The sequence below is a fragment of the Paenibacillus sp. IITD108 genome (assembly GCF_036541265.1).
In the GTDB taxonomy this organism is placed as follows: Bacteria; Bacillota; Bacilli; order Paenibacillales; family Paenibacillaceae; genus Pristimantibacillus.
In genome coordinates this window covers 1-44,679 of the sequence record NZ_JAZHCT010000041.1, presented here as the reverse complement: position 1 = coordinate 44,679, position 44,679 = coordinate 1, and the positions used below count along the sequence as shown (strand labels likewise).

General features: G+C 45.0%; 38 protein-coding genes and 7 tRNA genes. 39 read left to right on the top strand and 6 right to left on the bottom strand.

What is annotated here, in order from left to right; translation table 11 throughout:
• Positions 1-141 precede the first annotated feature (141 nt).
• The 6 genes from V1L65_RS25025 to V1L65_RS25000 all read left to right on the top strand — a co-directional run bounded on the left by V1L65_RS25025 (position 142) and on the right by V1L65_RS25000 (position 706).
• Positions 142-218: transfer RNA gene (locus tag V1L65_RS25025), tRNA-Met, on the top strand.
• A 24-nt stretch (positions 219-242) separates the two neighbouring features.
• Positions 243-318: transfer RNA gene (locus V1L65_RS25020), tRNA-Val, on the top strand.
• A 9-nt stretch (positions 319-327) separates the two neighbouring features.
• Positions 328-404 (top strand) — tRNA-Asp (locus V1L65_RS25015).
• A 14-nt stretch (positions 405-418) separates the two neighbouring features.
• Positions 419-494 (top strand) — tRNA-Phe (locus tag V1L65_RS25010).
• Between the two features lie 37 nt (positions 495-531).
• Positions 532-615: transfer RNA gene (locus tag V1L65_RS25005), tRNA-Tyr, on the top strand.
• Positions 616-630: 15 nt separating this feature from the next.
• Positions 631-706: transfer RNA gene (locus V1L65_RS25000), tRNA-Lys, on the top strand.
• Between the two features lie 359 nt (positions 707-1,065).
• On the opposite strand, the gene ssuE is transcribed toward V1L65_RS25000, so the two are convergent.
• Positions 1,066-1,629 (bottom strand): NADPH-dependent FMN reductase, encoded by a 564-nt coding sequence (ssuE, locus tag V1L65_RS24995; RefSeq protein WP_331702003.1) that lies wholly within the window; start codon positions 1,627-1,629, stop codon positions 1,066-1,068.
• Between the two features lie 472 nt (positions 1,630-2,101).
• Here ssuE and V1L65_RS24990 point away from each other — a divergent pair, with 472 nt between their 5' ends.
• The 22 genes from V1L65_RS24990 (at position 2,102) to V1L65_RS24885 (ending at position 23,619) form a co-directional block, all read left to right on the top strand.
• A complete protein-coding gene (locus V1L65_RS24990; protein ID WP_331702002.1) occupies positions 2,102-3,049 on the top strand; it encodes a glycosyltransferase family 4 protein in 948 nt (315 codons plus the stop codon).
• 72 nt (positions 3,050-3,121) lie between these two features.
• Entirely contained in the window at positions 3,122-4,270 is a 1,149-nt protein-coding gene (locus V1L65_RS24985) for a PucR family transcriptional regulator (protein WP_331702001.1), read from the top strand.
• An 86-nt stretch (positions 4,271-4,356) separates the two neighbouring features.
• Complete coding sequence (locus V1L65_RS24980) at positions 4,357-5,478, top strand: ABC transporter ATP-binding protein (protein WP_331702000.1); 1,122 nt, start codon at positions 4,357-4,359, stop codon at positions 5,476-5,478.
• 171 nt (positions 5,479-5,649) lie between these two features.
• Entirely contained in the window at positions 5,650-6,591 is a 942-nt protein-coding gene (hprK, locus tag V1L65_RS24975) for an HPr(Ser) kinase/phosphatase (protein WP_331701999.1), read from the top strand.
• 74 nt (positions 6,592-6,665) lie between these two features.
• A complete protein-coding gene (gene lgt, locus V1L65_RS24970) occupies positions 6,666-7,640 on the top strand; it encodes a prolipoprotein diacylglyceryl transferase (RefSeq protein ID WP_331701998.1) in 975 nt (324 codons plus the stop codon).
• Between the two features lie 3 nt (positions 7,641-7,643).
• Complete coding sequence (ppaX, locus tag V1L65_RS24965) at positions 7,644-8,291, top strand: pyrophosphatase PpaX (RefSeq protein WP_331701997.1); 648 nt, start codon at positions 7,644-7,646, stop codon at positions 8,289-8,291.
• A 7-nt stretch (positions 8,292-8,298) separates the two neighbouring features.
• Positions 8,299-8,796, top strand: a complete 498-nt coding sequence (locus V1L65_RS24960) for an acyltransferase (protein WP_331701996.1) — start codon at positions 8,299-8,301, stop codon at positions 8,794-8,796.
• Between the two features lie 248 nt (positions 8,797-9,044).
• A complete protein-coding gene (locus V1L65_RS24955; RefSeq protein WP_331701995.1) occupies positions 9,045-10,262 on the top strand; it encodes an ATP phosphoribosyltransferase regulatory subunit in 1,218 nt (405 codons plus the stop codon).
• 1 nt (position 10,263) lies between these two features.
• Complete coding sequence (gene hisG / locus V1L65_RS24950; protein ID WP_331701994.1) at positions 10,264-10,908, top strand: ATP phosphoribosyltransferase; 645 nt, start codon at positions 10,264-10,266, stop codon at positions 10,906-10,908.
• A gap of 32 nt (positions 10,909-10,940) precedes the next feature.
• Positions 10,941-12,230 carry a histidinol dehydrogenase gene (gene hisD / locus V1L65_RS24945; RefSeq protein ID WP_331701993.1) on the top strand — a complete coding sequence of 430 codons (1,290 nt, stop codon included), beginning with the start codon at positions 10,941-10,943 and terminating at the stop codon, positions 12,228-12,230.
• Between the two features lie 258 nt (positions 12,231-12,488).
• Positions 12,489-13,088: an imidazoleglycerol-phosphate dehydratase HisB gene (hisB, locus tag V1L65_RS24940; RefSeq protein WP_331701992.1), complete on the top strand. Its 600-nt coding sequence runs from the start codon at positions 12,489-12,491 to the stop codon at positions 13,086-13,088.
• A gap of 1 nt (position 13,089) precedes the next feature.
• Positions 13,090-13,701, top strand: a complete 612-nt coding sequence (gene hisH, locus V1L65_RS24935) for an imidazole glycerol phosphate synthase subunit HisH (RefSeq protein WP_331701991.1) — start codon at positions 13,090-13,092, stop codon at positions 13,699-13,701.
• 25 nt (positions 13,702-13,726) lie between these two features.
• Complete coding sequence (gene hisF / locus V1L65_RS24930; RefSeq protein ID WP_331701990.1) at positions 13,727-14,485, top strand: imidazole glycerol phosphate synthase subunit HisF; 759 nt, start codon at positions 13,727-13,729, stop codon at positions 14,483-14,485.
• Positions 14,485-15,156: a bifunctional phosphoribosyl-AMP cyclohydrolase/phosphoribosyl-ATP diphosphatase HisIE gene (gene hisIE / locus V1L65_RS24925; protein ID WP_331701989.1), complete on the top strand. Its 672-nt coding sequence runs from the start codon at positions 14,485-14,487 to the stop codon at positions 15,154-15,156. The genes hisF and hisIE overlap by 1 nt, the downstream gene beginning before the upstream one ends.
• A 116-nt stretch (positions 15,157-15,272) precedes the next feature.
• Positions 15,273-16,223, top strand: a complete 951-nt coding sequence (locus V1L65_RS24920) for a ribose-phosphate diphosphokinase (RefSeq protein WP_331701988.1) — start codon at positions 15,273-15,275, stop codon at positions 16,221-16,223.
• 205 nt (positions 16,224-16,428) lie between these two features.
• On the top strand, positions 16,429-18,189 hold the full coding sequence (locus V1L65_RS24915) for a tetratricopeptide repeat protein (RefSeq protein ID WP_331701987.1): 1,761 nt from the start codon (positions 16,429-16,431) through the stop codon (positions 18,187-18,189).
• Positions 18,190-18,224: 35 nt separating this feature from the next.
• Positions 18,225-19,145 (top strand): thioredoxin-disulfide reductase, encoded by a 921-nt coding sequence (gene trxB / locus V1L65_RS24910; protein ID WP_331701986.1) that lies wholly within the window; start codon positions 18,225-18,227, stop codon positions 19,143-19,145.
• 316 nt (positions 19,146-19,461) lie between these two features.
• Positions 19,462-20,412, top strand: coding sequence for an ROK family glucokinase (locus V1L65_RS24905; protein WP_331701985.1), 951 nt, complete (start codon positions 19,462-19,464; stop codon positions 20,410-20,412).
• A gap of 12 nt (positions 20,413-20,424) precedes the next feature.
• Positions 20,425-21,312 (top strand): RNase adapter RapZ, encoded by an 888-nt coding sequence (gene rapZ / locus V1L65_RS24900; protein WP_331701984.1) that lies wholly within the window; start codon positions 20,425-20,427, stop codon positions 21,310-21,312.
• Between the two features lie 33 nt (positions 21,313-21,345).
• Positions 21,346-22,311, top strand: a complete 966-nt coding sequence (locus V1L65_RS24895) for a gluconeogenesis factor YvcK family protein (RefSeq protein WP_331701983.1) — start codon at positions 21,346-21,348, stop codon at positions 22,309-22,311.
• A gap of 6 nt (positions 22,312-22,317) precedes the next feature.
• Positions 22,318-23,247: a DNA-binding protein WhiA gene (gene whiA / locus V1L65_RS24890; protein ID WP_331701982.1), complete on the top strand. Its 930-nt coding sequence runs from the start codon at positions 22,318-22,320 to the stop codon at positions 23,245-23,247.
• 102 nt (positions 23,248-23,349) lie between these two features.
• On the top strand, positions 23,350-23,619 hold the full coding sequence (locus V1L65_RS24885; protein ID WP_028609180.1) for an HPr family phosphocarrier protein: 270 nt from the start codon (positions 23,350-23,352) through the stop codon (positions 23,617-23,619).
• Between the two features lie 162 nt (positions 23,620-23,781).
• On the opposite strand, the gene V1L65_RS24880 is transcribed toward V1L65_RS24885, so the two are convergent.
• From V1L65_RS24880 to V1L65_RS24865, 4 genes are all read right to left on the bottom strand, one after another.
• Complete coding sequence (locus V1L65_RS24880; RefSeq protein WP_331701981.1) at positions 23,782-24,696, bottom strand: L-lactate dehydrogenase; 915 nt, start codon at positions 24,694-24,696, stop codon at positions 23,782-23,784.
• Complete coding sequence (locus V1L65_RS24875; RefSeq protein WP_331701980.1) at positions 24,683-25,495, bottom strand: formate/nitrite transporter family protein; 813 nt, start codon at positions 25,493-25,495, stop codon at positions 24,683-24,685. Before V1L65_RS24875 ends, V1L65_RS24880 begins: the two co-directional genes overlap by 14 nt.
• 1,419 nt (positions 25,496-26,914) lie before the next feature.
• Positions 26,915-27,496, bottom strand: a complete 582-nt coding sequence (clpP, locus tag V1L65_RS24870; protein WP_331701979.1) for an ATP-dependent Clp endopeptidase proteolytic subunit ClpP — start codon at positions 27,494-27,496, stop codon at positions 26,915-26,917.
• 238 nt (positions 27,497-27,734) lie between these two features.
• A complete protein-coding gene (locus V1L65_RS24865) occupies positions 27,735-29,975 on the bottom strand; it encodes a helix-turn-helix domain-containing protein (RefSeq protein WP_331701978.1) in 2,241 nt (746 codons plus the stop codon).
• 226 nt (positions 29,976-30,201) lie between these two features.
• Here V1L65_RS24865 and V1L65_RS24860 point away from each other — a divergent pair, with 226 nt between their 5' ends.
• The 5 genes from V1L65_RS24860 (at position 30,202) to V1L65_RS24840 (ending at position 37,028) form a co-directional block, all read left to right on the top strand.
• On the top strand, positions 30,202-31,110 hold the full coding sequence (locus V1L65_RS24860; RefSeq protein WP_331701977.1) for an ABC transporter permease: 909 nt from the start codon (positions 30,202-30,204) through the stop codon (positions 31,108-31,110).
• Positions 31,111-31,124: 14 nt separating this feature from the next.
• Positions 31,125-32,009 carry a carbohydrate ABC transporter permease gene (locus V1L65_RS24855; RefSeq protein WP_331701976.1) on the top strand — a complete coding sequence of 295 codons (885 nt, stop codon included), beginning with the start codon at positions 31,125-31,127 and terminating at the stop codon, positions 32,007-32,009.
• A gap of 36 nt (positions 32,010-32,045) precedes the next feature.
• Positions 32,046-33,719: an extracellular solute-binding protein gene (locus tag V1L65_RS24850; protein WP_331701975.1), complete on the top strand. Its 1,674-nt coding sequence runs from the start codon at positions 32,046-32,048 to the stop codon at positions 33,717-33,719.
• Positions 33,720-33,874: 155 nt separating this feature from the next.
• Complete coding sequence (locus V1L65_RS24845) at positions 33,875-34,741, top strand: metallophosphoesterase family protein (RefSeq protein ID WP_331701974.1); 867 nt, start codon at positions 33,875-33,877, stop codon at positions 34,739-34,741.
• Positions 34,742-34,781: 40 nt separating this feature from the next.
• Positions 34,782-37,028, top strand: coding sequence for a right-handed parallel beta-helix repeat-containing protein (locus tag V1L65_RS24840; protein WP_331701973.1), 2,247 nt, complete (start codon positions 34,782-34,784; stop codon positions 37,026-37,028).
• An 87-nt stretch (positions 37,029-37,115) separates the two neighbouring features.
• On the opposite strand, the gene V1L65_RS24835 is transcribed toward V1L65_RS24840, so the two are convergent.
• A tRNA-Arg gene (locus V1L65_RS24835) sits at positions 37,116-37,190 on the bottom strand.
• Positions 37,191-37,447: 257 nt separating this feature from the next.
• On the opposite strand from V1L65_RS24835, the gene V1L65_RS24830 reads away from it, so the two are divergent.
• The 6 genes from V1L65_RS24830 (at position 37,448) to eno (ending at position 44,582) form a co-directional block, all read left to right on the top strand.
• Positions 37,448-38,485, top strand: coding sequence for a sugar-binding transcriptional regulator (locus tag V1L65_RS24830; protein WP_331701972.1), 1,038 nt, complete (start codon positions 37,448-37,450; stop codon positions 38,483-38,485).
• 94 nt (positions 38,486-38,579) lie between these two features.
• Positions 38,580-39,584, top strand: coding sequence for a type I glyceraldehyde-3-phosphate dehydrogenase (gene gap, locus V1L65_RS24825; protein ID WP_331701971.1), 1,005 nt, complete (start codon positions 38,580-38,582; stop codon positions 39,582-39,584).
• Between the two features lie 156 nt (positions 39,585-39,740).
• A complete protein-coding gene (locus tag V1L65_RS24820; protein WP_331701970.1) occupies positions 39,741-40,925 on the top strand; it encodes a phosphoglycerate kinase in 1,185 nt (394 codons plus the stop codon).
• A gap of 30 nt (positions 40,926-40,955) precedes the next feature.
• Positions 40,956-41,714 (top strand): triose-phosphate isomerase, encoded by a 759-nt coding sequence (tpiA, locus tag V1L65_RS24815; protein ID WP_331701969.1) that lies wholly within the window; start codon positions 40,956-40,958, stop codon positions 41,712-41,714.
• A 1-nt stretch (position 41,715) separates the two neighbouring features.
• Complete coding sequence (gpmI, locus tag V1L65_RS24810; RefSeq protein WP_331701968.1) at positions 41,716-43,251, top strand: 2,3-bisphosphoglycerate-independent phosphoglycerate mutase; 1,536 nt, start codon at positions 41,716-41,718, stop codon at positions 43,249-43,251.
• Positions 43,252-43,289: 38 nt separating this feature from the next.
• The gene (eno, locus tag V1L65_RS24805) at positions 43,290-44,582 is read left to right on the top strand and encodes a phosphopyruvate hydratase (protein WP_331701967.1); all 1,293 of its coding nucleotides are present in this window, start codon (positions 43,290-43,292) and stop codon (positions 44,580-44,582) included.
• Positions 44,583-44,679 lie beyond the last annotated feature (97 nt).

Genomic DNA, 44,679 nt, shown 5'->3' with positions numbered 1-44,679 from the left:
CAGGGCTCAAGCTTTATTGCTTCAACGGACAAGCTTTGTTGACGCAATGAGATTGTGTGCAGGCATTTGGCGATGCCGCTACCTGATCTACTAGCATGTCACCGATCATGCTGGAGATATACATAATCGGTGTTATAGTTTGGCGGTGTAGCTCAGCTGGCTAGAGCGTACGGTTCATACCCGTGAGGTCGGGGGTTCGATCCCCTCCGCCGCTACCAATTTAATGTTTTCTTTATTTAGATGGAGGCTTAGCTCAGCTGGGAGAGCATCTGCCTTACAAGCAGAGGGTCAGCGGTTCGATCCCGTTAGCCTCCACCATCTAGATCTGGAGCTGTGGTGTAGAGGCCTAACATGCCTGCCTGTCACGCAGGAGACCGCGGGTTCGAATCCCGTCAGCTCCGCCATTTATATAAAGTAAGGCTCGGTAGCTCAGTCGGTAGAGCAGAGGACTGAAAATCCTCGTGTCGGCGGTTCGATTCCGTCCCGAGCCACCACTTTATTTTTTTCTGTTTCGACAGAGAAGCTTTACATGGAGGGCTAGCGAAGTGGCCAAACGCGGGAGACTGTAAATCTCTTCCTTCGGGTTCGGTGGTTCGAATCCATCGCCCTCCACCATTAACTCATTATTATGAGCCATTAGCTCAGTTGGTAGAGCACCTGACTTTTAATCAGGGAGTCGAAGGTTCGAGTCCTTCATGGCTCACCAGTTTTACTGGTTAACTTAAAAATGCAGGGAAGGGGAAACCCTTCTTTTTTTGTGTTTACTTTTTGAAGGATCTATGCGACATGGTCACACGTTCCGTTATTGGACTTAAAATCGCAGATTTTTCAATTTCGCGGTCACATATTCCGCTATTCGGCTCTAAGCGGCACTTATTATGCCATTAGCGGATCAATAACGGAACGACTGTCACTTTACCGCCTCAAAAAGGCGATTTCCCGCATAATAGCGGAATGTCTGACCGCTAAGCAGCCCAGCTGCCATATAAAAAAGGAGCAAGCATGACCTATGCAATAGGTTTCGCTTGCTTCTTTTCTATAGCAGTTATTGGAATTAGAAAGCTATTATCCTTGAAAAAATTGCTTGCGCAGCTTCAACTCTTGAATAAGCTCTTGTACAGCAGCAGATAGCCGTTCCTTCAAATCATCATGAATATCAAATTTCGTATCGCTTGTGCCGTCTTGAATTCTAGTAATTTGCGAGTCAGTGGCGTAAACGCTGTTGACGTAATGCTTGGCGCCCATCGTGGACAGCACCGGTTTAAGGGAGTAGTCAATAGATAACAGATGCGCCAGCGATCCGCCAATGAATAATGGAGCAATCAGCTTGCCCTCAAAGCCTTTTTGCGGCAGCAAATCGATATAAGACTTGAGCACGCCTGTGTAGGATGCTTTATAAACAGGGCTTGCAATAATTACAGCATTTGCTTCCTCCACCAGTTTATTCGCCTCAACAATAGCAGGGCTGCCAAATCTGGAGTGAACCAGATCCTCTGCCGGCAGCGAAACAACCGTAATTGTTTTTGTTGAGAAGCCGTTGTCCTCAAGCTGCTTATTTACAAAATCAATCATACCATTAAGCCGGGATGTTGCGTTGGGACTTCCAGATATAACAACTATTTCTGACATCTTCATATCTCCTTAATATTGTCTTTAACTTCATAGAAGTAGGAAGCAAGCAAGATATAGCGATCTGCAGCAAGCTGCAACAATAATAGTAGCAATCAACATTAGGCCTGATCACAATCAAACTCAAATAAAATATCGTAAGTATCCTGCCTCTTGTTTTGTAGCGTACCATGAAAAAAGTAGACGGTCAAACAAACTTTTTCAATATATGTATATAAAATGTTGAGTTGAGCTAAGCGGCTTGCTGCAGACAATATTTTTACTAAAATCATTCATGTTATTCCCCAGGTTGGGTCATATTAAGGAAGGAATCTGTATAAGCTTCCAAAAGTTTGAGGCTAATGCCAGACTTCTGAAAATTCAAGCTGTATGTCATAGCAGAAATGTGCGATTTACCATTCTCCAAAACTGCACGGGCAGTGAGTGAACGGCATCAATTAATATGATATTGAGCGGATAGGGAGGATCAGTCGTGATATATGTAGCAGCTGCACTTATCAGTTTTCTGCTTGTCTTTTTTGCCGTGCCGCCTTTACGGCGGTTTGCACTGAAGGTTGGATTCGTCGATCGGCCTAATAAAAGAAAAATTCACCATCAGCCAATTCCATTAATGGGCGGAGCCGCAATATATGGAGGCTGTGTAATAGCATTATTAGTTGTAAATGGCATTACTCCTTTGAGCCTGTCCGTTATATTGGGCGGCGGCATTTTAACGATTGTTGGATTATGTGATGATGCTTGGAAAGCGCAGGGCAAGGATTTTCCGGTATGGCCGAGAGTTATTTTATATTTGGGGGCTGCCTCCATACCATCGCTGTACAATATTATGATTACAGGGATTACATCTCCTCTCAATAATCAATACTATATTTTTTCCCCGTGGCTTGCTTGGCTGATGACTACAATATGGATATTCGCGCTTATAAATATGCTCAACTTTATGGATGGCATTGATGGGCTGGCCTCCGGCGTCAGCATCGTGTCCTCGCTTACGCTTTTTATTGCCGCAGTTATCCAAGGCCAACTAGAAACAGCCGTGCTGGCTATTATAGCCGTTGGGGCATCAGTCGGATTTTTGCTGCATAACTTTTATCCGGCGCGGATTTTTATGGGGGATGCGGGAGCTACCTTCCTTGGTTACCTGTTAGCCGTTATTGCTGTTCACGGGACCTCTAAACGAGCTACCGCCATATCCTTGCTTATACCGCTTCTCGCGCTAGGTTTGCCAATTGCAGATACGTTATATGTAATGACCAGAAGGCTTTTATCCGGCAAAGCTCTGCATCAGGCAGATAATATGCATACGCATCACTTTTTGCTTCGATGGGGCTTAACCCAGGTCCAAGCAGTTTCCTTTTTGTATCTAATAGCTGCCATATTTGCTTTGTTTTCTATTATCCTTTTGCTTGTAACAGGCTGAATTAGCGGCGTTATTGTGGTACAATGCAATGACAAACACAACGCTATTTAGTATGGAGAGTGGAGATCGAACATGAGCAAGACGGAATGGATAAATGCTTTACAGACGATATTGAACTGTTCGATACAAGTTAGTTCCTGCTCGCTCGAACAGTGGCAGAATGTTCAAGCACAGTCAGATAGGACGAGCAACAAGGCTTTGACAACCGGCAAGCCCGAAGCTGGAGATTACGCTGAATATGAAAATAGCGCTCGTTTTGTAGTCGCTGCTCACGATGAGCAGTTGGATTTGATAGTAATACCACGTGCAGATCTAAGCGCAACCGAGAAAGAGCTAATCAGCTGCCTTATACAGCAGGCATGTGCTGAGCAGTCTTTGAACAGCAACGAGCATTTATCGGAAACTGAAAGAGCTGCAATGCAAATAAGTGAATGGCTGCTTAAGCAGCTGGCCTCAGCGGAGCCAGCGCATTCGCTGCCTGATCATCTCGTTATGGGGAGCCGGATGTACGCGGAGATGATTCCGCTTCTGCTTGTAATGGAGCAATCTAACACTTCTAATGAGCTTCAAGCTACATATATGGATCTCGATAAGCTGCTTCGCTCTTTTCTTGCGGACGACATCTTGCTCATTCCGCTCAAAAACAAAGAGTGGCTTATATGGGGACCTGTATCACTGCTGCGCGATGAAGAGGACGCCTATGACAGCGATCAGGAGGAGTCCTTGGAGGAAAGCCTGGCATCAATCGCACATGGCCTCAATGAAATGCTGGTCAGCGAGTGGCTCGAGGATTGCCATCTGGCAGTAGCTCCGCCAATTTCGCCGGCCAACAGCATGGTTGAGACGGTTTTGCTTTTACGCGAGACTATTAATTTGGGCCGCAAGTTTCACGTCGGCACCTCCATTCATTTGCCATGGATGCTGCAATTGGAAAGGATCGTCAATGCGATTCCTGAAGCGCAGCGCGCCAAATATTTGGAGCAATCGTTAAAAAAAGGCGACCTATTCCTTGAGGCTGAAATGCTTGCTACACTGGAAGCATTTTTTATGCTTGATTGCAATGTCAGCGAAACTGCAAAAAGATTATATATTCATAGAAATACGTTATTATACCGTCTGGATAAGCTGAAACAAGAAACGGGACTTGATGTACGACTGTTCCGCGATGCTGTTTTAGTTAAAATAATTTTGCTTTTGTACAAAGTTACGAAAAGAAATTAGATTTTTTGTAAAGTATGTGCATAGTCATTGGCCCTGCTGTGGGATAAGATAGAAGCATATCGAAATTCTTTTTAGGGGGAAATAAAATGGCAGGCGTACGTTTAGAAGGAATTTACAAAAAATACCCAGGTTCAGACAAAGCATCAGTAACAGATGTTAACTTAGATATTAAGGACAAAGAGTTTCTAGTATTGGTAGGACCGTCTGGCTGCGGTAAATCGACTACTCTTCGTATGATTGCAGGCTTGGAAGAAATTTCGGAAGGTAAATTGTTCATCGGCGACCGTCTAGTTAATGACGTAGCTCCTAAAGACCGCGACATCGCGATGGTTTTCCAATCTTACGCTTTGTATCCGCATATGAACGTTTACCAAAACATGGCGTTCGGACTTAAACTTCGTAAATTCAAAAAAGCAGACATCGACAAGCGTGTTCGTGAAGCTGCTAAAATTCTAGATATCGAGCATTTGCTTGACCGTAAGCCTAAGGCTTTGTCCGGTGGTCAGCGTCAGCGTGTTGCTCTAGGCCGTGCGATCGTTCGTGAGCCGCAAGTATTCTTGATGGATGAGCCGCTTTCCAACTTGGATGCCAAGCTTCGTGGACAGATGCGCGCAGAAATCAGCAAATTGACTAAGCGTTTGGAAACTACAACGATCTATGTAACGCATGACCAAATCGAGGCTATGACAATGGGTGACCGTATCGTTGTTATGAAAGACGGTTTCATTCAACAAACAGCTTCTCCAGAGGAGCTATACAATCACCCGCTTAATATGTTCGTTGCTGGCTTTATCGGTGCTCCTTCCATGAACTTCATCAAAGGTACTTTGTCTGAAGCGGGCGGAACAGTTCACTTCAAAACAACTGGCGTAGACGTAGTTGTTCCTGAAGGCCGCGCAGCTACATTGCGTTCCAAAGGCTACATCGGCAAAGAAGTTGTTCTTGGCATTCGTCCAGAAGACTTGCATGAAGAGCCAGTATTCCTAGAGGCTTCTCCTAACACTATCGTTAATGCTAACGTAGAGGTTGCTGAGAACCTTGGTCACGAAATGTACCTATACCTAAACGGTATCGGCAGTGATTCTGTAATTGCACGCGTAGACGGCCGTTCCACTATCCGTGATGGCGCTAGCGTAAAACTTGCACTTGATATGAACAAATCTCATTTGTTCGATGTTGAGTCCGAGCTTAACATTTTTGAGAACTAATACTTGCCATTATCCTATAAGGAAGAGCCGCTGAACGTTTCAGCGGTTCTTTTTTGCTTTCATCGCTCCAAACGTTGCGTTCGGAGCTTTTTTCCTTTACGATGAATACACTGGATAATTTTGAAATGAGTAGCATGTAGCAAGGTTAGCGACATGAAGGAGGCCCACGCAGTGTCTAGAAAAAAAGTAAAGGTTTCAGAGCTTGCCAAGCATTTCCACCTAGAAATATTGGCTGGCGAAGAAGGTATGAAGCGTGCTATTACGGTAGATGATTTATACCGGCCGGGATTAGAGCTTGCAGGCTACTTCCATTACCATCCGAGCGAGCGGGTACAATTGCTTGGAAGAACGGAAGTATCCTTTTTGAATATGCTTGATAGCGAAGAGCGAATGAACCGGATGGTTCGATTATGTCATGAGGATACCCCATGTATTATTTTGACACGAAATTTAGAGCCGCCCGAAGAACTGATCAGACAAGCTAATGAGACGAATACCCCTGTACTGCGCAGCGGGATTGCCACGACTATACTGTCCAGCCGCATTACAGGCTTTTTGGAGCATAAGCTAGCTCCGACTGCCACAATACACGGCGTACTGATTGATGTATACGGTATAGGCATACTGATTACAGGCGGAAGCGGTATCGGCAAGAGCGAGACGGCGCTGGAACTTGTCAAGCGCGGCCATCGGCTGATCGCTGATGATGCGGTTGAGATTAGACAAACATCCGATGGGCATTTACATGGAACCGCACCGGAATTAATCCGTCATTTGCTGGAGATTAGAGGACTCGGCATCATCAATGTGATGACATTGTTTGGAGCAGGAGCAGTTCGCACGAATAAAAGAATAGGGCTGGTTATCAAGCTGGAAAATTGGCAGCCGGAGAAGCAATACGATCGGCTTGGACTTGATGAAGAGAAGACAAAAATTATCGATACCGACATTCCGCTAGTAACAGTGCCTGTTAGACCAGGCCGAAACTTGGCTGTTATTATTGAAGTGGGCGCGATGAACTACCGATTGAAGCGCATGGGATATAATGCAGCGCTGCAATTTACGAATAAGCTGACTGAAACAATTGCAGATGATATGGATGATTATGATTGATCCTTTTGAAGTCAGGTAACGATTAGAAAGCAGTATTTCTAGTTACAATAAAATACAAGGGGAAGATTGCTAAGATGCATACATTAGCTATTGATTCGATAGCATTCCACATCGGCACGCTGCCAGTGCGATGGTATGGAATTATTCTTGGAACAGCCGCTTTGGTCGGCTTGCTGCTAGCTGTGCAGGAAGGTAAACGCTTTGGAATCAAACCGGATTTCTTTATGGATCTGCTGCTGTTCGGAGCGCCGTCTGCCATAATTGCAGCACGGATCTACTATGTCGCTTTCAAATGGGAAGATTACAAGGGGAATTTCTGGGACATATTTAAAATTTGGCAGGGCGGCATAGCCATTTATGGAGCCATTATCGGCGCATTTATTTGCGGAATTATTTATTCCCGCTATAAAGGCTACAGCTTTTGGCGCATAGTAGACATCTGTGTGCCGTCGTTGCTGGCAGGACAGATGATAGGACGCTGGGGCAACTTTATGAACCAGGAAGCATACGGAAGTCCAGTAAGTGAAGAGTTTTTGCGCAATACGCTACATATTCCATCCTTTATTGTGGATCAAATGTTTATTGTGGATGATGCGATTCAAGCTGGCGCTTTCCGCCATCCGGCATTTTTGTATGAGTCACTGTGGAGTTTAGTAGGGCTCGTTATTCTGTTCATACTTCGCCGCAGATCATTTTTACGCACTGGCGAGCTGATGGCAACTTATTTTATTTGGTATTCAATTGGCCGCTTCTTTATCGAAGCGCTTCGCATCGACAGCTTGGCCTTTATGGGGCCGAAATGGCTGGCATCGTTTATGGATGCGCTATGGTCGCCAATGCTTTTAGTATTCGAGGGACAGGGGTACTTGGATCCTGCGTATGGAAATATAAGAATATCCCAGCTGCTTGCTTTGCTGCTGATTATTGCTGCGATCATATTTATTATTGTCCGCCGTGTGAAAGGCTGGGCAAATACTTACTATAATGATCCGATCGTAACGACTAAACCGGAAAGAAACGGAGAGGCTGTGCAAGCTGGTAAGGAGTAAATAATGTCTGAAATAAAAACAGTATTGTTTGATCTTGATGGAACGATATTAGACACGAACGAGCTTATTATTACTTCCTTTCTCGAAGCGCTGCAGGGTGTAGTGCCTGAAGGCTTTGGCAGAGAGCATATTATCCCAAGCATGGGTGAGCCGCTGACCGAGCAGATGAAAAAGTTTTCGGGCTATGAGGATGTAACAGAGCTGGTAGCAGCTTATCGCGAAGTGAATTTACGGCTTCACGATGAATACGTCACTTTATTCAACAATGTGCAAGAGGTTATCAAGCGCATGCATGAGCAGGGCATCCAAATTGGCATAGTGACAACCAAGATGAGGTATACGACTGAGCGGGGACTTGCTTTTACTGGCCTTGCTGATTACGTCGACGCCGTAGTGACGATAGACGATGTGAAGCATCCTAAACCACATCCTGAGCCTGTAGCCAGGGCGATAGAGCTTCTGAATGCCGATGCCTCCTCAACACTCATGGTAGGCGACAGTGTAGTGGATATACAGTCGGCCAATGCGGCGGGCGCTATTTCGGTAGGTGTATCGTGGTCGCTTAAAGGAGCTCGCATCCTGCATGCTGCAGGAGCTGCGCATGTCATTGACGATATGCGTGATCTATATGCACTAGTCGGAATGGAGTGAGCAGCTCTTGCGGGATGTAGAACGCTTTCCGGTAGAAGGTCCGAACTCGTTGTGGCAGGTATATTCCACGGTGAGCCGCATCAAAGCGATATGGAATTTTATATGGATACAGCTGGCCCGATATTGCCCGTTTCTTTCTTGGAAAAATTGGATTTATCGCAATCTGCTGAGGATGAAAGTTGGGAAGCATACGGCCTTTGCGCTAATGGTTATGGTAGATGTTTTTTTTCCGGAGCGCATTTCGGTTGGAGACAACACCATAATCGGCTATAATACAACGATACTTACACATGAATATTTAATTAAAGAATACAGGCTGGGCTATGTGCGTATAGGCTCCAATGTGATGATAGGAGCAAATACGACGATCTTGCCAGGTGTTACGATCGGTGATCATGCGGTTATTGCAGCCGGCTCTGTCGTTCATAAGGATGTTCCGGCAGGCGCTTTTGTAGGAGGCAACCCTATAAGGACCATCGAGCGCAACAATAAGCAGCAAGGATGATCGAAGAATACCTATCTTGTAAGGACTAGTACGGAGATGACCTCGCCTTCCTCATGCAGGATGGATGGCGGGGTCATTTTTATATGCGCTCAAATCACCCCGCAACCCAACGCCAAACCTTGGATATGCCGTCTGCTGCAAGTTGACGGAGCAAGCTGTTTCATGATAGTATTACAAATATCTTTATTTTGCTAATATATTAACAAGTTAATGCTTTAACACATTAAAGTAATAGTAGGTGAAAATAGATGAGTAAGCCAAAAATGTTTGAAAAGCCGCTTGGGCTGACAGATTATCTTCCTAATGCGGTACAAAAGCTGCGCTATATCGAATCGAGAGTGCTGGCCTGCATGCAGGGCTGGGGCTATGAGCAGATCATTACGCCGTCTATGGAGTACTATGATACGGTCGGAACAGCGAGCACAACGTCTGACCAGAAGCTGTTCAAGCTGCTTAACAATCGCGGGACTACAATGGTGCTGCGTTCCGATATGACGGGACCGATAGCGCGGGTAGTCTCTTCTTTGCTGAAAGAAACAAAATTCCCGATTCGCTTGTCCTATCATGCTAATGTATTCCGTTCGATTGAAGAGGAAGCGGGCCGCGAGGCAGAATTTTTTCAAACAGGGGTGGAGCTGGTAGGAGATTCTTCGGCAGAAGCAGATGCTGAGGTTGTTGCGCTGGCTATCGCTTCTCTAAAGGCAGCAGGTATTGAACGCTTCAAAATTGCGATCGGCCATGTCGGCTTTATGAACAGTTTATTCGCAGCATCGCTGCCAGGTCGCGTAGAGGCGCAGGAATCGCTGAAGAGCAGCTTGCTGAGCCGCGATTATGTCGGCTATAGAGAGCAGCTGCGCCAGCTGGAGCTGGATGAGCAGCTGCAAGAAGAGCTTGAAGGAATATTGCGTTTGCGCGGCGGACAAGAAATTTGCGACCAAGCGTTGCAAATCAGCAAGGATGAGACAGCCAGAACTGCTATTGTCCATCTTTGCGATATTTGGGATGCGTTGCAGGCATACGGCGTATGCGAGCATGTACTTATTGATTTGACGATGATTGGAGATTTTACTTACTACACAGGAATGACCTTCGAGGGCTATGCTGCCGATCTAGGCTTCCCGGTTGTAAGCGGCGGGCGTTATGACAATTTGCTGACACAATTTGGACGTCCGGCAGCAGCGACCGGCTTTGCCCTTAAAACGACGAGATTAATTGAGCTGCTGGGCTCGGAGGCAGAGCAAGAGGTGCAGCGCACATTAATCGTGTATGATCAGCATGGACGCGATGAGGCGATACGCAAAGCACAGCAGCTGCGCAGCAGCGGCTCGACAGTAGTCACGGAGCGGGTACAGGCTGTTGATCATGAGCTGCTGGCACAAAGCAAGCATGGAAAACCTGTCCGGTATAAAGGCATGGACTTTGCTTCAGTGCTAGTATTTGCCGACGCAGAAGAAGGAGGCCGCTAGCATGTCGAATGGCGAAAAGGAAATATTGAAGGTTGCAATGCCCAAAGGGCGTATATATAAACAAGCGTCTAAGCTTTTCCGCGAAGCGGGCATTCCGATTCCAACGGATTATGATGATACGCGCAAGCTGATTATAGAGCTTCCGGATGCAAATATGGAATTTATTATGGCGAAGCCGGTGGACGTGCCGACGTATGTGGAGTATGGCGCAGCAGATATAGGGATTGTCGGCAAGGATGTCCTCATGGAGGAGAAAAAGGATGTCTATGAGCTGCTGGATCTGGAAATAGCCAAATGCCGCATGTCCGTTATCGGACTTCCCGACTGGAAGCCAACGATGAATCCGCGCGTTGCTACAAAGTATCCTAACGTAGCCTCTGCATATTTCCGCGAGCAGGGCCAGCAGGTTGAAGTCATTAAGCTTAATGGCTCCATCGAGCTAGCTCCTTTGATCGGGCTGGCAGACCGCATCGTGGATATGGTTGAAACAGGGCAGACGCTGCGCGAGAATGGGCTCATCGAAATGGAAGCTATATTTGGCATTACGAGCAGGCTTATAGCCAATCGTGTGAGCTACCGTTTGAAAAATGACAGCATTCAATCGCTTTGCGATCGTCTGCAAGAGACGCTTGCTGCTAAAAAATAAATAGTTTAAACCTGGAAAGGAGCGAGTGAACCATGCGTATTATGCGTCCCGATCAATTCGGATTAAAGCGGGAAGTGGAATACGGCAGCCCGGAGCAAAATGCGGCTGTCGCCCAGATCGTAACAGATATTAAGGAGCAGGGTGATGCAGCGCTGCTCGCCTACACAAACAAATTTGATGGCGTTCTGCTTGAAGCTGCTTCGCTTCGCGTAACTGCGGAAGAAATCAATGCGGCATATGAAAAGGTGGATGAGGATTTTTTGATCGCCATTCGTGAAGCAGCAGTCAATATCCGCAGTTTCCACCAGAAGCAGATGCGCAACTCGTGGATGGATATGGAGATGGATGGCACGATTCTAGGACAAATCATGCGCCCGTTAAAGCGCGTGGGCGTCTATGTGCCTGGCGGCAAAGCAGCATATCCGTCCTCTGTGCTTATGAATGTAATACCGGCGCAAGTTGCCGGCGTTCCAGAAATTGTAATGGTGACGCCTCCGTCAACAGGCGGAAAGCAAGGTATTGATCCGTATATTCTCGTTGCAGCTGCTGAGTCTGGCGTGAAAGAAATGTATCGCATTGGCGGGGCCCAGGCAATAGCTGCGTTAGCTTACGGTACAGAAACAATTGCCCCTGTCGATAAAATTTGCGGCCCAGGCAATATATATGTTGCATTGGCCAAGCGCTCTGTATATGGTGTAGTCGATATTGACAGTATCGCAGGCCCTAGCGAGATTGTCGTACTTGCTGACGACAGCGCTGATCCTGCCTATGTGGCAGCAGATTTGCTGTCGCAGGCTGAGCATGACGAGATGGCTTCCGCCATATTAGTGACACCTTCCCCTTCGTTGGCAGAGGCAGTAAAGGCTGAGGTTGCGAGCCAGCTGTCCGTATTGCCGCGCAAGTCTATCGCTCAAAGCTCCATTGACCAGTACGGCGCAATTCTTCTAGTACAATCTCTAGAAGAGGGCATTCAGGTAGTCAATAAGCTCGCGCCAGAGCATCTGGAGATTATGACAGATAATCCGATGAGCCTGCTTGGTTCTATTGAAAATGCGGGTGCGATCTTCTTGGGCGCCTACAGCTCCGAGCCAGTCGGTGATTACTTCGCAGGTCCTAATCATATTATCCCAACAAATGGCACGGCTAGATTTTCATCTCCAGTCAATGTGGATGATTTCTTGAAAAAGTCGAGTTTGATATACTATAGCAAGGAAGCACTTTTAGCAAGCGGCGAGAAAATTATGACGCTTGCCCGCCATGAAGGCTTAGAAGGGCATGCCCGCGCAGTTGAGATAAGATTGGAGAAGGAAAGAGGCAATTAGAACGAGAGAGAGTGTCGCCAAGTGGCAATTCTCAGGAAGCAATGAAAGGGCAAAGCGGAGAGCAGGATTGGAACTGAAGAAACGATAGTGGCCGCCTTTGTATTGCGGTTTTATCCATGAAATGTCTTAGGAAGTCGAAAAAACTGGAATACAACAGCGGTCGTAAGTCCAATTTTGCTCGCAGCTTTGTACCATTTTATTGCTAATAGATACTCTTCGAGAAACTTATATAATACGAGAAAAGGCAGGTCAACAAACATGACAGAATTGAAAACTCGTCAAGCATCCGTATCCAGAACAACAAGCGAGACGGATATCAAGCTTTCTTTTAATTTAGATGGTACTGGTGATACAAAGCTCGAAACAGATGTTCCTTTCATGAATCATATGTTGGATCTGTTTGCGAAGCATGGACAATTCGATCTGCATGTTGACGCCAATGGCGATGTGGATGTAGATGACCATCATACGGTAGAGGATATCGGCATTTGCCTGGGCCAGACGGTGCGTGAATCATTGGGAGATAAACGAGGCATTAAGCGTTATGCCAGCGTATTTGTGCCGATGGATGAGTCGTTGGCACAAGTTATTATCGATGTGAGCAATCGTCCGCATCTAGAAATTCGTGCTGAATTCCCAGCTGCAAATGTTGGAAGCTTTACGACTGAGCTTGTTCACGAGTTTTTGTGGAAATTTGCGCTTGAGGCCCGGGTGACGCTTCATGTTATCGTTCATTACGGCAAAAATACGCATCATATGATTGAAGCGGTATTCAAAGCGCTTGGGCGTGCTCTGGATGAGGCGACGAGTATTGATCCTAGGGTGCAGGGCGTGCCTTCAACGAAAGGTTTGTTGTAGGATGATCGCCATAATTGATTATGGCATGGGCAATTTGCAAAGTGTAAGCATGGCTGTTGAACGGCTTGGTTATGATGCAGTTGTTACTGCCGACATGAATGTCATTGCCGGCGCAAGCGGGGCGATATTGCCTGGCGTAGGCGCATTCGGAGACGCTATGCATAATTTGCAAAGCAGCGGCCTTGACCAGGCAGTAAAAAGCTATGCAGCCTCTGGAAAGCCGCTGCTGGGCATATGCCTAGGCATGCAGCTGTTATTTGGCGAGAGTGAGGAATATGGCACTCATCAAGGATTGAACTTATTGCCGGGCAAGGTTGTGCGGTTCAAAGGCGATTTCAAAGTTCCGCATATGGGCTGGAACCGATTGGCGCTGCTGGACTCCGCTTCGCCTCTTTTTGCAGATATGGCTGAGGAGCATGTATACTTTGTCCATTCCTTTCACGTGCTGCCAGAGACGGCCAGCGATTTGCTCGCAAAAACAGACTATTATGGCGATGTTACGGCAATTGTCGGCAGAAGCAATGTGTTCGGCATGCAGTTCCATCCCGAAAAAAGCGGCAAGCCGGGGATGCAGCTGCTTCACAATTTCTTAAAATTGACAGGCGACAAATAGAGAATGCATAAGGGAGAGATGATTGATGCTGGCGAAACGAATTATTCCATGTCTTGATGTGAAGGACGGCAGAGTCGTTAAGGGAGTCAACTTTGTTAATTTGCGCGATGCGGGCGACCCGGTCGAGCTGGCTGCGGCGTATGACAAGGAAGGCGCAGACGAGCTTGTATTTCTTGATATATCGGCAACAGTAGAAGGCCGCGCAACGATGCTGGAAGTAGTAAAGCGTACAGCAAGCGAGGTTTCGATCCCTTTTACAGTGGGCGGCGGTATTTCAACGGTAGAGGATATGAAGCGTCTGCTTCGTGCAGGTGCTGATAAGATTGGTATTAATTCGGCCGCTGTCAAAAATCCTTCATTGATTGAGGAAGGTGCGCGCACGTTCGGCTCACAGTGCATTGTCGTAGCCATTGATGCCAAGTTCAATGAGGAATGGCAGGATTGGGAAGTATATACGCATGGCGGCCGTCAGGGAACAGGCATGTCTGCCTTGAAATGGGCGCAGGAGGCAGAACGGCTTGGAGCAGGCGAGCTGCTGCTTACCAGCATGGATGCCGACGGGACGAAGGACGGCTTTGATGTGAAGCTTACGAGAGCTATTTCGGATACTGTAGGCATACCGGTTATTGCTTCGGGCGGAGCGGGGAAAATTGAGCATTTCTACGATGTGTTCGAGAACGGGCATGCGGATGCCGGCCTTGCTGCAACGATATTCCATTACAAGGAAATGACGATCGGCGAGGTTAAGGCTGATCTGCAAAAAAAAGGGATTGAGGTGCGCTAATGGCTGCTTGGATGAATGAGATCAAATGGGATGAGAACGGACTTGTTCCTGCAATCGTACAAGACGCCCAGAGCAAGGATATTCTTATGCTTGCCTATATGAATGAGGAGTCTTTGCACAAATCGGTGTCCACGGGCTCAACCTGGTTTTGGAGCCGTTCGCGCGGCGAGCTTTGGAATAAAGGGGCAACGAGCGGGCATACGCAGCAAATCGTATCGATGTCTTATGATTGCGATGGAGATACATTGCTTGTGACAGTAAAGCAGAAGGGGCCAGCGTGCCACACAGGAAGCTATAGCTGTTTTACAAACTCTATTGAGGTGGAAGGCTCTGAAGGACAATTTGAAGCGGCTGAGGGCAATGATCGCTTCGCGATGCTGGGCAAGGTAGAGAGCTCTATTGCTGCAAGATATGCTGAACGTCCGGAAGGCTCCTATACGTCCTATTTGTTTGACAAAGGCTTGGATAAGATTTTGAAGAAGGTTGGCGAAGAAGCTGCAGAGGTAATTATTGCCGCTAAAAACGATGATAATGACGAGCTTCGCTCCGAAGCAAGCGACCTGATTTTTCATTTGATGGTGCTGCTGCGCCAGCAAAACCTGCCGCTTGACGAGCTTATGAAAGAGTTATCGGCACGTTACGGGAAACCGACCACGAATAAGATGAGATAACACTGTCATATGATTGTCGAAAAATAATTATATTTGTTTTTTGAAAATTCGTAAATACGATGTATAATAGGACGAGTAGCTTGAAATTAATTGGTTGAAACGCTCAGGAGGGTATCATGTTAAGCGACAAGGTGCGTATATTTTCAGGATCGTCAAATCCGGTATTGGCTAAGAAAATAAGTGAGGAGCTTGGTCTTCCATTGGGAGCGATTAAGCTGTCTCGATTCAAGAGTGGCGAGATTTATGTTCACTATGAGGAAACTATTCGGAATTGTGATGTATTTCTTGTTCAGTCTTTTTCCCATCCGATTAACGAACATTTTGTCGAATTGCTAGTTATGATTGATGCAGCGAAGCGCGCTTCTGCCAGAACGGTCAATGTAATCATGCCTTACTATGGCTACGCCCGTCAGGAACGCAAAGCAGCTCCGCGCGAGCCGATTTCTGCGAAAATGCTGGCTGATGTTTTAACGACTGTCGGTGCGAATCGCGTAATGACGATCGACCTGCATGCACCTGCAATTCAAGGCTTTTTCAATATTCCGGTAGATCATTTGACTGCACTTGATCTTATAAGCGATTATTTGAAATCGAAAAATATAAAAAATCCGGTCGTTGTTTCACCGGATGCCGGCCGTGCTTCCACTGCTGAGAAGCTGGCTAACTATTTGGATACTTCTTTTGCAATTATGATTAAAAAACGTCCTGCGCACAATGAATCCTCCATTACACATGTTATCGGTGATGTTGAAGGTCAAACTCCAATTATTATTGAGGATATGATCGACACAGGATCTACTATTGTCAACGTTGTCCAAGGTCTTAAAGACCGCGGAGCAGAGGATGTATATGTATGCGCGACGCACCCTGTATTTTCGAATGCAGCTATTGAGCGTCTAGACCATCCTAGCATTAAGGAAGTTATTGTAACAGATACAATTTTGTTGCCACCGTCCGCTTCCGGACGCTTTAAAGTCTTGTCAGTAGCGCCTTTGCTGGCCGAAGCGACTCGCATTATTTTGGATGGAGGCTCCATTAGTACGTTGTTCAAAAACAGAGGCGTTTAATTTTAAAATATAAGAAGCAGCCAATGAACGATTTAGTCGCTTCGATATATAACGAATTTATGTGCGGGCAGCCATTAAGCTGTCCGCTTTCTCGATTTAATTAAGACGCTGAAGGCGTTTCTGCTTTCCATAAGGAATAGCATGCTAGGATAGACTGCGCTATGGTATAATCGAATCAAGCGCAATGAGGGAGGTGCCTAAAGTCTTGGCAAGAAAAAATCACGTTGCGATAAGTAAGAAAACGAATGTTATCCCGGTAAATTGGGACGCTACGTTTTTTTTTGAAAGGGCAGTTCGCTCACTTGATCGATTTCACTATGAAAAAGCGCTGAAATATTTTCGGCGTGCGGTAGAATATGAACCAAATAATCCTGTAAACCACTGCAATATGGCTGGTATTCTTTCCGAAATGGGCAATTACAAGGAATCAAATGAAATCTTGGATTGGATTATGGAGGAGCTTGATCCTTCTATGACCGAATGCCACTTCTACATGGCTAATAATTATGCCAATATGGAGATGTTCGAGCAGGCGGAATCAGCATTAATTGATTATTTGCAAGAGGATGACGAAGGGCATTATTTGGATGAAGCAGAGGAAATGATGGAGCTTCTTCATTATGAGCTGGAGCGTCCAACCAAGCTTAAGAAGATCAAATCACGAGCCGGCATGGTAGAGCATGATCAAGCGCGCATGCTGCTTGAGGAAGGCAGATTCAACGAAGCTGTTCGTATGTTGGAAGATATTGTGGCAGCACAGCCGGATTTTTTTGCAGCCCGCAATAATTTGGCGCTTGCCTATTACTATATGGGGTTATTTGATAAGGCTTTGGATAGCGTCCATGAAGTGCTCTCTATGGATGCCGGCAATTTGCATGCCTTATGCAATCTATCGATTTTTTACCAGCATGACGGCGATGAAGAGCAATTAAAGCCGCTCGTGTCATTATTGATAAAAACAGAGCCTTTCCATGAGGAGCATGTGTTTAAACTGGCTACAACGATGGGCATCTTAGGAGAGCATAGTGCTGCTTACCGTCATTTTACCCGTCTGCTCAAAAAACATGAGCTGGGCCAGGATCCATGTCTATATCATTATGCGGCTGTTGCCGCCTGCAATATTGGACGCTTTAACGAAGCAGAGCGATTGTGGAAGCAGACCAGAAAGCTGGATCCAGCTTCGACGATTCCGCACTATTTCATGGAGCAGCTTGAGCTCGTTAAGCAAGGCAAGCTTTCCGCCCCGCTTAGCTATCATTACCATTTGCCATTCGAAGAGCAGTTCAAGCTTTGGGAAAAGTCGTCGGAAGGCATTCCCGATCATATGAAGAGTGATCCATTGGTTCGATCGTCCTTTTTCTGGGCATTGCGGAACGGGGATATGAATACGAAGCTGCAGGTTATTCAAGCCTTTGGGATGATTGGCGATGAGGAAGTCAAGGATGTACTGCGCTCATTTCTGGCAGAGCCTGACGAGGATGACTATTTGAAAAAAATAGCGATTTTTGTCTTAAGGACGCTAGGCGTTCAGGAACAGATCAAAGTGGTGCTTGACGGCAAGGAAACGGTTGTCGGCCCTAACCGTATCCCGTCCCAGCTCCCTATTTGGGAAGAGCAGTGGGAGAAGGTAGCGCAGACCGCTATTCACCACATGAGCAAGCATTATGATCTTATGCAGCAGCATGATATGATGACATTATGGACTGAGTTTTTGTCTCGGCTTTACCCGGATATTCCAAAGCTTTCGAAGCTTGAGAGCTGGGCGGCAGCACTTGAGTATTTAACGGCCAAAATGCACCGCAAGGCGATTTCCTATCACGAGGTATCCATGCGATATGGTGTCTCTATATCAACGATTAGCCGCTATGTTAAGCTGATTGATGAGACGGTTGGCATTAAAGAAAAGATGAAGTCGATAAGCTCGGTATTTGCCTCTCATGAGCTTGCTCAGGATGAGGAACAATAAATCTGCTTTCCAGAATAAGTATTGAGGTGAACGATATGTACAAATCGATTATTGTTGGAACAGGTCCAGCGGGACTAACGGCTGCAATTTACCTAGCTCGTGCAAATATGAATCCTCTAATTATAGAAGGTCCTGAGCCAGGCGGACAATTGACAACGACGACTGATGTAGAAAACTTTCCAGGTTTTCCGGATGGTATTCTAGGACCTGAATTAATGGCTAATATGCGCAAGCAAGCGGAACGCTTTGGCGCTACATTTATAACGGGCTGGGTAAACAGTGTTGACCTGTCGGAGCGTCCATTCAAGCTGCAAGTAGAAGGCAAGGGCGAAATCGTGGGCGAATCGCTTATTATTTCGACTGGAGCATCGGCCAAATATTTGGGCATACCTGGTGAGAAGGATAACGTAGGTAAAGGTGTAAGCACTTGTGCAACATGCGACGGCTTCTTCTTCCGCGGCAAAAAAATCGTTGTTATCGGCGGAGGAGACTCTGCTATGGAGGAAGCTAACTTCTTGACACGCTTTGCTTCTAATGTAGAAATTGTAAACCGCCGTGACGAGCTGCGTGCTTCCAAAATAATGCAGGACCGCGCTCGCGCAAATGAAAAGATCAGCTGGAGCCTTAACCGTACTCCGCTTGAAGTCGTGGCGACGGGTATGGGCGTGACAGGGTTGAAAGTGCGCAATAATGCTACTGGCGAGGATGAGCTTATAGAGACAGACGGCGTATTTGTGGCTATCGGCCACACGCCTAATACGAAATTCCTAGCGGGGCAAATTGATACGGACGAAGTTGGCTATATCCAAGTGAAGCCAGGCTCCTCTGAGACGAATGTGCCAGGCGTGTTCGCTTGCGGCGACGTTCAAGACAACAAGTATCGTCAGGCTATAACAGCGGCGGGCAGCGGATGTATGGCTGCACTCGATTGCGAAAGATATTTGGAAAGCCTATAATAACGACACTTTTATGTATCACTGGAACAAAGCTATGCCTGCTAAGCTTGATTGGTGGAAGGCATAGCTTTTTTTCAAAAATTGGAAAGGATAAGTTTTCACCTTATACCTATTCCTATTTTTCACCGAGAAACGGCACATTCTTAGCCAAGGAAGCGCAGCGCTTCTTCTTGAAAATAAGCATTGCAGGAAGCTGATGCAAAGCTGTGCAAAGCTCCCTTGCTTGGCACTGCAGGCCGGTTGTCTTGACCGATGGAAGCGCAACGCTTATAGTTGGAACAGAGAACTTTAACTTTATTAATGAGGTGGATAAGTAATGTCTGAAAAGATTTACGTTGGAGTCGATGTCGGCGGTACTTCGATTAAAGTAGGTGTTTGCGATGGAGAAGGCCAATTGCTGCATACTTATGAAGGACCGACAGAAACGAGTAAAGGAACGGACACTATCCTACATAATATTGCCAATTATTCGAGACTAGTTGTACAGGAAGCTAATCTTGATTGGGAGCTAGTTGATGGAGTAGGTGTTGGGATTGCTGGTTTTCTAGACATTCCAAACGGGATTGTGAAATATTCAGCTAATCTGAACATCGTGGATACAAATTTAAAGCAATTTTTGGAGCAGGAGCTGCAAAAAGTAATTAAAATTAATAATGACGCCAACGTGGCTGCGCTTGGCGAGGCATGGGCAGGAGCTGGCAAAGGCGTAAACCACTGCGTATGCTATACGCTTGGTACTGGTGTAGGCGGCGGCATTATTATTGACGGCAAGATTGTTGAGGGCTATAACGGAATGGCCGGTGAGCTTGGACATATCGCCATTGTTCCGGATCTGGAAGCCATTCAATGCGGCTGCGGCAAGATGGGCTGCCTGGAGTCCGTTTCTTCAGCGACCGGAATTATACGTATGGCTAAGGATGCTGTAGAGCGCGGCGACCGGACATCTTTGTCGCAAGTGGAAGAGATTATGGCTAAGGATGTTTTTGATGCTGCCAAAGCAGGAGATGAGGTGGCGGCTCGCATCGTCAGCCGCGCGGCTTACTATTTGGGCAAGTCGATGGCCATGATGTCGATCGTGCTGAATCCGCAATATTTCATTATTGGCGGCGGTGTATCGAAGGCAGGGGATTTCCTGTTTGACCAAATACGCGAGGTATACGAAAAATATGCGCTTGATCAAGCTAAGGAAGGCGTAAGCATCGTACCGGCAGTACTAGGAAACAATGCAGGGGTCGTTGGTGCAGCAGGTCTTATTTTAAGAGGATAGTAGGTGTGATTCATGGAAACGGCAGCAACTTTGGCAAAGCTTGTAATCATTACAGGAATGTCCGGGGCGGGCAAGACGATTGCTGTCCAAAGCCTTGAAGATTTAGGGTTTTTCTGTGTGGACAATTTACCGCCTGTGCTAATTCCGAAGTTTGCGGAATTAATTGAGCAGTCTAATGGTAAAATAGGTAAAGTAGCACTTGTTATTGATTTACGGGGCCGGGAGTTTTTTACCGCTCTTTCGGAATCGCTTGCTTATATAAAGGATCATAATACAATCAGCTGCGAAATATTGTTTCTTGATGCTACCGACGAAGTGCTTGTGCAGCGCTACAAGGAAAGCCGTCGCCGCCATCCGCTTGCACAGGACGGCATGCCGCTTGACGGTATAAAGCATGAACGCCGCATGCTTGAGGATTTGAAGGGCTCTGCCTCTCAGGTCATTGATACGAGCAAGCTGAAGCCTTTGCAGCTAAAGGAACGCATAATTGCCAGATTTACAAATATGGAGCACAGCAGCCTGTCGGTTAACGTCACCTCCTTTGGCTTTAAATATGGGATGCCGATAGATGCGGACTTAATATTTGATGTACGATTTTTGCCTAACCCTCATTACGTTGAGCAGCTTCGACCAAATACGGGCCAGCATCCTGACGTCTATGACTATGTGATGAAATGGCCGGAGACGCAGCAGTTTTTAGCTAAGCTCATTGATATGCTTCAGTTTCTAATTCCTTTATATCGCAAGGAAGGCAAGAGCCAGGTTGTGATAGGTATTGGATGTACTGGCGGCAAGCATCGATCAGTAGCGATCGCTGAATACTTGGGGCGCATCCTTGGGAGCAGTGATACTGAACGTGTGCGTGTCAGCCATCGCGACAGCGAGCGCGATAAGCATTAATGAGGGGAGGCTATTAGCATTAGAGAGCAAATCATGGAGCGTCCCAAAATTGTCGTCATCGGCGGAGGCACAGGACTATCCGTTATGCTGCGCGGCCTGAAAGAGAAACCGCTTGATATAACGGCTGTCGTCACGGTTGCTGATGATGGCGGAAGCTCAGGAATTCTGCGCAATGAGCTGCAAATACCGCCGCCAGGCGATATCCGCAACGTGCTTATGGCGCTTGCGGATACAGAACCTTTGCTAACGGAAGTGTTACAGTATCGCTTTCAGAATGGCACGGGTCTTGCAGGACATAGCCTGGGCAACCTGATGCTGGCGGCCATGACCGATATCGCGGGAGATTTCGTAACGGGCGTACGGGAGCTTAGCCGGGTTTTGGCGGTAAGAGGCCGGGTGCTGCCGGCTGCGGCCAGCGCGATTGTATTGAAGGCGGAGATGGCTGACGGAACGATTATAACGGGCGAGTCAAATATCCCAAAAGCCGGGCAAGCGATCAAGCGTGTTTTCCTGGAGCCGGAAAATGTAGAAGCATTGCCGGAAGCGGTAGAAGCGATCGTACAGGCGGATGCTATTTTAATAGGCCCAGGGAGCTTATACACGAGTATTATCCCGAATTTGATTGTGCCGAGCCTGGCTCAGGCAATTGTCGAATCTGAGGCTGTCAAGCTGTTCGTATGCAATGTTATGACTCAGCCGGGTGAGACCGATAATTATACGGTAAGCAATCATTTGGACGCTATACATGCTCATATCGGGCATCATTTGTTTGATTATGTTATTGTAAATGATGGAGAAATTCCACCGCAGGTAGAGAGCAAGTATGCTGAAAAAGGAGCACGAGCTGTCCATCTGGATATGGATGAGGTTACTCGCAGAGGCTATAAGGTAATTGCAGACCGTTTAGTTTTGTTCCGCACCTTCCTAAGGCATGATGCCGAGAGGCTAAGCCATCATATCTATAAGCTGGTGGAAAACTGGATGTTGAGAAAGAGGTGATGAACGATGTCTTTTGCGGCCCAGACAAAAAAAGAGCTGACCATGATTGAATCAGATAGCTGCTGCGAGCGCGCAGAGCTTTCAGCGCTAATCAGAATGAATGGATCAGTCAGCGTCTCCAGCCGTAAAGTCGTTCTTGACATCTCTACAGAAAATGCTGCGATTGCACGCAGAATATATACACTGCTGAAGAAGCATTTTGATGTGCATGTAGAGCTGCTTGTTCGCAAAAAAATGCGATTGAAAAAAAATAATGTATATATTGTACGTATTCCTGTCAAAGTACAAGAAATCTTGAAGGATTTGCATATCGTTTCGGAAGGATTTCTATTTAATCCCGGTATTGATGAAGAAATGCTGCGCAAGCCTTGCTGCAAGCGTTCATACTTGCGGGGGGCGTTTCTTGCAGGAGGTTCCGTTAATAACCCGGAGGGCTCATCGTATCATTTGGAAATATCGTCGATGTATGCAGAGCATTGCGCTTCGCTTGTTGATTTGGCCAACACGTTTAATCTGAATGCAAGATGCATCGAACGCAAAAAAGGCTTCGTCTTTTACATCAAGGAAGGCGAGAAAATTATCGAGCTGCTTAATATTATCGGCGCGCACCAAGCGTTGTTCAAATTTGAGGATGTACGCATTATGCGGGATATGCGCAATTCTGTCAATCGCATCGTAAATTGCGAAACAGCTAATTTGAATAAGACGATCGGTGCGGCTGTACGGCAGATTGACAATATTAAGCTTCTGCAAAAAGAGATTGGATTGGATAGCTTGCCGGAGAAGCTGCGAGAGGTTGCAGAAATTCGGCTGCAGCACCCCGATTTGAATTTGACAGAGGTTGGAGAGCTGCTGAAAGTTAAGGTGAGCAAGTCCGGCGTGAATCACAGATTGCGCAAAATTGACGAGCTTGCCGAAAAAATAAGAGGCAGTTGAATTTTGCCTAGTGCAACGGCATGTAAAATGTTATAATAATGAATATGTGACTTTTTGTGATGATGCTATGTGAAATAGTAAAATAGAGGGGGTTATGATTCCATGACAAGGCTTCCAGTTGTTGTTCGTCTAAAGACGGGACTTCATGCAAGGCCAGCAGCGTTATTCGTACAAGAAGCGAATAAATTTTCCTCCGAGGTTTTCGTAGAAAAAGACGATAAAAAAGTGAATGCTAAATCTATTATGGGTATTATGAGCCTTGCGATAAGCTCAGGTACTGAAGTATCCATAAGTGCAGAAGGTTCGGACGCAGAACAGGCTGTAAACGCTTTAGTCGCTCTTGTAAGCAAAGAAGAGCTCGAGAACCAATAATAACTATCTGCAGCTTTCGAGGGCTGCAGGCAGGGGATGGAAGGGTCTCGCGAAGGGTTGTAACTCGCGAGGACAGCTTCCTTTTTTTGCGTTCAAATTTATAATAACCTGGATATAAAAAAAGCAGCTGACTAGTTGTCAACTGCTGTACTTAATTATATCCTACATCTCTATACTTTTAATAATTTCTTTAAGCTTGTCTGCTGATTTATGGAAGAGCTGCTGTTCGTGCTCGGTTAGTTTAATTTCCAGAGCCTTGCGGATGCCGCTGCGGTCTACGACACATGGAACACCAAGATAAACGTCTGAGACGCCATAGTAGCTGTCCAGCAGGGTAGATACGTTAAGCACCGCACCTTCATCCTGCAGAATAGCTGTACAAATCCGATCCAGCGCGAGTGCGATCGCGTAATAGGTTGCTCCTTTGGCTTCGATAATTTCGTAGGCTGCATCTCTTGTTTGGACGAACAGTTCTTCTTTTACCTCATTGCTAAGCTCAATGGCTGTTCCGGCCAGATTGGCCAGACTCCAAACCGGCAGCTCTGAATCTCCGTGCTCGCCTATAATGTGAGCGTGAACGCTGCGCGGATCAATATGCAAATGCTGGCCTATTAGGTAGCGGAAGCGAGCGCTGTCAAGCAATGTGCCTGAGCCGATGACGCGGTGCGCCGGCCAGTTCGATTTTTTCAATGAAAAGTAGCTCATAATATCAACCGGGTTGGAAGCAATTAGCAGAATGCCATCTTGATTATAAGGCAGTATTTGTTCGATAATGCTGTCAAATATGCTGACATTTCGTTTCAGAAGATCGATCCTCGTCTCGCCCTGCCTTTGAGCGGCGCCTGCCGTAATAATGATTATATCTGCACCAGCACAGTCCTTATATGTACCGGCCCACACTTTAGCCCCTCCAACAAAAGGCATGCCATGGTTCATATCGAGCGCATCGCCAGCCGCTTTGCCTGCATTGGAATCAATTAGCACCAATTCGTCCATGCGATTGCGCAGCAATAAAGTATATGCGGTAGTCGAGCCTACAGCCCCTGTCCCGATAACAACGATTCTAGTTTTTTTCATCTTGCTCCTCCACCTTTTCCATTTCTTTTAAATAAGGTTTATTGACATAGTAGTACATCCAGCCCATCAGCAGGCCGCCGCCGATAATATTGCCGATAGTGACAGGTATGAGATTATGCAGCGCACCTTGAATCGATATTGTACCCGGCTGGTTTAATACAAAAGCGATGGCAAACGTACACATATTGGCGATACTGTGCTCGTAGCCCGATATGAAGAAGCAAAATACGAACAGCATCATCGCGAACATTTTTGGTCCGTCACCCTTCAGCCCCATCGGGATAAAGAAGGCAAGACATACGAGCCAATTACATAATATACCACGGAAGAACAACTCGCTAGTAGAAGCATTGGTTTTATTGCTTACGACATCCAGCAGAAAGCCGTTGACGGTCGGCGAGTCGAACAAACCCGTCGTCCATATGAGAAAAGCGAATACTAGTGCGCCGAGTAAATTACCTGAATAGTTAATTACCCATAATTTGATTGTCTCAAGCCATGAAATTTTTTTGCGCAGCGATGTGTAGGTGTAATAAAACGTATTGCCTGTAAACAAATCGCCGCCGCCGTACGTTATCAGAATAATGGCAGCTCCAAATGTCAGCGCCGCCATTGGATAGGTTAAAGGGGATCCGACGTTATAAAAGAAGCTGCCTGATTTGAAGGCTACGATAACGCCAAAACCGATAAACATACTGGCAAGCATGGAACGGGCGATGTAATGAAGCTTATTGTGCTTATATACGTTCCATTTTTTGATGGCGAGCTGTTCTACTTTCTCTAATGGAACGATTTCCATAAGCTCACCTCCTTGAGCATATTAGCAGTTCTATAACGGTGCCTGTAATGCGGTGTCTGTAGTGCATCTGGCAGCCGTCATGATCTGTATTGCAAGCATAGCATCGTCATATTGAAGCAGAAGTGATAAAAATCACAAATTATAAGCATCAGTGAGGATGCTGTGCTGTAAAACAATTTTATACGAGATGGCACGCAGTGCATTCATGCCTTAGAATGAAGCGTCTTATTGAAGGATAGAACCATGCATACGTCACGCCTATGGCTGTTGGAGTAGATAGATATTTGAAACTTGAGTAGCAGTTGATTAGATAGATACCCGACTTGATTGGGAGTTGGAGTAGATCGATACTGATGGGTAGTTGGAGTAGGTCGATACCGACTTGATGGGTAGTTGGAGTAGGTCGATACCCGACTTGATGGGTAGTTGGAGTACGATACCGATTTGATGGGTAGTTGCGGTAGATTGATACTGATTTGATTGGTAGTTGCGGTAGAATGATACCGATTTGATAGTCCATTGGAGGAGGTTACCTTCTTATTAGTCAGAGAGCTTATGTAGTTGAAGAGAATATGTATGTTTTCCAAACTAGCTGTATTCCATCGGGTTGTTGAAAAAACTCAAAAAATACTTGCAGTAACGGCAAACTCAGTCTTGTTGAACAAGTACTCATTTGCCTGTATCCGCCTCATTAGTCTACATCCAATTTACTAAATCTAAATGTATTTCCTGTACTTAGTTTAATGAAATTTGGCTTTTTTGAGATTCTAAGGGGAAATACTACATCTAGTTTGGCGTATTTCACAATATATAGGGAAATTCAACGAAACTAGATGCATGAAATACATTTAGAAATGTTTATTCGGTAATAAAGAAGAAACTAGATGCACAAAATGTACTTAGCTTCCACTCACATAGCTTCCACGCCGAAATGACTCGAAGAAAATAATTGTACAAACAATTGCACCCGAAACATCATACAGTAGCGGTTGGCGTTACCTGAAAACGGTGCTCTCCCTGAAATTGGCCAATCGTATATGAAATTTCATGCAGAATAACCGAAATGACTCGAAAAACGCAAATGTATATGAAATATCATACAGAAATGGTTAAGGTTATCTGAAAGTGGCCAATTGTATATGAATTTTCATACAGAATACACAAAAACGACTCGAAAAATGCAAATGTATATGAAATATCATACAGAAATGGTCAAGATTATCTGAAAGTGGCCAATTGTATATGAATTTTCATACAGAATACGAAAAAATGACTCGAAAAACACAATTGTATATGAAAATTCATACAGAATAGGTACGCGCCACCTCTTACACATAAAAATAGCCCGAATCAGGCTCCCATCGGAAAGCATGATCCGGGCTATTTTGCAGCTGCTTGATGTAAGTTACAGCTCTTCGCTTAAACCTTTTCGATAACTTTATCAATCAGGCCGTAATCCAGCGCTTCTTGAGCACTCATGAAATAGTCGCGATCTGTATCCTGCTCGATGCGGCTAAGAGGCTGGCCGCTGCGCTCTGCCAAAATGTTGTTGAGCTTGTCGCGCATTTTGAGAATGCGTCTTGCACGGATTTCAATATCGCTTGCCTGTCCTTCAGCGCCGCCGAGCGGCTGGTGAATCATGACCTCGCTGTTTGGCAGCGCGAAGCGCTTGCCTTTAGCTCCGGCAGTAAGCAGGAATGCGCCCATTGAAGCAGCCATGCCAACACAAATGGTCGATACGTCAGGCTTGATGAACTGCATAGTGTCGTAGATCGCCATACCAGCTGTTATTGAACCGCCAGGGCTATTAATATATAGCGAAATATCCTTTTCAGAATCCTCTGCTGCGAGGAATAGCAGCTGAGCAATAATAGAGTTAGCAACTACATCGTTCACGCCAGAGCCAAGGAAAATAATACGATCCTTCAGCAAACGGGAGTATATATCATATGATCGCTCACCTCGATTGCTTTGCTCGATAACCATAGGTACAAAATTCATATTAACAACTCCTCCTTCATTCAGTTGAACAATTAAATAACGTAATCATATAATAACGGATTGAAAAGTAAAAGTCAAAGATGGTCAAGGAATTCGATAAATGCGCTTTTAACCTTTTAATATATAAGACTTTATAAGTTTTCACTGCAAACTTTTTCTTATATTTCGCGTAGAAACCGTATGTCCTTTAAGGATGACTGTGTCGATATTTCTTGATTATAAGCTTAAGCTTATTGCTTTAACGGAAAGGCTGAAGTTTAATCTGTTTGCGATAATCGCCCGGTGTCAGGCCGGTAACTTTTTTGAACATACGGATAAAAGATGTAACGTTGCGGTAGCCAATTCGTATTCCTACATCTTGAACACTAAGGCTGGTAGATTCGAGCAATTCCTTGGCTTTACGAATTCGCACATTGTTTAGATGCTCGCTGAAGTTAATACCTGTTTTTTCTTTCATCAAAATAGACAAATAATTGCTTGAGATATTTAATGATTCTGCTACCGAATCCAATGAAATATCCTCTGCATAGCTTGCCTCCATAATGTCGGCCGCACGATTCGCCAAATCGTTTTGCTCATTTTTTACAGAGCGGATTAAGGAAGTGACTCGGACAATGTGCGGTTCCATCCTATGACTTATTTCTTCGATGGTGAAACATTCCTCGGTCTCCTTTAAATCTATCCGGAGCTCGGCCAAGTTTATTTTTTGATCAAATGTAGCAGTTTGCTGGAATATCCTCTCCAATATGGATTTGGCGAACTTTCTGATATTGTCAGCGCTCTCTTCCTTTTGATGCAAATATCGCAACATTTGGTTCAGCGATTCTTTAGATTCGAGTATATTACCTTCGCGCAAGTTAAGATCAAATTCTTTTTCTTTTTCTAATACATAGGCATGATTAACTAGCGGACGGAGATCAGAAATAAATTGAGTTTCCGACAGCAGCTTGGCCTGACCCGCTTTCTCCAGCACTTCATTATAAGCTTTGCTGAATTCTGCGGCGGACGCGTAGATAGAGCTCATAGCTATAGAGATAAGGTAATACTGTGAATCTCCGTCCCACACTTTCTTCAAGGGAAGCATCGTTTCTTGTAAAGTGTCTATCGGTTTGTCGTCAAAAATTATCGATAATATTTGATTGCTTTCAATTTGAAAGGTATGTGAACCCGGAAAACTGTCACTCATCACCAAATTTATGTATTCCCTTAAGTAGTAAGACACATCGTCAAGAGAAATATTGAGCTCCTTTAACGAAGCATGCCGGAATTGTAAATGAAAAAGAATAATTCGAAATTTTCGGTTGGCTAGAATGAAATCCTGCAAATCGCTTAAGTCCGATCGGATCATTTTCAATTTATTCATATATCCGTAATTAGTCAGCAGCGACTTTTTATTGATCAGCTCGGTTTGAATATCGTTTCTTTCTTTAATCAGGGAATGAATTTTGTCATGGATCAAATTAAATTCGCTAATTGTACTTCCGAGTCCCTTCAGCTTTGAGTGCTGGACTGCTGTGATGATTTGCTTAACTGGACGGTAAAGCCTTCTACTGAAAAAATGGGAGCAGACAATCCCGGCTCCAATTGACAGACCAAGAGCCAGCAGTAAGTTGAGGTTAAATTTCTTCATTTGTGCAGATACGATTGATGTAGGCATCTTAACGATGTATGATAATGCGCTTTCATTTCCTTTTTGTGAGAAATAGTAATATTGGCCTTGCTCTACTTCTCCATCCGCTTCTTCAAATTTATTTAGCACGGACTCGGGAAAATCACTTGTTGTTTGAAAGAGAGGTTGTTTATTTTTATCCATTATCATAAATTCGACATCAGGCAAGTTGTGAAATGCTTGCAGCATTCGATCTGTATCGAGTAACGCGATAATTTGATATTTGGGTGTTTCCTTAATGGAAATAGGCAAAAGACTTCTAATAGAGCCAGGAATAATTGAAAATTCGCTACTGGGATGCAAGCGATAGGTATAGCCTTCAACAAATTGCCCCTGCCAAAAGCTATAAGAATAGATGGAGCTTTTATAATCGCTCAAAAATAACGTCTCCGCATTGGACCTGCCCCCTTTATCCAAAACAATGGAAGATTGATTGAAATAAATAAGTATATTGTCCAAATACAATGCGCGATCAGAAACATGATTTTCGATTTCGTTAATGATTTGCCCTTCTTTCATATAGTCAATCCGATCCATCCTTTGCAAGGCTAGCTTGACATTGGCAGCTGCCACTTTAGGGTCGTAATAAAGACTGTAAAGATTGCTTTTTACGGATGTAAACACCCTCTCGTATTCCTTGACAGTATTCTGCAGCAGCAGACGGTTGTATTTGATCAATTCACCCTTGGTATCATTTTTTAATATAGAAAATGAAATCCAGTGGAGTGAAGACAGCAATATGATGACAGCGAGAAATCCGGCAAATATTTGGATGAACAAAGAATTTCTAGTCTTAATGCGAGTGGACAATTGAACAACACCCTCGAAAGTTTTTTTCTATTGTATCATGTGAAATTGAAAGCAACAGCAGTCTTTCAAGTGAAACGATAAAAATAGGTTGCCTTTTTTCTCTATAGTTATCATTTTTTTGACTAACTGATAAAAGTGTTAATAAATGAGTGAAAGGTAAATAGGCTTAAGTTTCTGCTCGATATATAATCGCCCTGAAGCCAGTAGAAGGGGGTGAAGATTGGAGTTGAAAAATTTATTGAAAAGAAAGGTTCGCAGAAATCTTGATTTATATTTGCTGATTTTGCCAGTACTCGTTTATTTTATTATTTTCGAATATTATCCGATGTATGGTGTCCAAATAGCCTTCAAGGATTTTATTGCGACCAAAGGAATTGGCGGTAGTCCATGGGTCGGTTGGAAGCACTTTGTGCGTTTTTATGAAAGCTATTATTTCTGGAGGTTGATCAAGAATACTTTGGGGATCGGCTTGTACGAGCTTGTTGTTGGTTTCCCCGTCCCTATTTTGTTAGCGTTAATGATTAATGAGGTACGCTCCAGATTATTTAAAAGAGTAGTTCAGACGGTTACTTACGCCCCACATTTTTTATCCACTGTTGTTATTGTGGGAATGCTGTTTTTATTTCTGTCCCCACAAAGCGGGCTCGTTAATCAGCTGCTGCAATGGTTTGGCTTCGAGCCAATAAAGTTCATGACTTCACCGGGATGGTTCAAAAGTGTTTATGTCATCTCAGGAGTATGGCAGCAAATGGGCTGGAGCTCAATTATTTATTTAGCAGCATTGTCGGGTGTTGACCCCCAGCTTCATGATGCGGCTAAAGTAGATGGAGCAGGTCGTCTTCGTAGAGTATGGAGTATTAATCTCCCTGTTATCGCGCCAACAATCATTATATTGCTTATTCTAAATGTTGGTAGAATTCTAAGTGTCGGGTTCGAGAAAGTGTTTCTCATGCAGAACTCGCTGAATGCGGAAGCTTCAGCTGTGATTGCAACCCATGTCTATCAAGCGGGGATTATCGGGGCTCAATACAGCTATTCTGCAGCCGTAGGCTTGTTCAACGCAGTAATAAATTTCCTTATGCTGATTGTGGTCAATTCCATAGCGCGCAAGGTTAATGACACTAGTTTGTGGTAAGGAGGCTTATGTGAATGGTATATAAGAGCCGGGGAGAACGTGTTTTTGAAGGAGTGATTTATGCAGCCCTGGGCTTGATATTGCTTATTGTTATTTATCCGTTGCTCTATGTTTTAAACGCTTCATTCAGTGATCCTATGGCCATTTTACGGGGTGAAATTTGGTTGTTGCCTAAGGGGTTTACAATTGATGCATACAAAAGAGTGTTTGAGAACCAGGACATTATAAGCGGTTACTTAAACACAATCATGTACACAGCCGTTGGTACGCTTGTGAATCTTGCTCTTACAACGATGGCAGCTTATCCTCTTTCACGAAAGGATTTTCATGGACGCAACTTTATTACAATTTGCATTGTTTTTACAATGTTCTTTAGCGGTGGAATGATCCCTCTCTATTTGTTGATCAGGGATTTACACATGTTGAATACGCTTTGGGCATTGGTTATTCCAGGAGCTGTATCGGTATGGAATATTGTCATTATGAGAACATTTTTTCAGACTAGTATTCCATTGGAAATTCAGGAGTCAGCCTTCATTGATGGTTGCTCGAATATTCAAACGCTCTTTCGAATTGTACTGCCCTTATCTATGCCGATTATTGCGGTTATGACTTTGTTTTACGCAGTGGGACACTGGAATGCATTTTTTAACGCACTTATCTATTTATCGGATCGAAGTAAATATCCATTACAGCTGTTTTTAAGAGAAATCTTGATACAAGAGCAAATGGATGAAATGACTTCGTCTACCGATGATTCTCTCGCGAATTATTTGTTACAAATAGAAGCCTTGAAATATGCGGTTGTCGTTGTTGCAAATTTGCCTATGCTCATGTTATACCCTTTCTTGCAAAAGTATTTTGTAAAGGGAGTAATGATTGGGGCGCTTAAAGGCTGATGCTCACATTGAGAAATTGGGAGGAGTTCTTTTTATATGAATACTAACAAATGGGGTTTAATGTTGTTATCGGTTATGATGGTTTTAAGTATCGTGTTGTCTGGCTGCGCCAAAGAGGCAAAACCACCATCTCCATCTGGAGCGGGAACTATTGTTGATGGAGGCAAGGAAAAGGTTAACGGCGAAGAAAAAGAAAAAGAAACAGCAGCAGACAGTAATCTCAATCCAAGCGGATTCCCAATTGTGAAGGAACCTATTTCACTTACTTTTTTTACAGGCAAGGATGCTACCAACAGCAATAAATTCGAGGAAACCTTAGTGTGGCAAGAATATGCGAAAAAGTCCAACATTCAGGTTAATTTTCAATTGGTTCCTTTTGAGAGCTTGACGGAAAAACGCAATTTGGCACTGGCCAGCGGGGATTACCCGGATGTGTTCTATACGGCCAGGCTCAGTGCTAACGATCTGATGAAATATGGCTCACAGCAAAAAGTGCTTATTCCATTAAACGATCTTATTGACCAATATGCCCCCAATTTTAAAAAGCTGCTGGATCAGTACCCGGATTTAAGAAAAGGGTTGACGATGCCAGACGGTAATATCTATTCATTCCCAACTTTCTACTCTCCCGACTTTTTGCCTGTCTTGATCGGGACGCCGCTATGGATTAATAAGAAGTGGCTGGATCAATTGAATATGCAAGAGCCGCAAACGATCGAGGACTTTTACAAATATCTGCAGGCGGTTAAGACGACCGATCTGAACGGGAATGGTCAGGCGGATGAAATTCCGTACAGTGGATCGAGTGTCAATGTAATAAAGTATCAGTTTCAGGGGTCATGGGGCCTAGGGAACCGAGGGCTCGGACACTTGTATATCGATATGGACCCGGACAAGGATCAACTGCGCTTTTATCGTCTCGATCCGAAATATAAAGAGGTTCTGGAATTTATTCATAAGCTGTATGCCGAAGAACTGATCGATCCGGAAATCTTCACGATTAAGGACGCCGCATTCCGAGCCAAAGGAGCCGAAGGAAACCTTGGTTCAGCCATTACGAACAATGCGGGTACCGCCTTTAACTTGGATCATTACGTCGGTTTAGGGGCGCTTAAAGGGCCCCATGGCGATCAACTATACTCCCATGTGGGAGTGCCTTTAGTTCAACCTGGTTCCATGGCCATAACCAATAAGAACAAATATCCGGAAGCGACGGTCAGATGGATGGATTATTTTTACGGCAATGAAGGGGCTCTGTTTTATTTTATGGGCATAGAGGGGGTCACGTATACGAAAAAGCCGGATGGATCCTTGGAGTATGTGGAGGATATTACCAACAATCCGAACGGTCTTACGATGACCCAGGCAAGAACCAAATACTTCACCTGGAACGGGGGGAGCTACCCTGCAATCGTCCAGGAGGAATACTTCCCAATGCAATCTAGTTCTATAGAGGCGGGGAAAAAGGTAGCGGATTATAAGCCTACAGAAATATGGAATAGGTTTACCTATACGGAGGAGGAGTCCGAATTCATGACGTCGGTCGGTGCGGATATCCAAACTTTCATTCTCGAAACAGAGGCTAAGCTGATTGCTGGCGACATGTCGTTTGACGAGTGGGATAAATATACGGATACGGTTAAGAAAATGGGACTTGATAAATATATGGAGATTGAAAAAGCAGCCTACGAACGATACAAAAGTAATTAATGAAGGGGGGATTCCCCCCTTTCTTAAATATAAAAAAGTATAAGTTTACTACTTTATACTTGTTCTTATATTTCAACGGTAAACGCGCCTGTCCAAAGGACCGCGGAGCCGTTTATCCTCGCTAGATTTGCGAATCTCAGGACAAGGAGGCCTCTATGCTGAGATTTCTTTATATAACAGATACTCATTTTGGTGCTAATCCAATTGGTTTTCATCAGCAGCCGGCCTATCCCGAGCGAATGGCCGATATTATCCAGGCCATTCAAAAAGAAGTAGATCGGCATTCTGCTGATTTTATTATCCATGGAGGCGATCTTGTTGATAGCTGCCGTGCGGATTTGATCCGTCATGTTTATAGCTTGCTAAAGCTTCCGGTACCTTTCTATTTATGTTTGGGAAATCATGACTTGGATCGTCCAGATGCTCTAGAGCTATGGTTGGCTCATACGCCTAAGTGGTTTATTGGCGGTTCGCCGCATTATGAAATTGTGAGCGATTCCTGTGTCGTTCATGTTGTGCCAAACCATTGGGAGAGCGGGCTAGAGTATTTTTGGGGACAGAAGCAACAACCGTTGTTCTCAGAAAAGCAACTGAATCGCTTAGAACAGGTGGTTCAGGCTAATCCTAATAAGATGCATGTTTTGGTAACACATAGTCCTGTCTTTGGGATGAGCCAGAAGCAAAGCGGGTTGGATCGGATCATTCACGATGCGCCGGAGTCCTTTCGCCAATCCATTGAAGATCTAACCAGGAAGTATGCGAATTTGAAAATCGTCTTGTCCGGACATAATCACCTCAATACGCTTCGCTTAACGGAAGAGGCAGCGTATGTATCGGCTAGTTCTTTGATTGAAACTCCATTTGAATATAAATTATTCGAGATTACAGATGTTGAAGCTAGAATGACAACCCACTCGTTAGACTTGTCAGGCTTAAACGGATTTAATCCGGAGTATATAGAAAACCGTTCCTATGTGCAGGGGAGAAAGCAAGACAGAGGGTTCCTTATAGCGCGAGACTGATATCACAAGTAGAGTTTCCGATAAAAATGGAGGGATATCCGTGGAAGAATCTAAGCGCGATCGGCTATTAAATAAGGAGGCAGAAGCATCTGCAGCTAGTGGTATTAGTAGAAGACGTTTTATCGCTTCGATCGGTGTAATGGCGGGTGCTGCAATTACCAGTCAGATTCCAGCGGGAATAAAAGCCTATGCTGAGCAAGAGGGTGAGGATGGGGATCTGTTAGAAGGAGAGGGCAACTATAATGCTGGTTTATGCGTTTTGGCCGATTGGTTCAATGTGAAGGAGCATAATGCGGCTGCCGACGGGTTGGCCGATGATGCCGCTGCTCTTGATCTATTAATTCAATCCACAGCCCAACAAGCGGAAGCTACCTTTTATTTTCCTGCTGGTACCTATCGAATCGGCAGCCCATTGACGTTTCCCAAAAGAGTTCGTTTGTTTTTTGACTACGGGGCTATACTGGTTCCAGATGCAGGAGTGACTGTGCATGTTTTTTCCCAGGTAAATGCAGGGCTTGGGCATATATTTGGCGGTGCCGGGAGAGTAACAGGCGATTTCTATGGTCAAGGGGTATATCCGCAATGGTGGGGAGCAAAAGGGGATAAACAAACGGACGATACCGAAGCATTCAGAAATGTTTTTCGGCTGTCAAAAGATAATCAGATTCCTGTAACTGTTCATGTTCCGCAAGGCGACTACGTCTGGTCACAAGCGCTTGTTGTATATGGAGATACTTCGGTAATTTGCGAACAAGGAGCAGTGTTCTGGCGAAATCATGGAAATACGATGCTGTACAACTATGAATATAATGGACAGCCTAATGGGGGCTATAGCGGAAATGGCCATATTGTTTTCGAAAATGCCCGCTTTGAGTTTGTTGGGCTTCAACCGTCTGTCTTATGTTATGAGGATGGAAATGTGCTGCAGTTCGCTCATGCTTCGGATTGGACATTTCGTAATTGTGAATTTTATGATGTCATCGATGCTCATGCCATTGAAATTAATTCGTCCCGAAATGTTGTCATCGACGGTTGCAAATTTTATGGCTATCGGGAAATAGCGAATAATCGCTGGTATGTCGAGGCGATCCAAATTGATCATGCTTCAACGAGCGGCATTCAAGGGGCTTTGCCTTATGATGATACACATTGTAAAAATATCACCATCCAAAATTGTTACTTTGGCAAGGGAAATACTTATACGTTCAACAAACAAGGAATAAATACTACGGTGGAGTTCAAAGCATGGACAGCTGGAATTGGCGGTCACACTCATAAAGAAGGCAAGTGGCATCAGAATATTACGATTCGAAATAACACCTTTGAAGGTATGCGTTATTATGCTATACGTCCGTATAAGTGGCTTAACACTTTGATTGCCGAAAACTTTTTCTATGAATGCGGCGGCGGGATTTACGCCGTTAATGGATCTAATCATGCGGTATTCGGGGCGGCAGGACCATTTCGCAGATTAACTATCGTAAACAACCAGTTCATCAATGGGGTGGCTGTTTATCCTGACTATTTTGCATCGAACCGGCGGTTTATGATTGGCATCTTCTCTACAGATGTTACATCTGAGGATGTGCAAATTAGTGGAAATACTTTTAGCGTTTCAGAAGACTCCGGAATTATTATTAAAAATGTAAAGCGGGTTACCATCAGCGATAATACAATTAATTATATGAAGAAGGATGCGGTAGATATAGCTGATTGTACAAACGTAACTATACAGGGCAACCAGATTTTTAAGCCTACCGAGAATGGTGTAATTCTTAAAAATAACAGTCATTGCCTGATCCTTAATAATCAGATTACTGAGGCTCAAATGCAAAGTGTGCATGCAGAAAACGGTAATAATGTTCAGATTAGGGGAAGTGTTATAACAAAGGGACGAGGGAATGGGATTGATTGTGAAATCTTGCAGGGGTTAATTGTGGATGATAACCAAATCAGCGATACAACCAAAGCTCTTTCAATTAAAACTTGCCACAACGCTAGAGTTACAGGGAATCAAACTTCCCGAATGTCAGCAAACGTTATGGAGATTACGGATACGGAAGGTTTATTAATTTCAGGAAACTTTTTGACTGGAGGAGCGGCCTCTGCCATTGATGCTCTCGTTATTGCAGGCATGACTAAGATGGGCATAGTGAGGGACAATATCCTCTCGGGAGCATTCCGCAGAGGAATTTGGTTCAAAGGAACAACATCGAATATCAAATACGGTTACAATTTGGGTGCTGTTCAGAACGATAGTAATCAAGTTACTGCGTTACAAGATTAATGTTTCTCGTTTAATTTACATTAGAAAATTTTAAAAAGTCCAGCTAACATCTTATGGGATGCAGGCTGGACTTTGTTCAATTATAAGTGGCGCGCCCGCTAGGAATCGAACCTAGATCTCAGGCTCCGGAGGCCTACGTCATATCCATTGGACCACGGGCGCATAAAAACAGTAGCAAAAATGATTATATGATAATCCTGCATTTTAATCAAGCGATAGGCAAAAATATAAATTGCAAAAAAATGCTGTCGAAATCGTTTACATTTGACTTCGGCTATTGCGGGAAACATATTCTTTCGTTAAAATGTAAGTGGGACTTATTTTGAAGGTGTGGGACAATAAATGTCCAGGTTCCAATAATGTTAATGGTCGAATCTAAATTAGGATGCCGGCTGAATCGATGGAGTGAAGGATGAGAAATGCGACAGATCGTTGAACTGCAGCAGCAGCTTGTGCCGGAACTTCTAGATGTTATGAGGAAGCGTTACTTGATTTTGCATCAGGTGATGCTATCTGATCATATTGGTCGCAGAGCGCTGGCTGCAACACTTTCTATGACGGAGCGTGTGCTTCGTGCAGAGACGGATCGGCTTAAGGAGCAAGGCTTGCTGGAGATTGATGCCGGCGGCATGCGAATAAGCGATGCTGGAAAGCTGTTGCTGGAACAATTAGAACCATTATACAAAACGTTATTCGGCTTGTCAGAGCTTGAGGACGAGATACGAACGCATTTCGGCTTGTCTCAAGTTATTGTAGTGGCAGGCAACTCCGAAACCTCTATGCAGACTAAGCGAGAGCTTGGCCGGGCGGCCTGTCAGGTTTTGCGGCAGTCGCTTCGTCCTAACGATGTTATCGCCGTTACAGGCGGTACGACGATGGCGCAGGTAGCTAATCAGCTTACAACGTCTTCACCGCTAAAGAGCAATTGGTTTGTTCCGGCTAGAGGCGGCCTTGGAGAAAGCCTCGATTATCAGGCTAATACACTCGCATCGACGATGGCCAAGCGAACTGGTGGCCATTACAGGCTATTGCACGTTCCTGACCATTTGGGGGAGGAAGCCTTTGCTTCTATTATGCAAGAGCCCAATATCCAGGAAATCGTATCCGTTATTCGCAGCGCCCGTATTGTCATACACGGGATAGGCGATGCTATAGTTATGGCACGCCGCCGCAGGGTGGATGCCTCCATTATAGCTGCGATGGCAGCGGAAGAAGCTTTGGCTGAAGCCTTTGGCTATTATTTTGACCGGACTGGATCTGTTGTGCACAAAACGCAAACAGTAGGGCTAAGGCTAGAAGATATTGTAAACACTGAAGTAGTGATTGCTGTTGCTGGAGGCAAAAGCAAGAGTGAGGCGATTGCAGCTATTATGCGATTTGGTCATGATGATGTCCTTGTTACTGATGAGGCTGCTGCACTCGAAATTGTTCAATTGATTCAGCAAGATAAACAATAGGGTATTTGTTATCATGACGCTTGCGAATTTTTTTAAGATTTTGCGGCGTTTTGAAATATATTAAAATCAAGTACAAGCTTAGGAGGAATTTTAGATGGTTAAAGTAGGTATTAATGGTTTTGGACGTATCGGCCGTAACGTATTCCGTGCTGCTCTAAACAACCCAGAGGTTGAAATTGTTGCAGTTAACGATTTGACTGACACAAAGACGCTTGCACATCTTCTTAAATTCGATACAACTCATGGCAAGCTAGATGCTACTGTTGAAGCAAAAGAAGGCGCGCTAGTTGTTAACGGCAAAGAGATTAAAGTATTTGCAGAGCGCAACCCTGCTGATCTTCCATGGTCATCTGTAGGCGTTGAAATCGTAGTTGAGTCTACTGGTATTTTCACAGCTAAGGAAAAAGCTGAGCTTCACTTGCAAGGCGGAGCTAAAAAAGTAATTATCTCTGCTCCTGCTACTAACGAAGACATTACAGTGGTTATCGGCGTTAACGAAGACAAATACGATCCAGCTGCTCACACAATTATTTCCAATGCTTCTTGTACTACAAACTGTCTAGCTCCTTTCGCAAAAGTATTGAACGATAAATTCGGAATCGTTAAAGGTATGATGACAACTGTTCACTCCTACACGAACGACCAATCCGTGCTTGACGTTCCACATAAAGACCTTCGCCGCGCTCGCGCTGCTGCTGAGAACATCATTCCTTCGTCCACTGGCGCTGCGAAAGCTGTTTCTCTAGTATTGCCTGAGCTTAAAGGCAAATTGAACGGTATGGCAATGCGTGTGCCTACACCTAACGTTTCTGTAACAGATCTAGTTGCTGAATTGAAAGTAAATGTAACGGTTGAAGAAGTTAACGCTGCATTCAAAGATGCTTCAGAAGGCGCTCTAAAAGGCATTTTGAACTACAATGAATTGCCGCTAGTTTCCAGTGACTATAACGGAGATCCAGCTTCCTCTACAATTGATGCATTGTCCACAATGGTAGTTGAAGGCAACATGGTTAAAGTAGTTTCTTGGTATGACAACGAGTGGGGTTACTCGAACCGCGTAGTAGATCTAGCTGCTTATATCGCAAGCAAAGGTCTATAAGGAAAGAAAGCTACAGAACTAAAGCTCCGCTTGCGGGGCTTTAGTTTGCGGTTTGCGCCTTCGCGGCAAACCTTGGGGGCGTTCCTTCCTATTATGGAAGGGCGTCCTTTTTTCTAAAAAAAGAATGGCTAATCAAAGATCGGGGAGGGCTTTCCATTGAACAAAAAAAGTATTCGTGACATTGCAGATTTAGCAGGCAAAAAAGTGTTTGTTCGCGTTGACTTCAACGTGCCTTTGGAGAACGGACAAATTACAGACGACAAGCGTATTCGCGAGACGCTTCCTACTATTAACTATTTGATCGAAAAAGGCGCGAAAATTATTCTAGCCAGTCATCTGGGCCGTCCTAATGGCCAAGTAGTAGAAGAGCTTCGTCATACAGCTTCTGCTCATCGCTTGTCCGAACTGCTTGCGCGTCCTGTTAAAAAGGCGAATGAAGCAATCGGCGAAGAAGTGGAAAAGCTTGTAGCTGGTCTTAACAACAGCGATGTATTGCTGCTTGAGAATGTTCGCTTCTATGAAGGCGAAGAGAAAAATGATCCAGAATTGGCGAAAGCTTTTGCAAGCTTGGCAGACCTGTTTGTTAATGATGCGTTTGGTGCTGCGCACCGTGCACACGCGTCGACTGAAGGTATCGCTCATCACTTGCCAGCAGTATCAGGCCTTCTAATGGAGAGAGAGCTTGAAGTATTAGGTAAAGCACTAAACAATCCTGAGCGTCCATTCACAGCGATTGTAGGCGGCTCTAAAGTTAAAGATAAAATTGCAGTTATCGACAAAATGCTTGAAATCGCCGACAATGTAATTATCGGTGGCGGCTTATCCTATACCTTCTTCAAAGCGCAAGGCCATGAAATCGGCAAATCGCTTCTAGACAACAGCAAGCTAGATTTGGCGCTTGAATTTATTGAGAAGGCTAAGAAGCTAGGCAAAAACTTTGTTATTCCTGTAGATATCGTTGTAACAGACGATTTTAGCGCAGATGCGAATACGAAGATTGTTGATGTAGACAGCATTCCTGCAGATTGGGAAGGCATCGATATCGGACCTAAAACACGCGAGCTCTATGCGGACATCATTAAAAACTCCAAGCTTGTTGTTTGGAACGGTCCAATGGGTGTATTTGAGATTGAGCCATTCTCGCATGGTACACAGGCTGTTGCCCGCGCTTGCGCTGAAACTTCTGGCTACACAGTTATTGGCGGCGGCGATTCTGCTGCAGCGGCTGAGAAATTCGGTCTTGCCGATAAAATGGATTTCATTTCTACAGGTGGCGGTGCTTCCCTCGAATTTATGGAAGGCAAGCAATTGCCAGGGGTAGTCGCTCTTAACGATAAGTAAGAGAAAGTATAGCTATAAGGAGGCATTAACATGAGCACTAGAACACCTATTATTGCAGGTAACTGGAAAATGTTCAAAACAGTGTCCGAGGCGAAAGCATTTTTCGCAGAAGTAAAGGGCAAGGCAGAGGTTGCTGGCGTAGAGAGCGTAATCTGCGCACCATATACTGTATTGCCGGCACTTGTTGAAGCTGCTGCTGGCACTTCCATTGCGATTGGCGCGCAAAACGTCCACTTTGAAGACAACGGTGCCTTTACTGGTGAAATCAGCGGTGTAATGCTGAAGGATCTTGGCGTTAAGTATGTGATTATCGGCCATTCTGAGCGTCGTGCTTACTTCGCTGAGACGGACGAAATTGTAAATAAAAAAATGCAAGCAGCTTTCAAGCATGATTTAGTGCCTATCGTTTGTGTAGGCGAGAAGCTTGAAGAGCGCGAAGCTGGCCAAACAAAAGAAGTTTGCAAGGTTCAGACGGAAGCGGCGCTAAAAGGCTTGTCTGCTGAGCAAGCAGCTAAGACCGTTATTGCTTACGAGCCAATTTGGGCGATCGGTACAGGCAAATCTTCTACTTCTGAGGATGCGCAGGATGTGATCGGCTACATTCGCGGCGTAGTAGCTGGTCTATATGATCAAGCGACTGCAGATGCTGTTCGTATTCAATACGGCGGAAGTGTAAAGCCGAACAATGTAGCAGAATATATGGGCCAAGCCGATATTGACGGTGCACTGGTAGGAGGAGCTAGCCTTGAGCCTGCATCCTATATTGCATTAGTCGAGGGGGCTAAGTAAGATGAGCGCTCGTAAACCTGTAGCATTAATTATTATGGACGGCTTTGGTCTTCGGAATGATGTTACTGGCAACGCTGTTGCACAAGCGAAAAAGCCTAACTATGACCGTTATATGAGCCAGTATCCGAATACAACGCTGACCGCTTGCGGCGAAGCGGTCGGACTGCCTGAGGGTCAGATGGGCAATTCGGAGGTCGGCCACTTGAATATCGGTGCAGGACGCATCGTCTACCAAGACCTGACTCGTATAAGCAAATCGATTCGCGACGGCGAATTTTTTGAAAACGAGACTTTGCTTGGCGCAGTGCGCCATGTAAAAGAAAAGGGAACAAAGCTGCATTTCTACGGCTTGCTGTCTGATGGAGGCGTGCATAGCCATATTGCTCACTTGTTTGCTTTGCTGGAGCTAGCCAAAAAGGAAGAGCTTGAAGAAGTATATATTCATGCTTTCCTGGACGGACGCGATGTGTCTCCTGACAGCGCAAAAGGGTATATCGAGCAGCTGCAAGCTAAAATCGCAGAGGTCGGCATTGGCAAGATCGCAACCGTTCAAGGCCGTTATTACGCGATGGATCGAGACAAGCGCTGGGAGCGTGTTGAGAAGTCCTATCGTGCAATGGTATACGGAGATGGTCCAACAAGCAAAGACCCTGTGCAAGCGGTAGTTGAATCCTACAGCAATTCTGTTTATGATGAATTTGTATTGCCAACTGTAATCGTTGGCGAGGATGGACAGCCGGTTGGTCTTGTCGAGTCCAACGACGCTGTAGTATTTTTCAACTTCCGACCTGACCGTGCTATTCAATTATCGCAAGTATTTACGAATGAAGATTTCCGCGGCTTTGATCGCGGTGACCGACGTCCGACAGATCTTTATTTTGTCTGCTTGACCAAGTTCAGTGAAACGATTGGCGGATATGTCGCATATGCGCCGAAAAATCTGGATAATACGTTAGGTGAGGTTATTGCACAAAATGGCATGACTCAGCTGCGTACGGCAGAGACTGAAAAGTATCCGCATGTTACCTTTTTCTTCAGCGGCGGCCGCGATGTCGAGCTTCCGGGAGAAACACGTGTACTTATTAATTCGCCCAAGGTTGCCACTTATGACCTTCAGCCGGAGATGAGCGCGTATGAGCTGGCAGAATCTACGGTTAAGGAAATTGAGGCAGATAAGCATGATGCTATCATTCTGAACTTTGCGAATCCGGATATGGTAGGCCACTCGGGTATGCTTGAGCCAACGATTAAAGCGGTAGAGGTTACAGATGAGTGTATGGGCAAGGTTGTTGAAGCGGTGCTGGCTAAAGGCGGCGTATGTATTATTACTGCTGACCATGGCAACGCGGATATGGTATTCGATGAGAATGGCCGTCCGCATACTGCGCACACAACTAATCCGGTACCGTTAATTGTAACCAAATCAGGCTTGGAGCTGCGTGAAGATGGAATTTTGGCCGATATTGCTCCAACGATGCTGGAGCTATTAGGTCTGAAACAACCAGAGGAAATGACTGGTTCAACTTTGATCAAGTAAGAAACATACTAAAAAATGAGCAGAGGAGAGTTTTCCACATGTCTATGATTGTTGACGTATACGCATTAGAAGTTTTGGATTCCCGCGGTAATCCAACTGTAGAAGTAGAAGTATCTCTTGAGTCCGGCGCAAAAGGCCGTGCAATCGTTCCATCCGGCGCTTCCACTGGCGCATACGAGGCTGTTGAGCTTCGTGATGGCGATAAATCCCGTTACCTTGGCAAAGGCGTTCAAAAAGCGGTAGATAATGTGAACAACATTATCGCTCCTGAAATTATCGGCCTTGACGCTCTTGATCAAGTAACAATTGACCGTACTATGATCGAGCTTGACGGCACGCCAAACAAAGCAAAGCTTGGCGCTAACGCTATTCTTGCAGTATCTATGGCAGTTGCTCGCGCTGCTGCTGACGCTTTGGACGTTCCTTTGTACAATTACCTTGGCGGCTTCAACGCAAAAACTCTTCCTGTTCCAATGATGAACATCATCAACGGCGGAGAGCATGCTGACAACAATATCGACGTTCAAGAATTTATGGTATTGCCTGTTGGAGCAGAAAGCTTCAAAGAAGCTCTTCGTGTCGGCGCTGAAATTTTCCACAACCTTAAGGCTGTTCTACATGACAAAGGCCTTAACACTGCTGTTGGCGACGAGGGCGGCTTTGCTCCTAACCTTGGTTCAAACGAAGAAGCGATTACTACTATCATCTCTGCGATTGAGCGCGCAGGCTACAAGCCGGGTGTTGACGTATTCCTAGGTATGGACGTTGCTTCCACTGAGTTCTACAAAGATGGCAAATACGTGCTTGCAGGCGAAGGCAAATCCTTCACATCTGCTGAGTTCGTTGACTTGCTAGCTTCATGGGTAGACAAATACCCAATCATCTCGATCGAAGACGGCTGTTCAGAAGACGATTGGGAAGGCTGGAAGCTTCTAACTGACAAGCTTGGCAGCAAAGTACAGCTAGTTGGCGATGACCTATTCGTTACAAACACTGAGCGTCTAGCTGACGGCATCAAGCAAGGCGTGGGTAACTCCATCCTTGTTAAAGTGAACCAAATCGGTACACTTACTGAAACATTCGATGCAATCGAAATGGCTAAACGTGCGGGCTACACGGCTGTTATTTCTCACCGTTCAGGCGAGAGCGAGGACAGCACAATTGCTGATATCGCAGTTGCTACAAATGCTGGACAAATCAAAACAGGTGCTCCTTCCCGTACAGACCGCGTTGCGAAGTACAACCAATTGCTTCGCATCGAAGACAAATTGGGCGCTACTGCTCAATATGGCGGTAAAGCAGCATTTTACAATATGAAAGATTTCAACTAATTACTGAAGCGAGCTGATCGCGAAGTGAAAGGAGGATGCTCTGTTTGCGGAGCATCCTTTTTTATTTTTGTTTAGGAAATTATGCATCAGTTAAATT

Coding starts and splice junctions, on each gene's coding strand:
- ssuE (WP_331702003.1), bottom strand. CDS start 1,629: ATGTCAGAAATAGTTGTTATATCTGGAAGTCCCAACGCAACATCCCGG.
- V1L65_RS24985 (WP_331702001.1), top strand. CDS start 3,122: ATGAGCAAGACGGAATGGATAAATGCTTTACAGACGATATTGAACTGT.
- V1L65_RS24980 (WP_331702000.1), top strand. CDS start 4,357: ATGGCAGGCGTACGTTTAGAAGGAATTTACAAAAAATACCCAGGTTCA.
- lgt (WP_331701998.1), top strand. CDS start 6,666: ATGCATACATTAGCTATTGATTCGATAGCATTCCACATCGGCACGCTG.
- ppaX (WP_331701997.1), top strand. CDS start 7,644: ATGTCTGAAATAAAAACAGTATTGTTTGATCTTGATGGAACGATATTA.
- V1L65_RS24955 (WP_331701995.1), top strand. CDS start 9,045: ATGAGTAAGCCAAAAATGTTTGAAAAGCCGCTTGGGCTGACAGATTAT.
- hisG (WP_331701994.1), top strand. CDS start 10,264: ATGTCGAATGGCGAAAAGGAAATATTGAAGGTTGCAATGCCCAAAGGG.
- hisD (WP_331701993.1), top strand. CDS start 10,941: ATGCGTATTATGCGTCCCGATCAATTCGGATTAAAGCGGGAAGTGGAA.
- hisB (WP_331701992.1), top strand. CDS start 12,489: ATGACAGAATTGAAAACTCGTCAAGCATCCGTATCCAGAACAACAAGC.
- hisH (WP_331701991.1), top strand. CDS start 13,090: ATGATCGCCATAATTGATTATGGCATGGGCAATTTGCAAAGTGTAAGC.
- hisF (WP_331701990.1), top strand. CDS start 13,727: ATGCTGGCGAAACGAATTATTCCATGTCTTGATGTGAAGGACGGCAGA.
- hisIE (WP_331701989.1), top strand. CDS start 14,485: ATGGCTGCTTGGATGAATGAGATCAAATGGGATGAGAACGGACTTGTT.
- V1L65_RS24920 (WP_331701988.1), top strand. CDS start 15,273: ATGTTAAGCGACAAGGTGCGTATATTTTCAGGATCGTCAAATCCGGTA.
- trxB (WP_331701986.1), top strand. CDS start 18,225: ATGTACAAATCGATTATTGTTGGAACAGGTCCAGCGGGACTAACGGCT.
- V1L65_RS24905 (WP_331701985.1), top strand. CDS start 19,462: ATGTCTGAAAAGATTTACGTTGGAGTCGATGTCGGCGGTACTTCGATT.
- rapZ (WP_331701984.1), top strand. CDS start 20,425: ATGGAAACGGCAGCAACTTTGGCAAAGCTTGTAATCATTACAGGAATG.
- V1L65_RS24895 (WP_331701983.1), top strand. CDS start 21,346: ATGGAGCGTCCCAAAATTGTCGTCATCGGCGGAGGCACAGGACTATCC.
- whiA (WP_331701982.1), top strand. CDS start 22,318: ATGTCTTTTGCGGCCCAGACAAAAAAAGAGCTGACCATGATTGAATCA.
- V1L65_RS24885 (WP_028609180.1), top strand. CDS start 23,350: ATGACAAGGCTTCCAGTTGTTGTTCGTCTAAAGACGGGACTTCATGCA.
- V1L65_RS24880 (WP_331701981.1), bottom strand. CDS start 24,696: ATGAAAAAAACTAGAATCGTTGTTATCGGGACAGGGGCTGTAGGCTCG.
- V1L65_RS24875 (WP_331701980.1), bottom strand. CDS start 25,495: ATGGAAATCGTTCCATTAGAGAAAGTAGAACAGCTCGCCATCAAAAAA.
- clpP (WP_331701979.1), bottom strand. CDS start 27,496: ATGAATTTTGTACCTATGGTTATCGAGCAAAGCAATCGAGGTGAGCGA.
- V1L65_RS24855 (WP_331701976.1), top strand. CDS start 31,125: ATGGTATATAAGAGCCGGGGAGAACGTGTTTTTGAAGGAGTGATTTAT.
- V1L65_RS24850 (WP_331701975.1), top strand. CDS start 32,046: ATGAATACTAACAAATGGGGTTTAATGTTGTTATCGGTTATGATGGTT.
- V1L65_RS24845 (WP_331701974.1), top strand. CDS start 33,875: ATGCTGAGATTTCTTTATATAACAGATACTCATTTTGGTGCTAATCCA.
- V1L65_RS24830 (WP_331701972.1), top strand. CDS start 37,448: ATGCGACAGATCGTTGAACTGCAGCAGCAGCTTGTGCCGGAACTTCTA.
- gap (WP_331701971.1), top strand. CDS start 38,580: ATGGTTAAAGTAGGTATTAATGGTTTTGGACGTATCGGCCGTAACGTA.
- tpiA (WP_331701969.1), top strand. CDS start 40,956: ATGAGCACTAGAACACCTATTATTGCAGGTAACTGGAAAATGTTCAAA.
- gpmI (WP_331701968.1), top strand. CDS start 41,716: ATGAGCGCTCGTAAACCTGTAGCATTAATTATTATGGACGGCTTTGGT.
- eno (WP_331701967.1), top strand. CDS start 43,290: ATGTCTATGATTGTTGACGTATACGCATTAGAAGTTTTGGATTCCCGC.